The organism is Polyangium mundeleinium (genome assembly GCF_028369105.1).
GTDB lineage: Bacteria > Myxococcota_A > Polyangia > Polyangiales > Polyangiaceae > Polyangium > Polyangium mundeleinium.
In genome coordinates this window covers 11589343-11647013 of record NZ_JAQNDO010000001.1, presented here as the reverse complement: position 1 = coordinate 11647013, position 57671 = coordinate 11589343, and the positions used below count along the sequence as shown (strand labels likewise).

General features: G+C 69.0%; 44 protein-coding genes (2 of these 44 only partly in view). 29 read left to right on the top strand and 15 right to left on the bottom strand.

The features are described 5' to 3' along the window. From POL67_RS45920 to POL67_RS45880, 9 genes are all read left to right on the top strand, one after another. Positions 1 to 709, top strand: the 3' portion of a protein-coding gene (locus POL67_RS45920; protein WP_271927837.1) for a hypothetical protein. The gene continues 629 nt to the left of window position 1, outside the view; only the last 709 of its 1338 coding nucleotides appear in the window; its start codon lies beyond the left edge, outside the window; its stop codon occupies positions 707 to 709. 48 nt (positions 710 to 757) lie between these two features. Continuing rightward, on the top strand, positions 758 to 1036 hold the full coding sequence (locus tag POL67_RS45915) for a type II toxin-antitoxin system Phd/YefM family antitoxin (RefSeq protein WP_271927835.1): 279 nt from the start codon (positions 758 to 760) through the stop codon (positions 1034 to 1036). Positions 1037 to 1041: 5 nt separating this feature from the next. Continuing rightward, a complete protein-coding gene (locus POL67_RS45910; protein WP_170229043.1) occupies positions 1042 to 1434 on the top strand; it encodes a PIN domain-containing protein in 393 nt (130 codons plus the stop codon). A gap of 296 nt (positions 1435 to 1730) precedes the next feature. Further along, on the top strand, positions 1731 to 2273 hold the full coding sequence (locus POL67_RS45905; protein WP_271927830.1) for a F0F1 ATP synthase subunit B: 543 nt from the start codon (positions 1731 to 1733) through the stop codon (positions 2271 to 2273). After that, positions 2270 to 3244, top strand: coding sequence for a F0F1 ATP synthase subunit B (locus POL67_RS45900; protein WP_271927827.1), 975 nt, complete (start codon positions 2270 to 2272; stop codon positions 3242 to 3244). Before POL67_RS45905 ends, POL67_RS45900 begins: the two co-directional genes overlap by 4 nt. After that, positions 3241 to 3783: an ATP synthase F1 subunit delta gene (gene atpH / locus POL67_RS45895; protein ID WP_271927825.1), complete on the top strand. Its 543-nt coding sequence runs from the start codon at positions 3241 to 3243 to the stop codon at positions 3781 to 3783. The genes POL67_RS45900 and atpH overlap by 4 nt, the downstream gene beginning before the upstream one ends. A gap of 78 nt (positions 3784 to 3861) precedes the next feature. Continuing rightward, positions 3862 to 5646, top strand: coding sequence for a F0F1 ATP synthase subunit alpha (gene atpA, locus POL67_RS45890; protein ID WP_271927822.1), 1785 nt, complete (start codon positions 3862 to 3864; stop codon positions 5644 to 5646). Between the two features lie 3 nt (positions 5647 to 5649). Continuing rightward, positions 5650 to 6585, top strand: a complete 936-nt coding sequence (atpG, locus tag POL67_RS45885; RefSeq protein WP_271927821.1) for an ATP synthase F1 subunit gamma — start codon at positions 5650 to 5652, stop codon at positions 6583 to 6585. Positions 6586 to 6669: 84 nt separating this feature from the next. Next, on the top strand, positions 6670 to 7281 hold the full coding sequence (locus POL67_RS45880; protein WP_271927819.1) for an L-threonylcarbamoyladenylate synthase: 612 nt from the start codon (positions 6670 to 6672) through the stop codon (positions 7279 to 7281). A 21-nt stretch (positions 7282 to 7302) separates the two neighbouring features. Here POL67_RS45880 and POL67_RS45875 read toward each other — a convergent pair whose 3' ends face one another. After that, positions 7303 to 9936, bottom strand: coding sequence for a penicillin-binding protein 1A (locus POL67_RS45875; RefSeq protein ID WP_271927816.1), 2634 nt, complete (start codon positions 9934 to 9936; stop codon positions 7303 to 7305). A gap of 42 nt (positions 9937 to 9978) precedes the next feature. Then, on the bottom strand, positions 9979 to 11346 hold the full coding sequence (locus tag POL67_RS45870; RefSeq protein ID WP_271927813.1) for a serine/threonine-protein kinase: 1368 nt from the start codon (positions 11344 to 11346) through the stop codon (positions 9979 to 9981). A gap of 196 nt (positions 11347 to 11542) precedes the next feature. On the opposite strand from POL67_RS45870, the gene pgeF reads away from it, so the two are divergent. Then, positions 11543 to 12316, top strand: a complete 774-nt coding sequence (gene pgeF / locus POL67_RS45865) for a peptidoglycan editing factor PgeF (RefSeq protein WP_271927811.1) — start codon at positions 11543 to 11545, stop codon at positions 12314 to 12316. Here the strand turns inward: pgeF and POL67_RS45860 are convergent, their stop codons facing one another. Further along, positions 12317 to 13306 carry a zinc-dependent alcohol dehydrogenase family protein gene (locus tag POL67_RS45860; protein ID WP_271927809.1) on the bottom strand — a complete coding sequence of 330 codons (990 nt, stop codon included), beginning with the start codon at positions 13304 to 13306 and terminating at the stop codon, positions 12317 to 12319. It lies immediately after the preceding gene. Positions 13307 to 13312: 6 nt separating this feature from the next. Beyond that, positions 13313 to 16546 (bottom strand): protein kinase domain-containing protein, encoded by a 3234-nt coding sequence (locus POL67_RS45855; RefSeq protein ID WP_271927807.1) that lies wholly within the window; start codon positions 16544 to 16546, stop codon positions 13313 to 13315. A 374-nt stretch (positions 16547 to 16920) separates the two neighbouring features. Between POL67_RS45855 and POL67_RS45850 the strand changes: the two genes are divergently transcribed. The 3 genes from POL67_RS45850 (at position 16921) to POL67_RS45840 (ending at position 18995) form a co-directional block, all read left to right on the top strand. Next, positions 16921 to 17310, top strand: coding sequence for a hypothetical protein (locus POL67_RS45850; RefSeq protein ID WP_271927804.1), 390 nt, complete (start codon positions 16921 to 16923; stop codon positions 17308 to 17310). Between the two features lie 29 nt (positions 17311 to 17339). Further along, positions 17340 to 18203: a hypothetical protein gene (locus POL67_RS45845; RefSeq protein ID WP_271927801.1), complete on the top strand. Its 864-nt coding sequence runs from the start codon at positions 17340 to 17342 to the stop codon at positions 18201 to 18203. 84 nt (positions 18204 to 18287) lie between these two features. Then, positions 18288 to 18995, top strand: coding sequence for a glutathione S-transferase N-terminal domain-containing protein (locus tag POL67_RS45840; protein WP_271927799.1), 708 nt, complete (start codon positions 18288 to 18290; stop codon positions 18993 to 18995). A gap of 63 nt (positions 18996 to 19058) precedes the next feature. Here the strand turns inward: POL67_RS45840 and POL67_RS45835 are convergent, their stop codons facing one another. Continuing rightward, positions 19059 to 20444: a cystathionine beta-synthase gene (locus tag POL67_RS45835; protein ID WP_271927798.1), complete on the bottom strand. Its 1386-nt coding sequence runs from the start codon at positions 20442 to 20444 to the stop codon at positions 19059 to 19061. A 183-nt stretch (positions 20445 to 20627) separates the two neighbouring features. On the opposite strand from POL67_RS45835, the gene POL67_RS45830 reads away from it, so the two are divergent. The 3 genes from POL67_RS45830 to POL67_RS45820 are packed head-to-tail and all read left to right on the top strand — an operon-like array spanning position 20628 to position 25890. Continuing rightward, on the top strand, positions 20628 to 22598 hold the full coding sequence (locus POL67_RS45830; RefSeq protein ID WP_271927795.1) for a serine/threonine-protein kinase: 1971 nt from the start codon (positions 20628 to 20630) through the stop codon (positions 22596 to 22598). Between the two features lie 45 nt (positions 22599 to 22643). Continuing rightward, complete coding sequence (locus POL67_RS45825; protein WP_271927793.1) at positions 22644 to 23225, top strand: hypothetical protein; 582 nt, start codon at positions 22644 to 22646, stop codon at positions 23223 to 23225. A 37-nt stretch (positions 23226 to 23262) separates the two neighbouring features. Then, entirely contained in the window at positions 23263 to 25890 is a 2628-nt protein-coding gene (locus POL67_RS45820) for a B12-binding domain-containing radical SAM protein (RefSeq protein WP_271927791.1), read from the top strand. 3 nt (positions 25891 to 25893) lie between these two features. Here the strand turns inward: POL67_RS45820 and POL67_RS45815 are convergent, their stop codons facing one another. Beyond that, a complete protein-coding gene (locus POL67_RS45815; protein WP_271927789.1) occupies positions 25894 to 27243 on the bottom strand; it encodes a hypothetical protein in 1350 nt (449 codons plus the stop codon). 78 nt (positions 27244 to 27321) lie between these two features. Between POL67_RS45815 and POL67_RS45810 the strand changes: the two genes are divergently transcribed. Then, positions 27322 to 30111 carry a radical SAM protein gene (locus tag POL67_RS45810; protein WP_271927786.1) on the top strand — a complete coding sequence of 930 codons (2790 nt, stop codon included), beginning with the start codon at positions 27322 to 27324 and terminating at the stop codon, positions 30109 to 30111. Positions 30112 to 30175: 64 nt separating this feature from the next. On the opposite strand, the gene POL67_RS45805 is transcribed toward POL67_RS45810, so the two are convergent. The 3 genes from POL67_RS45805 to POL67_RS45795 all read right to left on the bottom strand — a co-directional run bounded on the left by POL67_RS45805 (position 30176) and on the right by POL67_RS45795 (position 32594). Continuing rightward, a complete protein-coding gene (locus POL67_RS45805; protein ID WP_271927784.1) occupies positions 30176 to 30514 on the bottom strand; it encodes a helix-turn-helix domain-containing protein in 339 nt (112 codons plus the stop codon). A 591-nt stretch (positions 30515 to 31105) separates the two neighbouring features. Further along, positions 31106 to 31642, bottom strand: coding sequence for a TlpA family protein disulfide reductase (locus POL67_RS45800; RefSeq protein WP_271927783.1), 537 nt, complete (start codon positions 31640 to 31642; stop codon positions 31106 to 31108). Between the two features lie 43 nt (positions 31643 to 31685). Further along, on the bottom strand, positions 31686 to 32594 hold the full coding sequence (locus POL67_RS45795) for a hypothetical protein (RefSeq protein WP_271927782.1): 909 nt from the start codon (positions 32592 to 32594) through the stop codon (positions 31686 to 31688). Positions 32595 to 32682: 88 nt separating this feature from the next. Here POL67_RS45795 and POL67_RS45790 point away from each other — a divergent pair, with 88 nt between their 5' ends. After that, on the top strand, positions 32683 to 33921 hold the full coding sequence (locus POL67_RS45790) for an aminotransferase class V-fold PLP-dependent enzyme (protein ID WP_271927781.1): 1239 nt from the start codon (positions 32683 to 32685) through the stop codon (positions 33919 to 33921). 9 nt (positions 33922 to 33930) lie between these two features. Here the strand turns inward: POL67_RS45790 and POL67_RS45785 are convergent, their stop codons facing one another. Both POL67_RS45785 and POL67_RS45780 read right to left on the bottom strand, forming a co-directional pair. After that, positions 33931 to 36645 carry a TolB-like translocation protein gene (locus POL67_RS45785; RefSeq protein WP_271927780.1) on the bottom strand — a complete coding sequence of 905 codons (2715 nt, stop codon included), beginning with the start codon at positions 36643 to 36645 and terminating at the stop codon, positions 33931 to 33933. Positions 36646 to 36775: 130 nt separating this feature from the next. Further along, entirely contained in the window at positions 36776 to 38512 is a 1737-nt protein-coding gene (locus POL67_RS45780) for a sensor histidine kinase (RefSeq protein ID WP_271927779.1), read from the bottom strand. 552 nt (positions 38513 to 39064) lie between these two features. Here POL67_RS45780 and POL67_RS45775 point away from each other — a divergent pair. From POL67_RS45775 to POL67_RS45765, 3 genes are all read left to right on the top strand, one after another. Next, a complete protein-coding gene (locus POL67_RS45775) occupies positions 39065 to 41419 on the top strand; it encodes a methyl-accepting chemotaxis protein (RefSeq protein WP_271927777.1) in 2355 nt (784 codons plus the stop codon). 46 nt (positions 41420 to 41465) lie between these two features. Next, complete coding sequence (locus POL67_RS45770; RefSeq protein ID WP_271927775.1) at positions 41466 to 42422, top strand: FHA domain-containing protein; 957 nt, start codon at positions 41466 to 41468, stop codon at positions 42420 to 42422. Between the two features lie 72 nt (positions 42423 to 42494). Then, a complete protein-coding gene (locus POL67_RS45765; protein ID WP_271927774.1) occupies positions 42495 to 42956 on the top strand; it encodes a 1,2-dihydroxy-3-keto-5-methylthiopentene dioxygenase in 462 nt (153 codons plus the stop codon). On the opposite strand, the gene rnr is transcribed toward POL67_RS45765, so the two are convergent. Beyond that, positions 42953 to 45289, bottom strand: coding sequence for a ribonuclease R (rnr, locus tag POL67_RS45760; RefSeq protein WP_271927772.1), 2337 nt, complete (start codon positions 45287 to 45289; stop codon positions 42953 to 42955). The two genes, POL67_RS45765 and rnr, sit on opposite strands and share 4 nt — an antisense overlap. Positions 45290 to 45417: 128 nt before the next feature. Here rnr and POL67_RS45755 point away from each other — a divergent pair, with 128 nt between their 5' ends. The 4 genes from POL67_RS45755 (at position 45418) to POL67_RS45740 (ending at position 50552) form a co-directional block, all read left to right on the top strand. Beyond that, on the top strand, positions 45418 to 46587 hold the full coding sequence (locus POL67_RS45755; protein WP_271927771.1) for a vitamin K epoxide reductase family protein: 1170 nt from the start codon (positions 45418 to 45420) through the stop codon (positions 46585 to 46587). Positions 46588 to 46647: 60 nt separating this feature from the next. Further along, positions 46648 to 47880 carry an adenosine deaminase gene (add, locus tag POL67_RS45750; protein WP_271927770.1) on the top strand — a complete coding sequence of 411 codons (1233 nt, stop codon included), beginning with the start codon at positions 46648 to 46650 and terminating at the stop codon, positions 47878 to 47880. A 10-nt stretch (positions 47881 to 47890) separates the two neighbouring features. Beyond that, positions 47891 to 49555, top strand: a complete 1665-nt coding sequence (locus POL67_RS45745) for a sensor histidine kinase (protein WP_271927768.1) — start codon at positions 47891 to 47893, stop codon at positions 49553 to 49555. A 355-nt stretch (positions 49556 to 49910) separates the two neighbouring features. After that, positions 49911 to 50552, top strand: a complete 642-nt coding sequence (locus POL67_RS45740; protein ID WP_271927766.1) for a hypothetical protein — start codon at positions 49911 to 49913, stop codon at positions 50550 to 50552. Positions 50553 to 50559: 7 nt separating this feature from the next. On the opposite strand, the gene POL67_RS45735 is transcribed toward POL67_RS45740, so the two are convergent. Further along, on the bottom strand, positions 50560 to 51936 hold the full coding sequence (locus POL67_RS45735; protein ID WP_271927765.1) for a flavin monoamine oxidase family protein: 1377 nt from the start codon (positions 51934 to 51936) through the stop codon (positions 50560 to 50562). Positions 51937 to 51980: 44 nt separating this feature from the next. Then, the gene (locus POL67_RS45730) at positions 51981 to 52406 is read right to left on the bottom strand and encodes a (deoxy)nucleoside triphosphate pyrophosphohydrolase (RefSeq protein WP_271927764.1); all 426 of its coding nucleotides are present in this window, start codon (positions 52404 to 52406) and stop codon (positions 51981 to 51983) included. Positions 52407 to 52456: 50 nt separating this feature from the next. Here POL67_RS45730 and purM point away from each other — a divergent pair, with 50 nt between their 5' ends. From purM to POL67_RS45715, 3 genes are read left to right on the top strand one after another with little or no spacing between them, the layout of a single operon-like run. Beyond that, positions 52457 to 53509, top strand: coding sequence for a phosphoribosylformylglycinamidine cyclo-ligase (gene purM, locus POL67_RS45725; RefSeq protein ID WP_271927763.1), 1053 nt, complete (start codon positions 52457 to 52459; stop codon positions 53507 to 53509). A 41-nt stretch (positions 53510 to 53550) separates the two neighbouring features. Next, positions 53551 to 54447 (top strand): SPFH domain-containing protein, encoded by an 897-nt coding sequence (locus POL67_RS45720; protein WP_271927761.1) that lies wholly within the window; start codon positions 53551 to 53553, stop codon positions 54445 to 54447. A gap of 5 nt (positions 54448 to 54452) precedes the next feature. Next, on the top strand, positions 54453 to 55397 hold the full coding sequence (locus tag POL67_RS45715; protein WP_271927759.1) for a hypothetical protein: 945 nt from the start codon (positions 54453 to 54455) through the stop codon (positions 55395 to 55397). 7 nt (positions 55398 to 55404) lie between these two features. On the opposite strand, the gene POL67_RS45710 is transcribed toward POL67_RS45715, so the two are convergent. Further along, positions 55405 to 56283 (bottom strand): hypothetical protein, encoded by an 879-nt coding sequence (locus POL67_RS45710; RefSeq protein WP_271927758.1) that lies wholly within the window; start codon positions 56281 to 56283, stop codon positions 55405 to 55407. Between the two features lie 1054 nt (positions 56284 to 57337). Between POL67_RS45710 and POL67_RS45705 the strand changes: the two genes are divergently transcribed. Further along, positions 57338 to 57671, top strand: partial view of a DUF6968 family protein gene (locus POL67_RS45705; RefSeq protein WP_373372389.1) — the 5' portion only. 56 nt of this gene lie beyond the right edge of the window; the window shows 334 of its 390 coding nt (coding positions 1-334); it begins with the start codon at positions 57338 to 57340; its stop codon lies beyond the right edge, outside the window.

Here is a 57671-nt window from a genome sequence, read left to right as displayed (position 1 = left end):
CTGGCCTGCGCGCCTCTCGCCGCGCTGGTTCCAGGAGCTCTTCGGCAAGACGGGCCTCCTCGACGGCCTCTCGATCCCGCCGTTCACGCTCCCGCGCCTGCTCGGCGCGACCTCCTTCGTGCGCGCGCTCGCTCGCTTTGGTGAAGCCTTCGCCGAGGCCGACGTCCCGCGCGCGGCGCCCTTCGTCTTCGCGCGTCCCCCGTTTGATCTTCGTCGCGCGCGCAGGGCCGCGCTCTTCGGCGCCTTGCCTGCCGACCCCACGTTCGGCGTGCGCTCGCTCGGCCTCGGCCGCTCGCGTGCGCGTGCGCAAGCACAAGACGTCGCCCGCGCGCTCCTCCTCTCGCTTCGCCTCGACGCTGCCCGCGTCCTCCTTCGTGGCACGGTCACCATGCCGCACCGCGCCCGGCGCGAGCGCTTCGAAGAGCTCACGGATCGCGCCCTCGGCGCTTCGATCCCCGGTGGACTCGCGTTCGTCCTTCCTGCTTCCGATCCGCAGGATCCGACGCGCCTCGCGGGTGCGCTCCTCGCCCTGTCGGATCGCCGCGCGCTCCTCGAACGCTTCGACGAGGACTGGTTCCAGAACCCGCGCGCCGCGCTCGCCTTGCGTGAGGAGCACACCGTCCTCCCGCGGGATCCGACGTGCCCCGAGGCTGCGATCGAAGCGGGCCTCGGTGAGCTCTCGCGCTTGCTCGCCGAGCTCTTCCGCTGATGCGCGCTCGTGACTCCGGACGCTCGATCCGGTAGGTATCATGCCGTGGTGCAGAAGTACGGGATCCCCATCGTCGACCTGCCGGGTCACTGCCTCGACGCCGTCGATGCGGCCGAACGCGTCCGCGCGCGCACGCTCGTCACGCGCGAGGGGCATCCGATCGCGGCCATCGTCCCGATGAGCGATCTCGACAAGATCGATCCGCCCGATCCTGCGGTCGACGGCGTCGACCCACTGCTCTCCTTGTGCGGCACGTGTCGCCATGACGAGTTCGTCGACTCGCTCCTCATCGACATCTCGCAGACCGGGCTCTGGCGTCGGGGCTAGCGCGCGTGGGTTACCTCTTCGATACGGCCACGCTGGCCGAGGTTCTCCGTACGGTCCCTTCGCGCCTGCTCGTCAAGCGCCTCTCCGGCGTGCCGACCTCGGAGCGCTGGACGACGTCGATCACGGTCAGCCAGATCCTGATCGCCGCGCGCCGCACGCGGCACCCGAAGCTCATGCAGGACGTCATCCGCCTCGTCGCGGCAGTGAAGGTCGCGCCCTTCGACACGCTTGCGGCGCAGTCCTTCGCCAAGCTCCGCACGACCGTGGCGCCCGACGTCGACACCGACGACGTCATGATCGCGGCCATCGCCGTCACGCACGACTTCACACTCGTGACCCGCAGGCCCGCTGCGTTCCGCATCTATCCGCACCTGCGCGTCGAGGACTGGACGCTCTGACGACGGAGCGCGCGACCGAGCGGGTTCGTCCACGCGAGCCCTTGCGTTCGCGGGGTGTTCCGTCGGGGCCGACCTCGGACCCGACGCACTTTTTTCGGGAAAGGGCGGGCGCGAACCCTGGTCCTTTGCCCCCTTTTTGCCGGACGCTGGTGGGCCTGCCTCCGGCGAACAAAAGGGGCCTTCCCGTTCCCTTCGCCACGTGCTAGTTGCCCCCGCGCCCATCGAGAGGGTGTCTTTTTGCCTCTCGCGCGGCCCGTGACGTTCGGAGGCTGTCTCCTCGGGATCAACCGAGGGTCATGACCCCTGTCCTCCCCGCCTCTCGCGCCGATCGAGACATCGAGGCCCTCCGGAGACCGCCGGATCCCGTGAACCACCTCGCCTCAGCCAAGCTCTTCGCCTCGGCGATCAACGTCGATTTCGACCCGACGTTCATTGCCCAGTTCATCCTTTTCACGACGTTCGTCGTCGTGCTGCGGCCCTTGCTTTTCGATCCGCTGCTCCGCGTCTTCGAGGAGCGTGAGAAGCGCACCGAAGGCGCCAAGGACGACGCGCGCAAGATGGACGCGAAGGCCGGCGAGCTGCTCACGAAGTACGAGGCGGAGCTCGAGAAGGTCCGGCGCGAGGCGAACCTCGAGCGCGAGAAGCTGCGCCGCGAGGCCAAGGAGCTCGAGACGAAGATCATGGGCGAGGCGCGCGACGAGGCGACGCGCATCCTGGAGTCGGGCAAGACGCGGATCGCCGCGGAGGTCGAGCAGATGAGGAAGGAGCTGAAGGACGCGCAGCCGGCGCTCGCCGCTGAGATCGCGTCTCGGGTCCTCGGTCGGGAGGTCGGTCGATGATGTCGCGAAGGCTTGCGAAGGTCGCCTTCCCGCTTGCGGTGGGGCTCGCGGGCGCGACGGCGTTCGCGCAGACGAACCCGAACCAGGGGCTGCCGGCGGGGCATCCGCCGCTCGACGTCCCGCCGGGCCAGGCGCGGCCGGCGCCGGGACAGATGGGCCGACCGATGCCTGGGCAAGGGATGCCGGGGCAGGGGATGCCGGGGCGTCCTGGGTTCCCCCCGGGCATGCAGAGGTCGCAGCCGCAGCGCGCGCCCGAGCCGGCGCACGCCGAGGCGGGTGGCCATGGCGGTGGGCACGGTGGGCATTGCCCCGGCCATGGCCCGCACGACGTGCCGCACTTCGACCAGATCAACTGGTGGCACGGCATGATCTCGGTGAACAACGAGAAGGCCGTCCAGCCGGGCTTCGTGAACAAGCTCCTCTGGCGGTACGAGAACCATGCGGATCCCTGCGATCCGAAGAACGAGCCGCCGCCCTTCCTCGCGGCGATCCTGAACATCGGCGTGCTCGGGTTCATCCTCTACCGCTTCGGCAAGAAGCCGATCGGCGATGCGCTCGTGAAGCGCAAGCAGTCGATCATGTCGGAGATCGACAACGCGGCGCGTCTGAAGAACGAGGCGCAGAAGCGGCTCGACGAGTACGAGGGCAAGTTCGAGCAGATGGCCGAGACGCTCACGGCGCTGAAGGCCGAGTACGCGGCGCAGGCTGAGCTCGAGAAGAAGCACATCATCGCCGAGGCCGAGGAGCGCCGGGCGCGCATGCGCCGCGACGCCGAGTTCCGCATCGACCAGGAGCTCCGGACGGCGCGGATCGAGCTCATGCGCGAGGCGGTGCAGGGCGCGACGACGGCGGCCGAGGAGATCATCCGCAGCCGCACGGCGCAGGCCGATCTCGATCGGATGAGTGAGGATTACCTGACCTCGGTGCGTGAAGCGCTCGCTTCGAGCGGGCCTGCGGGAGGAGCGCGATGAGCAGCGAGACGATCGCCAGGCGGTATGCGCGCGCGGTCTTCGAGCTCGGCAAGGAGCTCAAGAATCTGCCCGTGGTCGCGCGGGATCTCGCGGATTTCTCGACGAGCTTCGAGAAGTCGGACGAGCTGCGGATGGTCCTTCAGAGCCCGCTCATCGCGGAGGATCAACGCGAGGCGCTCCTGAAGGAGGTCGGCCAGCGCATGAGCCTCTCGGAGACGGCGCTCTCGACGTTGCGCCTGCTCGCCAAGCGCAGGCGCCTCTCTGCGCTGCCGGACATGGTCCGTCAGCTCGAGAAGCTCGTGGACGAGGACGCGGGCACGCTCCGCGCGACGGTCACGAGCGCTGGTCCACTCAGCGAGAGCTACCTTGCGAAGCTCCGCGCCGAGCTCGAGAAATCGACCGGCCGCAAGGTCGTCATCACGCAAGTACAGGACCCCTCGCTCATCGCAGGCATCGTCACCCGCATCGGCGACCGGGTGATCGACGGGAGCGTCAAGGCCCGCCTCGAGAGCTTCCGCGAGTCGCTGCTCCGCACCTAATCGGTAGGCCGACCGAGGCCCCAAACTTCCACCGCCCCTCGCACGGGCCGGGTCGAAACAGGATCAAGGACTTCCCCCATGCAGCTCAGAGCCGAAGAGATTTCTCAGATCATCAAGAAGCAGATCCAGAACATCGACAAGGCCGCGCTCGTCACCGAGGTGGGCACGGTGCTCACGGTCGGCGACGGTATCGCCCGCGTGTACGGGCTCAGCCGCGCGATGGCCGGTGAGCTCGTCGAGTTCGTGGGCACGGGCGGCGAGACGCTCGCCGGGCTCGTGCTGAACCTTGAGGCCGACAACGTCGGCTGCGCGATCTTCGGCGACACGAGCATCATCAAGGAAGGCGACGCCGTGAAGCGCACGGGCCGCATCCTCGACGTGCCGGCGGGCGAGGCCGTCGTCGGCCGCGTGGTGAACGCGCTCGGCATGCCGATCGACGGCAAGGGCCCGATCGAGACGAAGGAGCGCCGCCGCGTCGAGGTGAAGGCGCCCGGCATCATCCAGCGCCAGCCGGTCAAGGACCCGCTCCAGACGGGCATCAAGGCGATCGACGCCATGATCCCGATCGGCCGTGGTCAGCGCGAGCTGATCATCGGCGACCGCCAGGTCGGCAAGACCGCCGTCGCGGTCGACGCGATCATCAACCAGAAGGGCAAGGGCGTTCACTGCATCTACGTGGCGATCGGCCAGAAGCTCAGCACGGTCCGCCAGGTCGTTGATCGGCTCGAGTCCTACGGCGCCATGGAGTACACGACCATCGTCGCCGCGACCGCGAGCGAGACGGCGCCGCTCCAGTACATCGCGCCGTACACCGGCGTGACGATGGGCGAGTACTTCCGCGACACGGGCCGCCACGCGCTCTGCATCTACGATGATCTCTCGAAGCAGGCCGTCGCGTACCGCCAGCTCTCGCTGCTCCTGCGCCGCCCGCCGGGCCGCGAGGCGTACCCGGGCGACGTCTTCTACCTCCACTCCCGCCTGCTCGAGCGCGCGGCGAAGATGGCGGACGTCTTCTGGGTCGTGAAGAAGGGCACGCCGGCGCCGCCGAATGGAGACCGCGACTATCGCGGGGCCGATGGCAAGATCCACATCGGCGAGCAGGGCAAGGAGTCGTCGCACCACAGCCTGAAGGAGATGGGCAGCGACTACGAGATCATCAAGGACAAGTGGTCCGGTGGCTCGCTCACGGCTCTGCCCGTGATCGAGACGCAGGCCGGTGACGTCTCGGCGTACATCCCGACGAACGTCATCAGCATCACGGACGGTCAGATCTTCCTCGAGGCGGACCTGTTCTACTCGGGCGTTCGTCCGGCCATCAACGTCGGCATCTCGGTCAGCCGCGTCGGCGGCAACGCGCAGATCAAGGCGATGAAGAGCGTCGCCGGTACGCTCCGCCTCGACCTCGCGCAGTACCGCGCCATGGCGGCATTCGCGCAGTTCGCGGGTGACCTCGACGCGAAGACGCGCAAGCAGCTCGAGCGCGGCGCGCGCATGGTCGAGATCCTGAAGCAGGGCCAGTACGTCCCGCTCTCGGTCGAGAAGCAGGTCCTCATCATCTACGCCGGCATCAACGGCTTCGTCGACGACCTGCCGGTCGAGTCGCTCGCGCAGTTCGAGGAGGAGCTCTACAAGTACTTCGAGTCGAAGCACTCGACGCTCTTGCCGGAGATCGCCGAGAAGAAGGCGCTCGACGACGAGCTCAAGAAGAAGATCAACAAGGCGATCGAGTCCTTCAAGAAGAACTTCGTCCCCGGCGGCAAGTCGAAGCCTGCCGTCGAGGAGGAGGAGGCCGAGGCCCCGAAGGCCGAGGCGAAGGCCGATGGCAAGGCGGCCCCGAAGAAGGCCGCGAAGAAAGCGAAGTAAGCCGTGCCTTCGCTCAAAGCGATCCGCAAGCGCATCACCAGCGTCCGCTCGACGCAGAAGATCACGCGCGCGATGAAGATGGTTGCTGGCGCGCGGCTCAACCGCGCCCAGCAGCGCATCACCGAGCTGCGCCCTTACGCCGTCAAGACGCAGGAGGTCCTCGCGGCGATCACGGCGTCGGCGCGGGCGGCAAGCGCGCAGGACGGCGGGCAAGGCGTCCCTGCGGAGGCCGACGTCGTCCTCGATCGCCCGCTTCACCCGCTGCTCGTCGAGCGCCCCGAGCGCCGCGTGATGCTCCTGATCCTCACGAGTGATCGTGGCCTCTGCGGCGCGTTCAACACGAACATCAACAAGCGCGCCGAGCGCGAGTGGAAGAGCCGTGTCGAGCAGGGGCAGGAGGTGGTCATGAAGGTCATCGGCCGCAAAGGCCGGGACTACATGAGCCGCCGCGACGCCCCGAATCTCGGCTACCTCCCGGGCGTATGGGAGAAGCTCGCCCTCGAAACGGCGCAGCGCGTGGGCAAGGAGATCCTCGAGCCCTTCCTCAAGGGCGAGGTCGACAGCATTTACGTTATCTACAACGAGTTCAAGAGCGCGGTCAGCCAGCAGGTCGTGGTCGAGCGGCTCTTGCCCGTTCGTCCACTCGCCGAGGGCGAGCAGGCCGAGGCGACGTCGGCAACCGAGTTCATCTTCGAGCCGAACCGCGAGGCGCTGCTCGATGTGCTCGCGCCGATGTACGTCGACATCTCGCTCCTCCGCGCGCTCTACGAGTCGATGGCGAGCGAGTTCGGCGCGAAGCTCACGGCGATGGATGCGGCCACGAAGAACGCGAAGGAAATGGTCGAGCGCCTGACGCTTCAGTACAACCGAGCGCGTCAGGCCGCGATCACCAAGGAGCTCATGGAGATCATCGGTGGCAGCGAGGCGCTGAAGGACTAGGTCCTCGTCACGCCCGGGGGCGCGTTGCTCGGACGAGCCGAGTCGCGCCCCACTGCCACACGCCTCCCTTTCCGAGCCGCACCTGTGGGCATCCTCCTCCCCATCAACCCTGAGCACCCCGAGCCTCGCAAGATCCGGCGCGCCGTCGAGATCCTGGAGAAAGGCGGCGTCATCGGCTACCCGACGGACACTGTCTACGGGCTCGGCTGCGACCTCTTCAACAAGCAGGCGATCGAGACGCTCTACCAGATCAAGGGGATGCAGCGAGACAAGAACCTCGCCTTCATTTGCCCTGATCTCGGGGACATCGCGCGGTACGCGATCGTCGAAAACGCCGCCTACCGCGTGCTCAAGCGCTTCCTGCCCGGTCCGTATTGCTTTGTGCTCCAAGCGACGCGCGAAGTGCCGAAGATCGTGCAGATGAACAAGAAGACCGTGGGTATCCGCGTCCCTTCGCACCCCGTCACGCTCGCGATCGTGCGTGAGCTCGGGCGTCCGATCATCAGCACGACGGCTGCACCGCCAGGCGAAGATCCCATGGTGGATCCCTGGGAGATCAAGGAGCGCTTCCCCGCCCTCGAGCTCATCCTCGACGCCGGCGCCGGCGGCAACTTGCCCACGACCGTCATCGACCTCAGCGAAGGCGACGTGCGCATCCTGCGCGAGGGCGCAGGGCCCATCGACGAGCTCGTTTGAGCTCGAACGAACGCCGGCGCCTCAAGGCTCCTTGGCGTGATCCGCTTCGCCCTCGCCGGGCGGCCCCTCGTGCTTCAGCGTTGGCACCGGGATGACCGGGAGCGGCTCCTCCGCACCCGCCTCCGCGCCCTCGTCCGCGGCGTCTGCCTCGCCCGTCTCCGCGTCTGCTTCGCCGTCCGGCGCAGCGTCGACGCCCGCGTCGGGTGCGGTGTCCCTCAAGAACACCTCGTCGACCGCGTTCTCCTGCCCCTCGTACGCGAGCAGGCCCGTCTCCGGATCGATCCGCTTGTGCTCGAGGCCCGCGGGCTCCGTCGGCGCACGCTTCGGTTTGCCCGCGTGCGCCTCGCGCATGAAGTCCACGAACGCGGGCAGCGACGCGACCGCGCCCGTCTCGCCTGCGCCGAGCGGCGCTGCGTCGTCGAAGCCCGTCCACACCGCGCACGCGATGTCCATCGAGTAGCCGACGAACCACGCATCCTTCGACTGGTTGCTCGTCCCGGTCTTGCCTGCGATCCACCGATCGAGCGCCTTCGCGCGTGTCGCCGTGCCTCGCTCCACCACGGTCCGCAGCAGGCTGTTCACCAGGAACGCCTCTTCCTCCGTGAGCATGCGCTTCGGCTCTGGCTCCGACCCGAGCGGGATGTCGACCCCGTTCGGCCCAGTGATCCGCGTGATGAGCCGCGGCTTCTTGTACTCGCCGCCTGCTGCGAACGCCGCGTACGCCGCGGCCATCTCGCGCGGCGTCACCTCATAGGCGCCGAGCGCAAGCGACAGATCCGCGCCGAGCTTCGACTCGATCCCGAGGTCTTGCGCGAACGCCATCACGTGCGCCGCACCGAGCTCCTGGATCGACCACACGGCCGCGACGTTGACGCTGTGCGCGAGCGCCTCACGCAAACGCGCCGGCGTCTTCCCTTCGCTCTCGTCGTAGTTGTTCGGCTGGTAGCCTTTCAGCGCCGCGGGATTCGTCTCCAGCAACGTGGCCGGCGTGAACTTGCGCGTGTGGATCCCGTACGCGTAGACGAACGGCTTGAACGTCGAGCCCGGCTGCCTCTTCGAGAGCGACCGATCGAGCCCGCCGCGCACGCCCTCGTAACCTCCGATGAGCGCCACGACCTCGCGCGACGCGACGTCGATCGCCACGAGCGCCGACTGCGGCCCGAGCTCCAGCCGTAGCCCCGCCGGCTGCGCCTTCTCCTTCGGCGTCGGCTCCGGCGTCGGCTCCTCCGTCCCTGGCTCGAGCGCGCCCTGGCGCGGATCTGCGGCCGACGCGGCGGCCTCCTTGGGGTCCACGAGGCTCACGCGCACCACCTTGCCGACCTTCGCGAACTGGCTCGGCAAGAGATCCTTCGGGTTGTACCGGCTCTTGCCGCGCAGATCGACTGCACCCGCGAGCGCGCCGATGCGTACGAACAAAAGCCCCTTCGTATCGTCGTGCCCCGTCACGACACCCGCGTACACGCGATGACCACTCGGCTTCGGCGCGCCCTCGAACGCGGGTGGCTCGCGTTTCCCTGGCGCGAGCGGCGCGACCATGTTGTGCCGCTTCAAGTACCCATCGAGGTTCGCGCGCACCGCGCCGCGCGCCTTCGACTGCATCGTCGGATCGATCGTCGTCGTGATCGTGTAGCCGCCGCGATCCGCATCCGGACCGACGAGCGCGCGCAGCGTGCGTTTCGCCTCCTCGACGACCTCGGGCGCGAGCTCGCGCATCTCCTCCTGCGCGGGCGCGAGGTTCACCTCCTCCGCCCGCGCGCGCTCCACCTCGTCCGCCGTCGCGAAGCCCTTCGCGAGCATCTGCCCGAGCACGTACTCGCGCCGCTTCTTCGCGCGCTCCAGGCTCACGCGCGGCGAGTAGATGCTCGGCCCCTTCACGATCCCCGCGAGCAGCGCGGCCTGCGCGAGCGTCGCGTCGCGGATCGACTTGCCGAAGTAGTAACGGCAGGCCTCCTCGATCCCGTAGCGCCCGTGCCCGAAGTAGATGTGGTTCAGGTAGAGCCCGAGGATCTCGTTCTTCGTCAGCTCCTGCTCGATGCGACGCGCGAGGATGACCTCCTTCATCTTCCGGTCGAACGTGCGCTCCGACGTGAGCAGCACGTTCTTCACGACCTGCTGCGTGATCGTGCTCGCGCCCTGCCGCGCGCTCGCGCCGCGCAGGTTCTTGTAGAGCGCGCGCAGCATCCCCGGATAGTCGAGGCCCTTGTGCTCGTAGAACGACGCGTCCTCTGCGGCGAGCACCGCGTAGCGCACGCGATCCGGCATCGCCTCGACGTCGACGATCGTGCGCCGCTCGACGAAGAGCTCACCGAGCACCATCTGACCGTCCCGCGCCATCACGCGCGTCACCTGCGGCGGGCGGTAGCTCTTCAACTCCTCCGTCGACGGCAGGTCCGCCTCGTAGTGCCGGATCGTCAGCGCCACGCCGAGCATCGCCGCCGCCGCGAGCAGCACGATCGTGATGCCCGCGCGTCGCACCCAGGTCTGGATCGCGCGCTTGCGTCTCCGCGCGGCGCGACGCTTCTCGCGCTCGTCGTCGCTCGTGGTCTTCGCCTCGTTCGGCGTGGAGGGCGCGCTCTTCACCTCGTTCGGCGTGGAGGGCGTGCTCTTCCGAGCGTCGCTACCGTTCTGCTCTTCGGAGGGGCGATCGGCCGGCATGATGGGTGTCTCGGAAACGCCGAGCGCGCTTCAGATCGTCCGCTAGCGGAGCAGCTTGAGGACGATGACCGCGAGGAGCACGCCGACGATCAAGAAGCCCACAGCCACGCCGACGAGCGTGAGCGTCGACGGGCTGCCCTTCACGACGACGGGCGCCGGCGCCGGCGCTGGCCTCGACACGGGGGGCGCGATGCGCAGCGACGACGGGCCCTCGTTGGTCCCCGACTTCGTCGCCGGTCGCATCGCGTGGGGGGATGGCATCGGCCTTGGCGACGAGAGCGGGTTGCCCGTGCTCGTCATCGGATTCGCGCCGTTCGGCTTGCGGTTCGAGGGCGCGCCATCCATCGCGGTCGGCGCGGACGCTCCTCCACCCTGTCGCGACGACGAGGGCGTGGGCGCGGGCGCGGGTGGGGGCTGCCGCTGCGACTCCGGCTTCTGCTCCGGCACGTGCGCGAGCTCGGCGTGCGAGCGCGACGCCTTCTCGAGCACCTCCACGCTGCTCGCGGGGAAGAGCCCGGAGAACCCCTTGCCTCCGCCCGGCGCGTACGGCTTCAGCGCGTCGGCGAAGTCCGCGGCCGTCGTGTATCGATCCTCCGGCCGCTTCTCGAGCGCCTTCGCGATCACCGCGCCGAGCCCTTGCGGGAAGGTCTTTCCCGGCACGCGCGTCTCCAGCGCGAGCGGCGGCTTCGTCACGTGGTGCTGGATGAACTCCATCGGCGTGCGCGCGTCGAACGGCAGCTTGCCGGTGAGCATCTCGTAGAGGATCACCGCGAGCGAGTAGATGTCGCTGCGCGCGTCGAGCGGTTTGCCCTGGGCTTGCTCGGGCGACATGAACTCCGGCGTCCCGAAGACCATGCCCTCCTGCGTGAGCATCACGGAGCCTGGACGCAGCTCGCGCTCGGTGACCTTCGCGAGGCCGAAGTCGAGCACCTTCGGGAAGTCGCGCAGACCTCCGTTGGTGGACAAAAAGATGTTCTCGGGCTTCAGGTCGCGATGGACGATCCCTTGCGAGTGCGCCTCTTGCAGCGCGCCGCAGACCTGGATGAGCACCGGGATCGCGCGGTCGAGGCCCATCGGCCCCTCTTTGCGGACGATCTGGTTGAGGTTTTTCCCCTCCAGGTACTCCATCACGATGTAGAGCGAGCCGTCTTCGAGCTCGCCGTAGAGCAACACCTTCACCGTGTTCGGGTGCGTCAGGTGGCTCATCGCGCGCGCCTCGCGGCGGAACCTCGAGACGAGGTCTTTGCGGTTCGCGAGCTTCGGATGGAGGATCTTCACGGCCACCATCCGGTTCATCGCCGGTTGCGCGGCCTTGTAGACGGATCCCATCCCGCCCGAGCCGATCTTCTGCAGGATCTGGAACTGACCGCCCAGAATGTCTCGGCCGATGTTCGGGTCTTGCGGGCGCATCGGAGCTTCAGCCGGAAAATATCACCTCGCCGGCCTCGCTCGTCCATGACAGCCTCACGTCCGGCGAGGAAGATCCGTGAAAAGCCCGAATGGAGAGCAGGCGTCCCAACGCCCCACGCCAACCCGGGATTCCGGTAACCCCCCAGTCGAAGCCCTCGGCAGCCCCCTCCACGCCCCCCCCGCCGGGCCCCCCCTGGTGGGCGCGCCGAGCCCTGTTTTCTCGGCACTTCTCGACGCCGAGGGCTTCCGCCACGCGTTCTTCACGCGCTCCGGCGGGGTCAGCCTTCCCCCGTGGGACTCCCTCAACGTGGCCGCCGCCGCCACCGGGGACGACCCAGCCGCCGTGCAGGAGAACATTCGTCGTTGCGCCGCGGCCCTGGGTGTGCCCCTGCCGCGCCTCTACATCCTCAGCCAGGTTCACGGGACCGACGCGCACATCCTCGATGGCACCGAAGACCGCGATGAAGTCGTGAAGCGCCACGGCGACATCACCGCCTCGCGCACGCCCGGCGTCGCGTGCGGCGTGCGTTCGGCCGACTGCGTGCCCGTCTTGCTCGCGGATCGAAGAAGCGGCGCCGTCGTCGCCGTGCACAGCGGCTGGCGCGGCACCGTGGCGAACGCAGCCGCTGCAGGCGTCGCCGTTCTTCGCGCGCTCGCGCCTTCGCCGAGCATCGTCGCGGCGATCGGCCCGCACATCGAGCCCTGCTGCTTCGAGGTCGGCGACGACGTCGCGGCCTCGCTCCTCGGCGCGTCGAACGCAGGCGACGACGTCGTCGATCGCAGCCGCGCGCGCGCACACGTCGACCTTCGCCGCATCGTCCGCGCGCAGCTCACGACCGCGGGCGTCGAGCCTGCGCGGCTCGACGACGTCCGCGGCTGCACCGTGTGCGACCACGAGCGCTGGTTCTCGTATCGGCGCGACGCTGCGAAGAGCGGACGGCTCCTCTCCGCGATCGTCGCGCGCGCCTGATCAGCCGCCCTGCGGGACGAGGACGATTTTGCCGCCGCGGCCTTCGCGCTCGGCGTGCGTCACGGCTTCCTTGATCCGATCGAGCGTGTACGTCGCCTCCACCGGCACGGCGACGGCGTTACTCGCGACGAGGCCCGCGAGCCGCTTCCAGAGCTCGCGCAGGTCCTCCTTCGGGATCGTCGCGAGGTGCGAGGCGAGCCAGAAGCCACGCAGGTGGATGTCACGGAACACGAGATCGTTCGTCGCGATGTGCCCCGGCTGCCCGCTCAGCATCCCGTAGCTCACGACCGTGCCGCCACGACCGAGACAACCCGCGATGCGTGTCGTCGCGCCGCCCGCGACCGCGTCGAGCCCGAGCTTGATTGACGCGCCGCGCGTCGCTGCCGTGATGCGCTTGCCGAGCTCTGCCCCGTCGACGAGCACCACGTTCGCGCCGAGCTCGCGCAGCGCATTCACCTGCGACGCGCGCCGCACCACGTTCACCGTCTTGATGCCGCGCTCCTTCGCGAGCGTGACGATCCATCGACCGATCGCGGAACTCGCCGCGTTCTGCACGAGGAAGTCGTCGGGCCCGAGGTTCACGAGCGCCGTCAGCAGGAAATGCGCGGCGAGCGGGTTCAACGTCGCCATCGCGAGCTGCGCGGCCGGCACGCCTTCCGGCGCGGGGATCACGTCCTCGGCCAGGACCTTCACCCGTTCGCGCCACGCGCCCGCGCCGATCGGCAAGAGCACGCGCATGCCTCGCTCGATCCCGCGCACGCCTGGGCCCACGTCGATCACGCGGCCCACGCCTTCTTTCCCGGGCACGGTGGGCAGCCGCGGCAGCGCGCCGTAGATGCCTGACAGGATCAAGAGGTCCGACGGGTTGATCGGCGTTGCCTCGACCGAGACCGTGATCTCGCCCTCGCGCGGCGGCTCCGGCTCGGGCACCTCGAGGAAACGGACCACCTCGGCCGGGGGCCCGAACGCATCGACTCGAATTGCCTTCATGTCTCGCTAAAAGGGACGCTTCTTCAGGTCCTTGACGTTGCCGAGCGGGCTGTCCTCGGGTTTGTCCTTCATGAGCCCGCGTAGCACTTCCTTCACGTCTCTTTGAGGCGGCCGATGGTCGTCCGAGGGCGCCTTCTTGTCACCGCTCCCCGCTTGCGAGGGCTGGTTGCCGCTCGCGTTCGGATCGCGGCTCCCCTTTGCGTCGCCGAGCTGCGAGGCCGCCATCGAGCGCTGCAGGAGCACCTGCGCGATCTTGCGGTGGTAGGCCTGGCGCGTGTTGTGGAGCAGCGACTCGTACGCCGTGTCCTGCACGAGCACGTACTTGAACGTGTACGTCGCGCGCGGGATGCGGCCGCGCTGGTAGAGCACGTCCGCTTCGACGAGCCGATCGAGCTCGCGTTGGAGCGTCGCCGGATCGATCGGCGAGACGGCCTCGATGAGGTCGTAGGTGAACTCGCGGCCGAGGATCGCGCCGAGTTGCGCGACGCGTTTGGCCGAGCCGAGCCGGTCGAGGCGCGCCATGAGCGAGTCGCGCAGCGTCGCGGGGATCGCGAACGCGGGCAGCGGGCCCGTGAGCTCGAAACGACCGCCGCGCTCTTCAAGCAGCCCCGATTCGAGCAGCATCTTCGTCACTTCCTCGACGAAGAGTGGCACGCCGTCCGTCTTCTCGACGAGCTGATCGAAGACCTCCGAGGGCAGCTCTTTCCCCTTCGTGATCTCCTCGACCATCATCTTCACGCGCTTCGGCGTGAGGCGGCTCAGCGTGACGGTGCTGACGTGCGAGCGCGCGGGCCACGGCGGGACGAACCCAGGGCGCGCCGTGCCGAGCAGCATCACGCTCACGGTCGGCAGGTCGTGCACGATGTCGCCGAGGATCGCGAGCGTCGCGGGATCGGCCCAGTGCAGATCCGCGAACATGATCACGAGCGGACGGCGCCGCGCGAGCGAGTCGATCGCGCTGAAGAGCACCTCTTGCAGCTTCGTGCGTTGATCCTCCGTGCTCATCGCCGTCGGCGGGTAGCGATGCCAGACCGGCAGGCCGAGCAGCGCGCCGAAGATCGGCATCACCTCCGGCAGCGGATAGCCGTAGTGCGCGAGCGCGCGCTCGATCTTGCTGATCTTCTCCTCGGGGCTGTCGCGCGGGACCAGCACGAAGAGCTGGTTCACCAGGCCCGCGATCGGGAAGAGCGAGCGGTCGCGCTGATCTTGCAGGCAACGCGTCTCGACCCAGGTGTGGGGCGAGGCTTCGAGTCTGTCGCGGAACACGCGCGTCAGGCGCGACTTGCCGATGCCCGCCTCGCCCGAGATTAGGAGCAGTTGTCCCGAGCCCTCTTCCACGCGGGCCCAGCGATCGAGCATCAGGCCGAGCTCCAGATCGCGGCCGACCATGGGCGTGAGCCGGCCCGTCGTCATGCCCTCGATGCGGCTCTTCGCGCCGCTCTCGTCGCTCACCTGGTACGTCTCGACTGGCTGCGCGTACCCCTTCAGCGTGCGCAGGCCGAGGCTCGCGCACTGGTAGTAGTTGCGCACGAGCCGGTACGTCGTCCCGCTGATGAGCACCGTGTTGCGCCGCCCGAGGTTCGCCAGGCGCCAGGCCATCGTCGGCGTCGCGCCCGCGATTGCGGCGGGCTTGCTCGTCGCCGCGTCGTCGATGATCTCCCACGTCAGCACGAGGCCCGTGTGCACGCCGACTCGCACGTCGAGCAGCGGTTTGTCGTGGCGGCTGTTCAGCTTCTGCGCCGTCTCCACGAGCTCGAGCGCTGCGCTCACGGCGCGCCGCGCGTCGTCCTCGCGCGCGATCGGGTAGCCGAAGTACGCGATCTGTCCCTCACCGAGCGGCTGCGCGGGCTGGCCCTTGTAGCCCTTCATCACCTGCGCGAACGCGTCCTCGTACTCCTTCATCGATTCGCGCAGCTTCTGCGGATCGAGCTTCGAGGCGTTCTCCGTCGAGGGCAAAAGCTCGTACGAGACGATCGTGAGCTGCCGGCGCTCCCCCTCGGGCATCAGCGTGTCGCTGCCCGCGCGCAGCACCGTCCCGATGCCCACCTGCATCGGCTCCGAGCCCTTCGGCGCGGCTGTCGGCTGCGCCTTCGCCTCGGCTTCGGCCTTCGCCTGCGCCTCGGCCTCGGCGACCTTCTTCATGTTGTGCCGCGAGCGCGACGAGGGACGCGTGTGCGTCCGCTCCCGCTCCGACCGCGAGAGCGCGCCCGAGGGCATCGTCGCCGGCGGCGGGTTGCTCGGCGTCTTCGGCAGGGCCTGCGGGCGCAACGTCTCGGCGTGCTCGGTCATCCGGATCGGATCACCTTCGACCTTCGGCGCCTGGCCCGTGAGCATCGTGCGCTGCGCCTCGGTCTTCTCCGGCGGCCCGATCCCGAGGCTCTCGGCCAACGCCTTGACCTGATCCCACACGGTCGGGAACCGCTTCTTCGGGTCCCGATCACACGAGCGCAAGAACCACGCGTCGAACGACTTCGGCAGGCTCTCGTCGCGGACCGACGGCGCCTCCATCGGGCGCGTGAGGATCTCGACGAGCAGCTCGGCCATCGTGTGGGCCTTCCAGTAGACCTGCCCCGTGAGCAGCCGGAACGCGATCAGCCCGAGCGCCCACATGTCCGCGGGGGGCCCGACGCGCGGCGTGTCGCCGGTGGCTTGCTCGGGCGGCATGTAGAGCGGCGTCCCGAGCACCGCGCCCGTGCGGGTCAGGCGCGCCTCCTCGATGTTGCCGTCGTCGCCGGCCATCTTCGAGATGCCGAAATCGAGCACCTTCACGATCACGCGCCCGTCGTAGTGCTCGTGCAGGAAGATGTTCTCGGGCTTGAGATCGCGATGGACGATCCCGAGCGCGTGCGCCTTGCTCAGCGCGTCCGCGACCTGCCAGTAGATCCCCACGACCTCGGCGGCGGGCACCTTTTGCATCCGCTGCACGTAGGCTTCGAGATCCGAGCCGCGGAGCAGCTCCATCACGAGGAACGGCGCGTTGCCGAGCTCGGCGGCGACGTCGGCGTCGATCACGCGCACCACGTGATCGCTGCGGATCCGGGCGGGCAGCCACGCCTCGCGCTTGAAGCGCTTGACGAGCTTCGCATTGGTGCCGACATGCGCTTGCAGCACCTTCATCGCCAGCTCTTCGCCGGTGTACACGTGCTCGACGAGGTACACCGTCCCCATGTTCCCCTCGCCAATGGGGTGAACGACGCGATATCGCGATGCGATGAGCTCGGGGATCTTCTCCGGCAGCATAGTCAGCGACGCGCACCACACCGGGCGGCTGGCTGGGCATCTTCGTTCCCGTACGCGTGCGCGTGGCAGGCATGCCTCGATGCGCGCGCGGCTGGGACGGGGAAGGACATCCCGACCATCGTATTCTTCCTCTTTGCGGCTTACCAGCCTTCTACATGCGGATCGTTCGCCCCTTCGCGCATGCTCGCCTTACGGAACGTCGGCAAATTCTTCGCGCATGGTCACCGACCTTGCCACCTCGCGCCGAAGAGGACCCCTCCGGTTTTTCGGATGACTCCATCGGATCGTTCGCTCCGGATCGATCGCTCCATTCTTGGCCTCAGGGGGGGCCTCCAAGGTAGTGTCATGTCGTACGCGACGGGAGGTTCTCCTACATGACGAACGAACGACGCAGGAAACGGAGCGAGATGATCCAGGAGGCGGCCAGCCTGTATCTCGAAGCCGTGATCGAGCGAAACCGGATCAAGGCCATGGCGCTCGCGAGCGACGAGGGGCTGCTCGTGGCTGGGGCCGGCGCCGGGTACGACCACGACTGGCTGGCGGCGCTCGGCGTCGTGACGGGTGAGCCCCATTTCGACGACGTGATCGAGGAGATCACGCGCGGCGAGGGGATGGTCTCGTTCGACGTCCCGGTCCATGGCCGCACCCTTCGACTCTCGGCGGTGGGCAAGATGCCGCCCTCGCTCGAGGACGCGAGCGCGGCGCTCTCGCGTATCTTCGCGCCGCTCTTCGGGGCGAGCCCGCCGGTCGTCGCGTCTTCCTGAGTTCGCCGCCTTCCTATACCGTCGAGGTCGTGCTTGTCCTCCGCTCGACCTCGACGCTTTTTTGTGCGGTTCTCGCCTCCTTTCTCGCCGCCGGCTGCGCGCCTGCGCTCTCCAGCATGCAGCCGGCGCACGTGGCGCCCAAAGGCCACGTGCAGGCCGAGATCGGGATGGACGTCTCGGTGCCGACGGGCCCGATTTCGGACGTCATCGACGTCGCCACGGTGCTCGTCGACGCCTCCGACGATCGGGATCTCACCCAGGCGGAAGTCGATCAGATTTACGACGCGGCCGGCGGCCTCTTCCTGAACCCGCCTTCGGTGACGCCGCACGTCGGCGTCGGCTACACGGCCGTCGACAACCTCGAAATCTCGCTCCGCTTCGCCACGAGCTCCATTCGCCTGGGCGGCCGGTATCAATTCTTGAACAAAGAGCGGCACGGCGTCGATGCCACGGTCGGGCTCGGGCTCGGCTATTACGTCTTGCCCTTGCCGCTCGGCGACACGCTCCAGATCATCGAGCTCGAGGACTTTTCGCGTTATCAGGTCGACATTCCGATCGCATTCGGCACGCACGGGAGCTGGTATCGGTTATGGGGCGGGCCGCGGCTCATGTACACGCATTTCGGAACGTCGCTGAAGCTCGCGATCCCGGAGATCGCCGCGAAGGCGATCGCGGGCCGCAGCGAGCTCGCGTCGTTCGGCGGAAATGCGTTTTACGTGGGCGGACAGGGCGGCGTGGCCGTCGGCTACAAGCACGTGTTTTTCGGTTTCGAGCTCACGCTGGTACAGCTCATCTCGAACGGCACCCTGAAGGTGCTCGACAAAACCGTGCGCGACCTCGACCACAATAGCTTCATCGTCTATCCGGCGCTCGGATTCATGGGTGAGTTTTGAGCTCCAGCCCCCCCCGCTCCGTGCATCGTCCCCCGGCAGGGGTAAGATGTCCTCGCGCCGGCCCGCGGCGCCCGAGGAGGCACGATGATCGATCTTCATTTCTGGCCCACGCCGAACGGTCGCAAAGTCACCATCCTGCTCGAAGAGGTGGGGCTCCCGTACCGGGTCGTCCCGGTGAACATCGGCCGCGGCGACCAGTTCAAGCCCGAGTTCCTGGCGATCAGCCCGAACAACCGCATGCCCGCCATCGTCGATCACGACCCCGAGGGCGGCGGCGCGCCGATCAGCGTCTTCGAATCGGGCGCCATTCTGGTCTACCTCGCCGAGAAGACCGGCCGCTTCCTCCCGAAGGACGCGCGCGGCCGGGCCGAGACATTGCAATGGCTCTTCTGGCAAATGGGCGGGCTCGGCCCCATGGCCGGCCAGGCTCACCATTTCCGCATGTATGCGCCCGAGAAGATCGAGTACGCGATCGATCGATATACCCGGGAGGTGAACCGCCTCTACGGCGTCATGGACAAACGCCTCTCGGATCGTGACTACCTCGCCGGCGAATACTCGATCGCGGACATGGCCGCCTGGCCGTGGGTCGTGCCGTGGAAGGCGCAGGGGCAAAACCTCGACGATTTTCCGCACTTGAAGCGCTGGTTCGACGCGATCGAGGCCCGCCCGGCGGTCGATCGCGGCCGTGCCGTCGGCCGCGAGCTCGTGCAGAACCAGAGCCAGACGATGGACGACGAGGCGAAAAAGCTTCTGTTCGGACAATCGGCCGCCACGGTGCGCGGCCGCTGAGAGGATCTTCCGTGCTGCCTCCCTCTCCACGTGGTGGAGAGGGAGGGGTCGGGTGGGGGAGGCTCAGACCGCGGGCTCGGCCGCGCGCTTCGCCAGGTAGTCGATCAGATCGATCTTCGAGATGATGCCGACGACCTTCGTCCCGTCGGTGACGATGGCGACACGCGCGTCGTTCAACACGCCCTTCAAGAGCTCGACCTTCGTGTCGACGGTGACCGTCGCGTACTCGCTCTCGATGAGCTCCTTGATGTGCGAATCGAGGCTGCCCTTGCCGCCGACGAGGTGGCGGAGCAGGTCGACCTCGTGCACGAGGCCGCAGAGCTTGCCCTCGTCGACGATGGGGATCTGGCTGATCCCGTGGGTCTTCAGCATGCTGATGACCTCGCCGACACGGTCCTGCGGCCGCGCGGAGACGACCTCGCCGAGGGGTTTGCCCGCGAGCAGATCGCGCACCGTGCCGAGGCTCTTCTCTTCTTCGAGGAAGCCGTTCGAGCGCATCCAGTTGTCATTGAAGATCTTGCCGAGGTACTTCGAGGCCGCGTCGGGCAGGAGGATCAGGATGTTCTCCTTCCGCCCGCTCTGCCGCGCGTACTTGATCGCGCCCGCGACGGCCGCGCCCCCGGATCCGCCGACGAACAGGCCCTCCAGACGCACGAGATCACGCGTCATGAGGAAGCACTCCTTGTCGTCGACGCGGATGACCTCGTCGAGGATCTCGAGGTTCATCGTGCTCGGGAAGAAGTCCTCGCCGATGCCCTCGACCTTGTAGCTGAAGGGCTTCGTGATGCGGCCCGTCTTTACGAAGTCGTAATAAAGCGAGCCCACGGGATCGACGCCCACGAGCTTGATCGAGGCCTTCTTCTCGCGGAGGTACTTGCCCGTGCCGCTGATCGTGCCGCCCGTGCCCATGCCCGCGACGAACACGTCGAGGTCCTCGCCGACCTGCTCCCAGATCTCGGGACCCGTCGAGAGGTAGTGCGCGCCCGGGTTCGAGGGGTTGTGGTACTGGTTCGCGTAGAAGCAGTTCGGCGTCTCCTCCGCGATGCGCTTGGCGACCTGGTAGTAGCTGCGCGGATCATCGGGCTCGACGGCCGTGGGACAAACGACGACCTTCGCTCCGAACGCGCGCAGGGTGTCGACCTTCTCCTGCGACATCTTGTCGGGCATCACGAAGACGCACTTGTAGCCTTTGACGGCCGCGTTCATCGCGAGCGCCGCGCCGGTGTTGCCGCTCGTCGCCTCGACGATCGTGCCGCCCGGCTTGAGCCCGGCCGCCTCGGCGTCCCGGATCATGTTGATGGCGACCCTGTCCTTGTGGCTGCCGCCGGGGTTCAGGTACTCGCACTTGACGTAGATGTCGCTCGCGATCCCCTCGGTCACCTTGTTCAGCTTGACGATGGGAGTCCGACCGACGGCCTTGGTGATGTCACTCAGGGCGCCTCGCATCATGGGGGACGTTTCTAGTAGGCCACGAGAACCGACACAAGCTTTGTCGGGCACACCCGCGCGCGCCGGAGGGCCGGTGTGCGCGTGCGGACGGACCGGAAAAAGTGCCTCGATCGCCCGCAAAAAATCTTACCCTCGAAGGGTGGCCGCGAGGCGTGAAGCGCGCGAGGTGGCCCATCCCTCACCATGGCGGGTCGAGAGATACGCGCGAGATACGAGCTCCTCGGTGACGCCCACGGCGAGCCGGTGAGCCTCTTCCGCGCGCTCGATCGCGTCACGGGCAAAGCCGTCGCGGTCAAGATCCTCCGCGGCGCGACGCCGGATGACGCAGCGCGTTTCGCGCGCGAGACGAGCATCCTCGCGACCCTCGATCACCAGGCCATCGTGCGGTACCTCGATCACGGGGCGAACGAGGCGGGTGAGCCGTTCCTCGTGATGGAGTGGCTCGAAGGCATGACGCTCGCCGAGCGCCTCGCCGAGCCCGCGCCTCTCACGATCTCCGAGTCGATCCACATCGCGACGCGCGTCGCCGAGGCGCTGGAGGCCGTGCACGCGCTCGGGATCGTGCATCGCGACGTGAAGCCGGAGAACGTCCTGCTCGCCGCGGGCAGGCCCGACGATGCGCGCCTGCTCGACTTCGGCATCGCCCGCGCCACGAGCCCTGCGCGCGCTTTGACGTGCGACGGGCTCGTCATCGGCACACTCGGGTACATGGCCCCCGAGCAGGCCCGCGGCGAAGGCGAGATCGACGCGCGGACGGACCTCTTCGCGCTCGGCTGCCTGCTCTTCGAATGCATCGCGCGGCGCAGGCTCTTCGCGGGCGCGAGCGAGGGCGAGGTCCTCTCCGCGGTGCTGCACGCGGCCGCGCCGCGCCTCTCCACGATCGTGCCGAGCGTGCCGCCCGCGCTCGACGATCTCGTCGCGCGGCTGCTCGCCGAGGACCCGGCGTCGAGGCTGCAGAGCGCGGCGGCCGTGTTGCGCGCGCTCGCCGCGATCGACGTCGAGGAGGCCATCTCGGAGCGTCCTCCGGGCGCGCCGCCTGCACTCACCGAGCGCGAGGTGCGCACGCGCGACGTCACGGCGGCGCGGACGTTCGTCGAGGCCTCTGTGCTGCTTCTCGGCGTGCCTTTCGTGGGCCGGGAGCGCGAGCTTGGGGCGCTGCTCTCGGCGCTCGAAGCGTGCCTTGAAGAGGTATCGCCGCGCGCGGTGCTGGTGACGGGCCCGCCGGGCATCGGCAAATCGCGGCTCGGGCGCGAGCTCGTGCGCGAGGCGCGAGCCCGCGGGATCACGAACGTGGCGATCACGCAGGCGGGGCGCTTGACGGCCGACGCCTCGGTCGACTGCGCCGAAGCGCTCTCCATGGCCCGCGCGGGGCGCCCGGCGCTCCTGCTCATCGACGATCTCCAGTGGTGCGACGCGCGCTCCATCCACGCGCTCGGCGACGTCCTCAGCGAGCTTTACGATCGCCCGCTCTTCGTGCTCGCCCTCGCGCGGCCGGAGCTCTTCGACGAGTTCGGCCACACGGCCGGCGTGACGTTCACGCAGGTGATGCCGCTCGCGCCGCTGTCGCGCAAGGCCTCGGTCGAGCTCGCGCGCGGCTGGCTCGGCGAGCGGGCCGAGGCCGCGCGCGTGGAGCGCGTCGTCGAGCGAGCCGCAGGCCTGCCGCTCGTCGTCGAAGAGCTCTCGCGTGCTGCGCTCGAAGGGCGCGGCGACGAACTGCCCACCTCGGCGCGCTCGATCCTGGAGACGCAGATCGGCGCGCTCGACGCCGAAGCGCGGCGCACCCTGCGTGCGGCGAGCATCTTCGGCGACGTCTTCTGGTCGGGCGGCCTCTCGGCGCTGCTCGGCCACACGCGCACGACGACCGAGAGCGGCAGGCTCCGCGTGCTCGTCGATCGTGGCTTCGTCGTGCCTCACGCGGGCAGCCGCTTTCCCGGGGAGCAAGAGCTCGCCTTTCGCCACACGCTCGTGCGGGAGGCGGCCTACGGCATGCTCACCGAGGCCGATCGCGCGCTCGGACATGCGCTCGCCGCGGCGTGGCTGGAGCAGAAGGGCGAGCGCGACGTGGTCCTCGCCGAGCACTTTTACCGCGCCGGGGATCGCGCCCGCGCCTCGCTCCACGCCGAGCGGGCTGCGCGGGCAGGGTTCCGCTGGTAGCATCGGCGCCTGCTCGGCGCGTGAGGCGAGAAGGGAGGTGGTCCGGTGCTCTCCACCAGCTCGGTCGAGGTTCATCGCAACGGCGTCTTGCCGTTCATCGTCGCCTTCGAAAAATTCCCTCGGCTCGCGCATCGGATCCTCGTGCAGCACGGGATCTGCGTGGACGATGGCAAGGGCGGCGCGTCCTTCGTCGACGAGTGGTTTTCCCTTCGCGACTGGCTCGCCACGCTCGGCAGCATCAAGCGCGAGATCGGCCCGAACGCGCTCTACAAGTGCGGCGAGAGCATCATGGCGAATGCCGCCTTCCCGCCGGACCTCCGCGACGTCCAGGCGGCCCTCGCGTCGATCGACATCGCCTACCACGCCATGCACCGCCTCGGCGGCCGGCCGATGCTCGACCCGAAGGACGGGACGGCGCTCGAAGGCATCGGCCATTACGCCGTGGCCCAGGCTTCCCTCCCTGACCGCCGGATCGAGATGACCGTCGACACGCCTTACGACTGCACGGCCGAGGTCGGCATGGTGCTCGGGATGGCGAAACGGTTCGAGCCACGCGCCACGATCTCGCACGCTCCGGGGTGCCGCATCGAGGGCGCGCCTCGCTGTACGTTCGTCGTGGAGTGGTGATCCGCCTCCGCCCCGCGTGGTGGTAGAGTCTTTCGGGATGACGGACGCGCACGGCAAGCGGCAAGCTCTCCTCGTCGCCGTCGCCGGGAAGCCGGATTCGGCGCCTCGGGTCGTCTCGCCCCTCTCGCGCCTCGCGCGCGCCGCGCGCGTCGTGCCCACGACCGCGGCCGAAGCGGTCCGCCGCGCGCCCGATCTCGCGGCCAAGCTCGCCGTTGAAGGCGGCTGCCTCGTGCTCGGCGAGGACGTGCCCGAAGATGCCGCGCGTGCCCTCGTCGCGGCGACGTCCGGCGTTCGTATCGTCGTCCCGACGGCGCTCGCGCGGTCGCTCCGGGACACGGCTTCTCCCGACGTGATCGACGCGGGCGCGCTCGTGCTCGAACCGATGTTCCTCGCGCTCGTCGAGGAAGTGCGGCGCGAATCGATGGGCGCGCTCGTGGGTTTGTCCGTGCGCTCGCCGGCGGGGCGCCGCATCCTGCGTGCGGCCTCGACGCGCACGCCCTTCGTCGCGGGCGCGCGCATCCCGTTCGAGCTTTCTGCCGACATCTCCGCGCGGCTCGCTCGCCTCGCCGCGGGCCCGTTCGCGCTCGCGGACGCGGTCGTCCCGGGCGCCGCGCGGGGGCTCGAAGTGACCGAGGCCGTCGCGGTCGCGGGCGCCGATCGGCTCGTCTGCCACGCGCGTATCGGCGACGTCGTCGTCGAGGTCGATCTCGACGAGGAGATGCAGGGCGAGGGCCCATTCGAAGTCGAGGCCGTCATGCGGCGCGGCGCGCTGGTTTGTCGCTGGAGCAAGCAGGGCGCATCGCTGACGCGAAAGGCGCTCCTTCGGGACGGCCCCGTGCGCCTCGACATCATCCCGAACCCCTTTGAAGTCGCGACGCGTCACGCCTTGGCGGCGCCCCGCGTCGCAGACGTGCCCTCGCCGGCCTCGCTCGCCGGCGCCGCCGCATCCGTCGCCCTCGCGCAGGCCAACGTCGAACGATATGCGACGCGTGCGACGAACCGACCGATCGAAATGGTCCTCATCCACGTCCCGCGCTACCGCAACAGCTACGACGAGCTCGAATTGCCCTCGCTCGCGGCCGCGCGGCTCGCGGCATTCACGCGCGGCCACGGTTTTTCCACGCGCATCTTCGATTTGCAAATCACGCATGCCGACGATCGGCTCGATGGCTTCGTGGACGACGCCGCCGTCGATGGCTGGCTCGCCGGCGCCGAGAGCCCCGCCGTCGCGGCGGCGGCCGAGAACATGTGGAATTCCTTTGGCCCGGAGCTCGTGCGCGCCGCTGCATCCGGACGTCGCGCGCTGGTCGGGTTTTCCATCGTCGATTACTTCGGCCATTTTCAAATGAACATCGCGGCGTGCCTCGCGCGGCTCGTCAAGGAGCGGACGGGGTTTCCCACGGTGCTCGGCGGCGAGCGGGACCAGGTCGACGGTGACCGCGCGCTCGGCACCCCGAAAACATTCGATTACGTGGTCGACGGCGACGGCGAGGTCCCGCTCCTCGGCCTCTTGCACCTCGAAGCTTATCGAGATCGCCGCGCGGCCGATATTCCGGGCGTCTGGTCCCGCGAAGGCGAGAGCGTCACGAAAAACAAGCTCGTCCGCTCGCACCTCAATGCCATGCCGCGCCCCGATTTCGACGACATCCCGTTCAATCTGTACCGCGGCAACCCCACCGAGCGCCTGCTCGATGCCCTCGCACGGGACGGCCTCTACCACGGCGAGCCCATCGAGCCCTTCGTGTATCTCCCTTATGCATTCGTGAAGGGTTGCACGGCGAGCTGCGAGTTTTGCAGCGCCAAGGAGTGGCTCGACGTCCAGTCGCCGGAGAAGACCGCGGACGAGCTCATGACCCTCGCGGAGCGATACGGGGTGCGGGACTTCATGTTCCTGAACAACCTCGTCAACGTGAGCCCGCGCCTGCTCGAACGCATGTGCCGGCGGCTCGTCGATTCGAAGGCGGGCCTGCAATGGACCGACTCCTGCCGCCCCACCGACATCTCCGCCGAACTCGCCGCGCTCATGCGCGAATCCGGCTGCCTCCTGCTCAATTACGGCGCCGAGAGCGGCAGCGACAAGATCCTCGAATTGATGAAGAAGGGCCTGCTCTCGCGGGACATCATCGAGACGCTGCGGAATACGCATCGGGCCGGCATCATCAACCGCGTGAATTTCATCTCGGGGTATTTTCACGAAACCGAGGAGGACGTCGACGCCACGGTGCATCTCGTGGAGACGCTCGCCGAGGAGATCGACATCGTCGGCTGTTTCCAGGGGTTTTACCTGTTCCCCGGCATGGGCGTCGACCCCGAAGAGGCCGGCATCGTGCTTCGCCCCGGCTTCGACCGATTGAAGACGGGTCAAGTGACGCTCGCGTACGACGAGATCGGTGGGTTGAAATGGGAAGAGAAACGTGACGTGATCGACGCGTCTCGCAACCGAATCCTCGCCCGCATGGGCGACCTCGGCATCCGCACGCTCGACAAGATCAACGAGTACGATCTCTTCTGGATGTCGCGGCGGTACGACAAGGCGACCGTGACGAAATACCTGCTCGAAATTCCGCCGCGGCCCGTGGGGCGGCGCAACCAAGCGGCGATGGCCCCCGGCGGCCAGCGAGGACGCGTGGACGTGATCCCCGATGGATCGGGATTTCTCGGCTGAGGTTTACCCGGACGAACCCCCGAACGGCAAGAACTCCCCGAGCCGCGGCGAGGTTCGTCCGAGGCGCCGCGTGAACGAGGCGCCGCGCACCTCGAATCCATCGTCCGTGCACACGAGCGTGCCGCCGTCTTTGAAGAACGCTCCCAAAAGCTTTCGCGCGAACCTCTCGCTGTCGGGGTCGAGCGGGGCCGGGGCGGGAAGGAACACCGCGGATTCGAAGAGGATCGCTGCGCCGTCCACCCGGGCGCCTTCGAGCGCAACGGCCCGCGCCTCGTCGAAGTAGAGCACGGGCCGCGCAAGCGCGCGGGTGAGCGCTTCGGCCTGCGCGCGCGGGAGCGCGGCGACGACACGCGAGGCCACGGCGGCGGCGCGTTCACAGCCGAACGAACACGGGGTGAAGGGGACGACGCGCCGCACGGCCACGTCGAGCAGCGGATGAAACGACGCGCCGAGCGCGCGGGTGCGCGCGGCCGTGACGTACACGAGCGCCGCGTTGTTCCGGCGATCGGCGAGCGCCACGAACGCGGCCGTGCAGCAGGGCGGATACCCGAGCAGCTCCCCGATCACAAGAGCGTTCCGGGACGAACCCTGCTCCCATAACGAGGCCGCCCGCGCGGCGAGAGCCGGGGTGGTCGAGAAAAACGCATGCACGGTCGCCTCGCCAGAGGCGCCTTCGATGCGCCGGCCCGTCGCGCCCTCGACCGCGAGCGGCGCCGCCTCCGCGCGCGCGAGGGCCATCGCCGCGCCCGGGTGCCGCGCGCGCACGGCTTCGAGCGAGCGGGCGGGGACCACCAGATACAGCACGGGTTTGTCCCCGTTCGTGAACGCGACCTCCTCCAGGTTCTCAAACAAACCCGGCACGGGCGCGTCCATCGGCAGCGGCTGTGCGGCCTCTGCGGCCTCTTCCCAGGCGGCATCCACGTCGAGACCGATCGCGGCCGTCCGCCGGCTTTGCCCGCCCGCTTCTCGCGCGGCCGTTTCCCACGCGGCGACCTCGGGCGCGCCCACCTGCACACGCTCGCTGCCTGTGGGCACGCGCCCGTATCCGCGCGAATCGTCGTGCAGGAAGAGCTCGCGCCCGAAGCTCCGCGCCCGCGCGGCGAGCTCCTTTTCGTGCGCCTCCGAGAACGCGCCGCGGCGCAGGACCACCGCCTTCACGCCCCGTTCGAGGCACAGGCTCGCGCGGAAGAACCCTTCGTCTCCGCCTGCGGTCACGACGGCCGCGCGCGGGCTCCGGGCGAGCAGCGCCTCGATCGCTTCGAGGCCGCCGCCTTCGGGCTCGACGAGCACGTCCCCGTCCGCTGCCGCGAGCGAGACGTCGCCTTTGCCGAGGAGGATGACGGGCTGCCGCACCCGGTGTAGCCTACGGGCTTCCGGGCCCCGATGCGATCCTTGCCGCTCGTTCGCGAGGCGGGTGTGCCGCCCCTTTCTATGCCTGCCCCTGACGCGCGCGGCGAAGGCGCGCTGCCGGCGGCCGTCCTCAGCCTGCACAGCCATCGCGACCGCTCGTTCCTCGACGACGTGGGCTTGCACCACATCGCGGGCGCGATGCGCGCCGCGGGCCTCGCGGGCGACCTCGTCGTGGCGCACCTGCCGCGTGGCGCGGAGACCGAAGCGAGCGCCGCCTGGGATGCGCTCGTCCGTGCGCTCCGCCCGTACCCGACGATCCTTTACGAGCGGCTCTGGAGCGCGGCGATCGTCACGCGGCTCGCCCGCGAATTGCCGGAAACGACGTTCGTCCGCCTCGTCGGCGAACACGACCTTTCGGACGCGCCGGCGAACCACGTTTGTCCAGCCGAACCACGGGCGGTGGTCGCGCTCCTCTCCGCGCTCGCGGGCCGGGCGCTCCCGAACGAGCGGCTGCCGCTGTATGCCCCGCTGCTCCGGCCCGTGTACGCGACCGAGGATGCGCGCCCGCGGTTCCCCTCGTTTCCGATCTCGGGCAACACGGGCTGCCCGTACCAGGCCGACGCGCGGGAGAACCCGCTTTATGCGGGTGCGAAGATCCCCGAGGGCGCGGGCCGCGGCTGCGGGTTCTGCACCACGGGCAACCATTACGAGTACAAGTCGCGCGACGAGGCGCTCGCCTGGGCGCTCGTCCAGCTCCGGTATCTGCGCGCGAACGCGCCGGAGATAGAGGCGCTCGTCCTGCGCGACCAGAACCCGTTTTATTACCTCACCGAGCTCGTCGAGGCGGCCGAGGCCGAAAAGCTCGGGCCCTTCACGCTGCTCATCGAGTCACGCGCCGACTGGTGGCTCCAGAACACGACCCGCTTCACGCGCGCGCTCGCGTCCGCGCGGCGCTCGTCGATCCGCCTCGCGCCTTTCCTCGTCGGCGTGGAGAACTTCTCCCAGCCCGAGCTCGATCGCTTCAACAAAGGCGCGACACAGGAGACGCTCGTCCGTTTCCTCGAAGCGCTCCGCCGCTGGAACACCGAATACGCGCCCGCGATGGATCTCTCGCACGCGGCCTTCGGCTTCATCCTGTTCACGCCGTGGACGACGCTGTCGGACCTCCGGACAAACCTCGCATGCATGCGACAAACCGGTATGCACGAGCTTCGCGGGCACCTCTTGCTCTCGCGCGTGCGGCTCTATCCCGACACCGCGCTGTACTGGCTCGCCGAGCGGGATGGCCTGCTCGCTGACACCTACGAGAGCCCCGAGGACGACGCGAGCGCGCGTTATGGGTATCTGCCCGCGCGGCCTTGGCGGTTCCAGGACAAACATGTTCGAGCCATCGCCGAGCTCGCGGCCGCATCCATCCGTCGAAGCGGGGGCCGGGACGAACTCACGCTCTTCGAGACGCTCCTCGCGCTCGTCTCGTCCGCGGCCGATCCGGCGCTCGTGACGGTCGACGATGTCGAGCGCGCCATGGCCGTGAAGGGGCACGCGCGCGGCCGGGACGTGGCCGAGACGAACGGCGTCGTCTTTCGAGATCCGCCGAGCGTCGAGGGCGAGGCGGCCGCGAAGAAACGCGAGCTCGCCCGAGCTCTCGTCAACGCGCCGTCGCTCCCCGTGGACTTGCCTGCGTTCGGGCTCGCGTTGCTCGACGTGAATGCGGACAAACATCACGTCGAGCTCGTGCTCGGGAAACGGGATCCGATCGCGCGCCTGCGGCTTGGCTGGGACAAGGCCGCGGGCAAAGCCTCGGTGGAGGTTTGTCCGAGCGTCCCCGAGGCCGCGCGGTGGGCAAAGGCGTTCGAGGCGATGGCGGCGCGGCTCGTCGTGGCGACGACGAAAGAGCGATGGGAGCGCGCCGCGGGGATCGGAAAGGAGCTCGCGCGGCTGCCGGTGGGCGTGCCGCTCGGCTTCTTCCGCCAGATCGTGGCGGGCGTCGAGCCGCCCGAGGGTATCGTGCGGACGGGCTTCGGCTGCAACCAGGACTGCGGCATGTGCTGGCAGGGCCGCGATTGGGGGCGCTACGGGCCCGAGCAGGTCGTTCGCTGGATCGAGGACCTATGGGCGGCCGGCGCGCGTGCGCTCATCGTCTCGGGCGGCGAGCCCATGCTCGACCCGGAGCTCATTCGTTACGTGGAGCGCGCGCGCGCGCTCGGTTTTACCGGGGTGACGCTCGAGACGAACGCCATCCAGGCGAGCAAGCCAGGGTATGCCTCGCGCCTCGCGAAGGCGGGCGTGACGCAGGCGTTTGTCTCGCTCCATAGCGGCAATCCGGAGGTCTCGGACGCCATCACGCGAGCGCCCGGCACACACGGGCGGACCGTGCGGGGCATCCATGCGCTGCTCGACGCGGGCATCCGCGTCGCGCTGAACGCCGTGACGACGGCGGAGGGCATCGACGAGCTCGGGGCGTTGCCCGATTTTATCCACGACACGTTCGGCCGCCATCCGAAGCTGCTGCATCTCATGATCTCGTACCCGACGATGCCGTTCGATCGTTCGCTCGTCGGGACGATCGTACCGGATCCCGTGCGCCTCCGGGCCGCGCTGCGGAAGGCGCTCGACCGCGCGTTTGTCCTGGGGATCGTGGTGAGCGGGCTCGACGGGCCCTGCGGCCCGCCCCTCTGCGCTTTCGACGCCGACGAACGGGTCATCTCGGGCAAACCCATCCCCGGGCCGGTCGAGTTTCGCCGGAAGGTCCCCGCGTGCGACCGTTGCGCCGTTCAATCGGCGTGCTTCGGCGTTCGCCACATCGATGTCGAGCGCTTCGGGGAAACGTGCGTCGCGCCGATCGAGCGCCGTTCGTCGCGGTCGACCTAAAAAAATCGGGGCCGCTTTTCAGGGCGGCCCCGATTTCGGGATCAGTGCGAGGTATACGCCGGGATCAGCGTTTGCGCAGACCGAGCTGCACCTGGAGCTGACGGCGGAGCTTGCGGACCTGATCGGTGGGGAGCTTGCGAACGAGCTCCGCGGCGTGCGCGCGCTCGTCTTCCGCCGGGAAGGTCAGCAAGTAGAGGGGCGGCAGCGAGAGCCCCCGGGCGAGCCGGGAGATCGTCTGGATCGTGATGGCTGCGAGCCCGTGTTCGACACTGGAAAGGTGTCCCTTCGACAGCTCGCTCGCGTCCGCGAGCTCGGCCAGGGACATGCCTCGTTCCAGACGAAGCTCACGGATGCGGCCACCCACCTGCGTTGCGAAAGGATCCGGTACGGTTCGTCGCGGCATGGCGTTTCTTTCGGGACGTCCTCACGGACGACCCCGCCGGCCCTCCTCGTGCCGGATCAAGTAAGTGGTTGATTGCTGGACCTGGAACCTGGTTTGTCGTCGAGCGGGCGCAGGCCCCACGTCCACCCTGTTATGCTTTTGGGCGAGCACGCCCCTACTATGCACCGTTCCGACGAACCTGGGCACTGGAAAATACGGTTTTATTGATGGAACCGACCCCGCGCCCCGTTTGTCAAAGGAACTCATGGTTGTAATTCGTGTTACGTATCGATGCATGCGCGCACGCTCCCCTTCCCGAGGCGATGGGCTCGCCTCGGCGACCAGCAGACGCGCGCAAAACGCGAGGGAACACGCGCGTCTTCCCGAAGATCTCGATGATGCGGCGCGTGCAACGATGACGCGCCGGCGGCCTTTGAGGTGATCGTTATGATCGGCTCGGGCGAACCTTCGTCCCGCGCGCGAAGCGATGGTCGCACCCAAAGGGACCCCCACAGTCCTCGCGGGTTTCGTTCGAGACGCGAGGGGTGCGAAAAGAACGTAGCAGTCGGCCCGGTGCTTCGGTCTGTGGCGGGTTTGTGAATGGCAAGCGGCTCAGCCGGTAGGGCCGGCCGAGGCACGCGGCAAGATGCGCCGGAGCCGGCCCGCAATCTCCATGACCGCCGCCTCGCCCTTGACCGAGCCCTCGATGCGTCGATCCGAGGCGGTGCCGTCATCGTTTGGCGCGACAAATAAGGGGATGAGGCGCGAAGCGTAACCAGCGACGGCGAGCCGCTCGGCGTCACGATCGAGGTCGAACTCGAGGATCCGCAGGCGAGGAAAGATGTCGTCGAGCTCCCCCTTCTCGGCCGCGTGATGGAACCTTTGGCAGGGCTCGCACCACGTCGCGCCGACGTAGACGAGGAGGTCTCGTCCGTCCTTGCGAGCACGCTCGATCTCGCGCCGCACGGTAGTCGCGACGTCCTCCCCCTCGGTCGCACGAACCCACTCGACACGTCCCTTCGACGCCGCGGATGCAGCCGGCTTGGGCTCCGGCGTCGGGGTTGGGTCGTTTGAACATCCACCGGCGCCCAGGATCGCGGCCACGGTGAACAACGGCGCCAAACATTTCCACTTCGATGCGGCCTTCATCGCGTGCAATGTACCACGCGAAAAACGAAGGAAGACGCGGGTATCAGCGCAGGAGCGAGACCGAGACGGGGGATTTGCGGATGCCGGCGAGCGCGAGGGTGGCGTTGCGAAGGAGGCGCTCGTTCGGCTCGAAGCGGAAGTGGAGCAAGGCGCGGCCGCCACGCACGTCGAGGTCGGGGATGTCGAAGGAGGCGATGTTGAGGAGCGCCTTGCGCACCGAGGGGCCGAGGAGGCGTTTGGCGGCGTCGGGTTCGGCCTCGATGAGGAACAAATCATCAAAACGTTCGTCCCCGACCTCCGCCTCGCGCACGAGGCCGAGCGCCTTGCCGACGCCATGCAAGAACGTCTGGGGGCGAATCCGTAATGGCGGTGTTCCGGCGGCGACGGAGGTCGCGATGAACACGTGGACCTCGGCCGGGGTATCGTTCTGCGAGTAGGCGACTTGGACGAGGATCGAGAAGGGCGCGTCGTGCGCGTGGAAGCGGGCGCGATAGGCGTACTTGGTCTCTGCCTCGACCTCGGCGTCCTTGGCGAGGGCGAGCGCGGCCAGGCGGAGCCCACGCTCGGCGGCCTCGCAGGTCTCGAGGACGATGTTGGCGATGAAGATGTCGATGAAGGGGCGTAACGCGCCCGAGAGCTGCGGATCGGGCGCCTCGTCGGGGAGCGCGCGTTGCTCGTCCTCGAGGTCGGGCGCGAGCTCGATCGCGTGATCGAGGGCGTCACGATACGCGAGGAGCGTGGCCTCGGCGGCGAGGAGCTCGGCCTCGGTGTTCGCCGGGAGGCGCGCGCGGGCGCGGCCGTCGCGGAGGGCTTCCGCGAGCTTGGGAGGCACGTGGTCGAGGAGGGCGTCGGTCAGCGTGGCCTCGCGCTCTTCGACCTCACGAGCGAGGTCCTGCACGCGGGTACGCAAGCCCTGCAGCGGATCTCGATAAGCACCGTCGTTGCTACGCACGTCGGCCTGCGAGGTTATCCGAGCCGCGCGCCGTGCGCGAGCGCCGCGCCTTGCCAGGAGGCCTCGGGGAGGGGCATCCTCTCGGCCCATGGGTCGCGGCGACGATGTCAAATTCACGGCAAAGCTCGGTGATCGGGAGCATTTCCCGGATCTCGAGCCGCTCGTCTATTGCAACCACGCGGCCATCTCGCCGCCGTCCTGGCCCGTGCGCCGCGCGATGCAAAACGCGATCGCGGACTGGGGGCGGCGCGGGTCACAGGCCTTCGGGACCTACGGGGCGCAGAGGGCGCGGCTGCGCGAGAAGCTCGCGCGGCTGGTCGGCGCGTCGGCCGAGGAGATCGCGTTCCTGCCGAACACGTCGTCGGGCGTGACGGCGATCGCGCTGTCGTTTCCGTGGAAGCGCGGCGATCGGGTGATCCTGTTCGAAGGGGAGTTCCCGGCGAACGTGACGCCGTGGGTGCGCGCGGGGGAGCTCTTCGGCGTGGAGCCGGTGTTCCTGCCGCTGTCGGATTTCCAGGAGAGCGACGAGCGAGGGCTCGGGCGGCTCGCGGAGGAGCTCGCGAAGGGCGCGCGGCTCGTGGCGGTGAGCGCGGTGCAGTTCCGGACGGGCCTACGGATGCCGCTCGGGGAGATGGCGCGGCTCTGCCACGCGCACGGGGCGGAGCTCTTCGTCGACGGGATCCAGGCGACGGGCGCGGTGCCGGTGGACGTGCGCGCGCTCGGCATCGATTACTGGGCCTCGGGCGGGCACAAGTGGCTGATGGGCCCGGAGGGGACGGGGATGTTGTACGTGCGGAAGGAGCGCGTGGAGGCGCTGCACCCGCACCTCGCGGGGTGGTTGAGCCACGAGGACGCGGTGAGCTTCCTGCTCGAAGGGCCGGGGCACATGCGGTACGATCGGCCGTTCAAGAAGCGCGCGGACGTGTTCGAGGTCGGCTGCATCAACGCGATCGGGCTCGTGGGGCTCGAAGCAGCCGTGGATCTCGTGGCCGAGCTCGGCGTGGAGACGATCCACGCGCACGTGGTGCGCTGGGGCGACGCGGTGGAGCCGGGGCTCGTGGAGCGAGGTTTCACCAGCCTGCGTGCGCCCGAGGCGAACCGGAGGAGCGGGATCCTCGCGGTGCTGCCGCCGAAGGACATCGACGTGGTGGTGCTCCAGCGCGCGCTGCTCGCCCGCGGGATCAGCACGGCGATCCCGGACGGCGTGCTGCGGTTCAGCCCGCACTGGCCGAACCACGTGGACGAGGCGGAGCAGGTGCTCCTGTCGACCGAGGACGCGCTCGCCGAGCTGCGAGGCGCGCCGCGGCCGCGCTCAGATGATTGGTAGTCGAACGATCTAGGGCCAGCCGATCGTCATGAACCGGACGCGGCCGGTGCCGCCGACGGCGTCGTCGCCGAAGAAGAGCGAGGTGCCCTCGCGGCCCGCGAACGCAGGGGATACGTCCGCGTTGGCGCCACCCGTGAGCGCGGCGAGGGCCTTGAGCGGTCCGGGCGGCGCGCCGGGCGAGAGCTCGAACGCGTCGAGGAGCATGCTGTCGCGGAGCACGGAGGTGAGGACACCGCGGCACTTCGAGGGGCCGCACGCGAGGGCCACGGAGGTGACCGCGCTCTGCTCCTCGCCCCGCACGAGGCGGGGGCTGCCGGCGAGGGCGCCGCGCTCGTCGAGGATCGCGATACGTACGCCCGCCTCGGACGCTTCGGGCTTCGCGTCGGGAGCGGCTTCCTCGATCCACGCGACGACGACGCGATCGCCGGCGAGCGCGACCGAGGGCGAGCGTGAGTGCGCGGGGGAAGCGTAGAGGCGCGTCTCGGGGCCGACCTTCTGGAGCGTGCGCGTGTCGAGGCGGACGACGTGGATGTCGCCGGCGCCCTCGTCGGGGTTGCTGCGCGCATCCGACCACACGAGGAACGTCTCCTTGCCGCGCACTGCGATCTGCACTTCGGCCGAGTCGCCCGGGGCCTCGGTGATGCGTCGGTCCTGGACGACCTTGCGAAGCGTGCGATCGACGCGCGCGGCATAGACCTCGGCGTTGCCGTCGCGCGTGTCGACCCAGGCGACGATGAAGCCGTCGTCGGTGCTCTTGCCCGGATCGGACGGCGGCGCGTAGGCGACGGCGACGTCGGAGACCTCGCTCGGAACGCCGTCCTTGCTCGGCTTGCGCGCGATCGTGGTGAGCGGTTTTTGCGCGAGTTTGTCGCCCTCGGGGCCGAGCTTGGCGATCTGGACCTGCGCTTCGTTCTTGTCACGCGCGGCCCAGACGAGCGCGCTCTCTTCGGTCTTGCCGCCCGGCGCGGAGGCGATCGCGACGCCGCCGATCGAGAGCGCGCGGCGGGAGAGAACCTGGGTTTTTCCAGGAACGCCGGCCGCGGAGACGGCGCGCACGAAGGCGGTGGCGAGCGGGTCGTCCTTGCGCGTTGGCTTGCCGCCGTCGCGGTCACCATTGCCTTCGATGTGGTAGGTGACCCACGCAGCGAGCGAGCCGCCGGAGGGGTGCTCCGTCGCGGCCACGCGGGCGAGGTGCTCGCCGTCGTAGAGGGCAGTGACGCCGAGCGGGCGCGGCGGGGTCTCCTCGGGATCACGCGAAGCCGGCGCGCGCCAAGGGCTCTGCCGCACAGGCAAGCTGACCGCCGCGAGCGTCGCGGGCGTGCCCTCGCTCGACGCGAGCATGAGGCAAGCGCCGGAGTGGCAGGACAAACTTCGGGTGAGGTAGGGGATGCCCTCGTTGCTCGCGAAGGGCTCGGCGCGCACGGGCTCGGAGGCGCGAACCTGGAGGTCGGGACCGAAGCGCACGAACGCAGGCCAGATCGGCGTGTCCTTGGGCAGCGGGCCCGCGCCGGTCGAGGCGGGCGCGAGCGTGAGCGCGGCGAAGCCGTCGCCGTCGGCGGTGATGTCGGGCGGGCCGCTCGAGCTGAAGACAAGCGTCGCGCGCTCGGCGCCGAGCTTGCCGTCGGGGTCCATCGTGGCGAGGTGGATGAGGCGTCCATCGCGCGGCGAGCGCAGCAGATCCTCCCACGCGAGCAGCGCGCGTTTGCCCGCGCCCGCGCCCGAGACGAGCGAGACGAGCGCCTGTTCGCCGACCGGCGTGGTCGCGCGCTTCGGAGGCGTGACGATCTTGCCGCCGGGCTCGACGGCCGCGACGTACACGCTGGAGTCGATGTTGCGGACGTCGGTCCAGCCGATGAGCGTGCGGCTGCCCGCGCGGCCCACGATGATGTCGTTCTGCGCCGTGGCCTCGGGGTTCACGACGACGGGCGCCGAGACCTTCCCCGAGAGATCGACGTCGGCGTAGAGCACGCGGCCGACGCGGCCTTGCTCGGCCTCGTTCTGTGCGCCATTTGTGCCGGCGACGACGCTCGCGATCGCCGCGCCGCGCTCGGTCGCGACGAGATCCCAGCCGAGGGCGTCGTGCGCGAGGACGACGGCGGCAGCGGGGGTTTTTCCAGGTGTCACGGGCGCCGCGAGCACGTCGAAATGGTCGTCGCGCGGCACCTCCCAGACGACGAGCGCCGAGCTCGGCCCCGCGACGATTTCGACCCAGCTCACCTCGTCGGCCGACTGTGCGAGCGTGATGGGCGCGCCGCGCGCGGCACCCGTGGCGTCGAGGGACAGGATCTTCACCGCGGCGTTGCTCTTCATGCCCTCGACCCACGCGGCGAGGTAGCCGTCGCCGACGGCCTCGACCGCCGCGACCGGGATCTCGGCCGCGGCGGGGCCGACGTCGATGGGCTCGGCCGTCCTGGGCTTCCCTTCCGGTCCGCAAAGACGCGTGTAGAGCCGGCCGCGCGCGTCGTAGAAGACGAGCGTGTCGTCGCCGCGTCGCGCGATGTACGGCGCCGTGTTCTCGTCGTCGAGCCGCGTGATGACGTACGAGGGCAAGAGCGCAGGGCCCTGGATCGTCGTGGCGGGCTTGGGGTTCGTGGTGGGGCCGAGCGTGGGCTTCGGGCGCGACGTACGCGACTGCTTCGGAGGCGCGCCGCCGCAACCCGGCGTGATCGACGTGAGAGCCACGAGCGAGAGGGCGAACGCAACGCGTGCCGTCGAACTTCGCATGGCCGGACCATGCCAGAGGCGATCGACGCTCGCCAGCGCGGAGGCTTCAGAGCGCAGAACCATTCGGTGCTCTGCGAGATCGTGAAGCGCGCTTTGCCTTGGGGGGAATCGTCCGGGCTTGGCCTGGGTTCTAGGCGGCCTTGTCCGGCCCGCGGAGCGTGGTCTCGACGGCCGGCGGTTTGTCGAGCAGCGGCGGTCCGGACACGGGCAGCCAGACCTCGAAGACCGCGCCGCCCTTTTTCGCCTCGCGGTAGGCGATTTCTCCGCCGTGCTCGAACACGATGCGCTGGACGATCGCCAGGCCGAGGCCGGTCCCCTTTTCCTTGGTCGTCGCGTACGCCTCGAAGAGCCGCGGCACCATCTCCGCAGGTACGCCCGGGCCGTTGTCGCGCACGACGATACGGACCTTGTTCTCCGAAAGCGGGCCGATCGTCACGAGCACACGCGGGTCGGGACGCACGGCGCTCGCCGCGTCGAGGCCGTTCTGGATCAGGTTGGTCAGCACCTGCACCATCTGATCACGGTCGGCCATCACCTTCGGGATCGGCTCGGACGAAAGCTCGACCCGCCGCGTCCCCGTACGCTCGACGCCTTCACCCGCAGAGGCATGCAGCGTGACCACGCCCTTCACCACGGACACGAGATCGATCGGCTCGGGGTTCGGCGGGGGCAGACGCGCGAAGCGGGTGAACTCGGTGACGATGTTCGCGATCCGGTGGACCTCTTGGAGGACCGTGACCGTCGCCTCCTCGAAGTACTCGTCGAACGCGGGATCTTCGCGGGCGCGGAGCCTGCGCAGCGTCTCGACGGCAGCGCGGATCGGGGCGAGCGGGTTCTTGATCTCGTGCGCGATCTGGCGCGCGACCTCGCGCTGCGCGGCGATCCTCTCCGTCGCGGCGAGGCGCCTGCGGATCGCGGCGAGCTCGGCGATCGTGCGGTTCCAGGCGTCGGCGAGGTCGGTCAGCTCGCGGCCTCCGCGACCCTTCACGGTGCGCGGCGCGCCGGCCACGACCTCGCGCGTCTCGCGGGCGAGCTCGACGAGCGGGCGCGAGAGGCTTCGCGCGAGGACGAACGCGATGGCGAGGCCGAGCACGAGCGCGACGGAGCCGGCGAAGAGCATCGCGCGATCGAGCTTCGCGAGCGCGCCGTGGAGCTTGTCGCGCGTGGCGATGGCCACGACGCGCAGGCCCGGGACCTCGGCGACGTCGATCGGCCTGACGACCGCGTCGCCCACCATCTTCACGCGCTCGGGCCCTTCGACGCGCAGCTCGACGCCGTGCGAGGCGCCGATGCGTTCGAGGATCTTGCCGACGCGACGCGCGCCCACGAGCCCGACCTCGACGCCGCCGCCCGAGCGCGCGCAGTGCACTTCGAGGGAAGCCTCGCCGCCCTTCGGATCGGGCCGAAGCCGCGGGGCTCCGCCCGTCGGGGATCGCAAGAGCTTCGCGAGATCGGGGGCCTTCGTGCCCGTGCGCGCGACGTCCGAGGCTGCGAGGATCAGGCCCTTGTCGGTGACGAGCACGAGGTCATCGAGCCCGAGCGCGCGTGCCTGATCGGGGACGAAGTGCCGCATCGAGATCCGCGCGTCCGACTCGATCGCGGCCTCGTCGCCCCGCGCGCGTTCGAGCAGGAGATGCGCTTTGTCCACGAACGTGTCGTGCGCGCAGAGCGGCCCGAGCAATCCTTCGAGCGCGCGTGCCTCCCGCGCGAGCTCGCGACGCACGCCCACCGCGGCGGCCTCGATCCGGTCCTCGAAGTCGCTCTCGATGATCTGACGCGAGGCGTCGCGCAGCGACAGACCCACGAGCGCCGCGGCGAAGATCGCGACGAGGCCGAAGGCGAGGAGCAGCCGGGCAGCGAGGGTCACGGGCGAAGAGGCCTCAGAACGGCCCGCATCATAGGCGCCCGCGCGCCCGCGCGCTGCAACGTCCCTCGCGCGTGAGACTTCATGCAGCGAAAATTTCTACACTCGCGCCGTAGGGTGCCCCGGGCCGCCGACGTCCACGGAATTCGGGGTTCCGAACATCAGCGCAGGGAGGGCTCAGCCATGAGGAGACTCGTCGGGTTGCTGCTTCTTTCCGGGATGCTTGTGGGGTGCGGCACGTTCATCGGATCGGACGACAGTGTCCCGACCCGCAGACCTCCGCATCGTCGCGGATACGACAAGCCCTTCGGGACGTCGCCGGACTACAGCACGCCGGCGCAAAAGCCTGAGGGGGCGGGGGATTCTCGGCGCAGGGGCGGCGAGGGGGCCGGGAATCGGGGCGGGTCCTAGGCCTCGATCGCGAGGAAATGATCCCTCTCCTTGCACCGGAGGCCCCGGCGCTCTTAACCTCGGCGAGCGTTCGCGTGTCGGCTCGCGCCTGCCCCTCGGCCGGAGCGTCGCCCGATCCGCGCCACCCGCAAGCCGCGTCAGACCATGAACTCAAGGCAGCTCGGCCCCCCCGCCGTCGTCCTCGTCGCCGCCGTCCTCTTCGGCATCGGATCCAAGTCCTTCCTCAAGGACTTCACGTCCGAGCTCTTCTACCTGATAGGCCTCAGCGCCGCGGTCGCGATGTTCGTCGCCAGCGCGTCCCAGGGCGCGAGCGTCAAGCTCGGCGGACTCGTCGACGCGCTGAAGGCCGCAGCTCGCGGCAAGAAGCCAGCGTTGCCCGAAGGCGTGACCGGAGAGCTCGCGGAGGTCTACGAGGAGATCCAGCGTCTCTCGAGGAAGACCTCGGAGCTCAACGAAGAGGTCGCAAAGCTCGAGCAGAACGCAGGCACGAGCGGCGTGAACGTCGACGAGGTGATCGAAGCCCTCGGTCGCGCCGCGTCCGGCGAGCGCATGCGCGCTCCGGCAGGCGCGAAGCCCGAGATGGCGCGCATCTACGCGGAGCTCTCGGGCGTCGCCGAGGTGATCCGCGACGCGACGAAAGACGCGGACAAGAAGGTCCAGTTCGCCGAGGAGCGCGCGAGCGCCGCCGAGCAGCGCGCCGGCAGTGCCGAGCAGCGGCTCCAGTCGCTTGAAGCGCGGATCTCGGCCGCCGAGCAGCGCGCGATCGCCGCGGAGCAAGGGCTCTCGGCCGCCGAGCAGCGCGCGCAGACCGCCGAGCAACGCGAGACCCAGCGCAAGGGCGAGCTCGCCGAGACGCTGGCGAACGTCGAGGCCGACGTGATCGACGCGGTCCAGCGCGTCGCCGAGGGCGAGCGTGTCCGTCCCCCGCCCGGCGCGAAGCCGGAGGTGGCGCGCATCTTCATGGAGCTCTCCTCGATCGGCGAGCGCCTCACCCAGGCCGAGCAGCGCGAGCAGAAGCGTCGCGCCGAGCTCGCCGAAGCGATGCAGATCCTCGAAGGCGAGATCGTCAACGCCGTGCAACGCGCCGGCGAGGGCGAGCGTGTTCGCGCGCCAGTGGGCGCGAAGCCCGAGGTCGCGCGGATCTACATGGAGCTCGCGTCGATCGGCGAGCGCCTCAGCGGCTCGGAGCAGCGCGAGCAGAAGCGGCGCGCGGAGCTCGGCGAGGCGCTCGGCGTCATCGACGAGTACCTGCCGCGGCTCGGCGACGGCCTCGGCACCGTGCTCTCCTCGGCCGAGCAGGCGACGGCGCACGCGCGCGACATCAACGCCTCGCTGTCGAGCTTCTCGCAGTCCATCGAGATGCTCGCGACGAGCGCGGAAGAGTCCTCGTCGAGCATCCTTGAGATGACGGCGACGAGCGACGAGGTCGCGGAGAACGTCGGTGAGCTCGCGGCGAGCGTGCGCGAGACGGTCTCCTCGATCGAGGAGATGGCCTACTCGATCCGCGAGGTCGCGAAGAACGTCGACGGCCTCTCGCTGACGGCCGAGGAGACGAGCTCCTCGATGAACCAGATGGACGTGTCCATCGACCAGGTTCAGTCGAACGCGAACGAGACGGCGCGTCTGTCCGAGGAAGTCGCCATGGACGCCGAGAAGGGCGCCGAGGCGATCCTGAAGACGATCAGCGAGATCTACCGCATCAAGGAGTCGAGCCAGGAGGCGGTGAGCGTCATCTCGAACCTCGGCTTCCGCATCGAGGCGATCGGCCAGATCCTCGCGGTCATCGACGACGTCGCCGAGCAGACGAACCTGCTCGCGCTGAACGCCGCGATCCTCTCGGCGCAGGCCGGCGAGCACGGAAAGGGCTTCGCCGTCGTCGCCGACGAGATCAAAGAGCTTGCCGATCGCGCGGGTGGCAGCACCAAGGAGATCGCGGACCTCATCAAGACGATCCAGGCCGAGTCGAAGAACGCGATCGCCGCCGTCGAGCGCGGTGCGCACAACGTCGACCGCGGCGTCGAGGTCTCGAACGAAGCCGAGCGCGCGCTGAAGAAGATCCTCGACAGCTCGCAGAAGAGCACGAACATGGTGCGTGCCATCGCGCGCGCCACGGTCGAGCAGGCCAAGGGCTCGAAGCAGGTCACCGACGCGATCGGCCGCATCGCCGAGACCGTGCAGCAGATCGCCGCGGCCACGGCCGAGCAGGCGCGCGGCTCGGAGCTCATCATGAAGAGCGCCGAGAAGATGCGCACGATCACGCAGCACGTGGAGCGTTCGAGCCAGGAGCAGGCCCGCGGCGGCCGGCAGATGACGAGCTCGATCGAGCAGATCTCCGCGATGGTGAACAACCTGAACGCGTCGCAGCGCAACCAGAACCGCGGCTTCGAGCAGCTCCTTGACGCCTCCAAGAAGATCGAGGAGGCGGCGCGCATTCAGGAGCAGACCATGCGCCAGCTCGGCAACGCCGTGGAGCGCGTGCGCCGGAGCATCGGCGCCTGAAGGCACGCGCGGCAGAGCATCTCGCCGCGCGTTCGCCCGAGGTTTCATGGCAGTCACGATCACGGTGCGGGCATCGGCGACGGGCGACGAGTTCGCGCTCACCTTCGACATGCCGCGCGTGTTCATCGGCCGCGGAGAGGGCTCCGATCTCCGCCTCCCCGACCCCAGCGTCAGCCTCCGTCACGCTTCGATCCGTCAACGCGGCCACGAGTATGTGATCGTCGACGAGGGCAGCACGAACGGCACCGCGCTCGGCTCCGTGCTCCTGCCTCCGCAATCGCCACGTGTCCTCCGATCGGGAGAGCTCTTTCGCCTCGGCCGCGTGTGGCTCGAAGTGAAGATCGATCCGCTCGCGACCGCGCGCGCGACCCCCGCAACGACGAAGGCGCTGGCGCTCGACCTCGTCGCGCGTGGGCTCGCCGCGCAGGGCGAAGACGCGGGGCCGAAGCTCGTCGTCGTGTCGGGACCCGATGAAGGCAAGACGCTCGCGCTCACGGATGCGGGCAGGCGGTACGTGCTCGGCCGCGCGCGGGAAGTAGACCTCCCGCTCGACGATCCGGAGACCGCATTCCGCCACGTGGAAGTGGGCCTCAAGGGCGAGCACCTGCTCGTGCGGGACCTCGGCTCGAAGGCCGCGCTCCTCGAAGGTGCGCCGCTCGGCCCGACCGACGTCACCTGGCGCTCCGGACAAACCCTCGCGATGGGCCGGAACGTCGTGGTGTTCGAGTATCCCGCGGCCGAGGCGCTCGCGGAGCTGTCGCGGTGCGCCGATGAGCCGATGCGCCCCGAGGACGCGCCCCCGCCCCCCCTGCGGAGGACGAGACGCCTTCCGCGGCCGCGGCGCCGGAGCCGACGCCCGTGGAGGACGACGCCTCGCGCCCGCTCCGACCTCAGCGATCGGCCACGCCGGCCCCCGAGTCTGGCTGGAGCCTCACCGATGGTGTGGTGCTCCTCTTTGCGGCCTTCGTCCTCGTCCTCAGCGTCGTCGGCTTCTTCTGGTTGATCCGGCGTTAGGTCCTTGACGCCGCGCCTCCGTCTGGGCGGGATGATTTGGGGGGACCGTACGGAGGATCTGATGCGAGCGGTGTGGATGAGCCCGAGCGAGCGCGGTTGCAGCCCCGAGGAGCTGTGGGCCGAGGGGATCCTCGTCGAGGCGTTTGATCCCGGGTCGATGCAGCCGCTCCTCGATCGCATCCGGGCCGACCGTGGTTTTACCAAGCAGGACGACGTCCGGCTCAGCGTGGCGAACCCGCGCGACGAGGCGACGATTGCGCGCGAGATCGACGAGCATTTGCACCTCAGCGCCGAGGTGCGGCTTTTCCTCGAAGGCGAGGGCGTCTACGACGTGCGCGCGGCCGACGAGCGCTGGGTGCGAATATGGGTGGGACCGGGCGATGCGCTCGTGATCCCGGAGAAGCGTTATCACCGCTTCTTGCCGAGCGCGAACGTGTCGCTCCGCTACCTGCAGCCGTACGCGGAGCGCGGGGGCCTTTCGCCGCTCTATCGCGCGTCGAGCGAGGATACACGCGGCGGCTAATGCCGCGTCTTTTTCGTCTTCGCGGCCTTCTTCGTTTTCGTCTTCTTTGAGCTGTCCGCGCCTCCGCGTGGGGCGCGACCCTTCGTCGACACCTTCGCCGCCTGGCCTCGGGCGCGTTTGTCCTGGCCGTTCGTCGACGCCGTGCGGCGGACCTTGCGCTTCGGCGGAGGCGCGCCTTCTTCCTCCACCGCGATCACGCGCCTGCCGTAGATCGAGCGACGCAGCACGGCGACGTCCTCGATCTGCACGAGCATCGTGTCGCCGAGCTTGATCTGCTCGCCGCTGCGCGTGCCGGTCACGTAGAGGCCCGTCTCGTCGACCTCGTAGCCGTCGGGGCCGAGGGCGTCGAGGCGCACGAGCACGTCCACGAATGGGCTGTCGATCGCCACGAAGAGGCCCGTGCCCACGACAGCCGTCACCGTGCCTTCGTAGATCTCGCCGATGTGCGCGCGCATGAAGAGCGCGCGGTAGAGGTCGACGACCTCGCGCTCGATGTCCATCGCGCGGCGCTCGCAGTCGGACGCGGTCGACGCAGCGAGGCGCAGCTTTTCCTCGGCTTCGGGGCTCGTGTCGATGCGCTCTTTCTGGAGCAGCGCGCGCATCGCCCGGTGCACGACCAGGTCCGGGTAGCGGCGGATCGGCGAGGTGAAGTGCAGGTACGCCGTCGACGCGAGGCCGAAGTGGCCCCCGTTGCCCACGTCGTAGACCGCTTGTTTCATCGCGCGGAGCAGCAGCGAGTGCAGCACCTGCTTTTGCGGATGGTTCGCGATGCGCTTCAGGAACGTCGCGAGCTTCTTCGGATCCGAGGCGTCTTCGAGCTCGAAGCCCACGTCGAGCGTCTCGCACATCGTGACGAAGCGCTCGAGGCGCTCCGGGTTCGGCGGCGCGTGGACCCGGAAGATCGCCGGCGTGTTTCGCGTCACGAGCTCACGCGCGACCGTCTCGTTCGCGAGCAGCATGAACTCCTCGATGAGCTCGTACGCCTTCTTCACGCCGGGATCGTGGGCGCGTTTCTCCACGTCGAGCGGCGCCCCCGTCTCCACGTCGAGCACGACCTTCGCCTCGGGCAGATCGAAGTCGAGCGCGCCGCGCCGCATGCGCCGCGCGCGGAGCTGCCGCGAGAGCTCCCACAGCACTTCGAGGTCGTCGCGCATCGCCTCGGCGTCGGGGTTTGCCACCGCGTGTTTCGCGAGCCCGAGCGCGCGCGCCACGGCCGGATACGTGAGGGCCGCGCGCGAGCGCATGAAGCCTTCGAAGATCCGCGCGCCCAGCACGGTCCCCGTCGCGTCGAGGTCGATCTCCACGCACAAGCAGAGGCGCGTGACGTTCGGCACGAGCGAGCACAGGTTCGAGGAGAGCGCGCGCGGCAGCATCGGGATCGCTCGATCGGGCAGGTAGATCGAGTTGCCGCGCGCCATCGCGTTCTCGTCGAGCGCCGTCCCGGGCCGCACGTAATGCGACACGTCCGCGATCGCGATCCACGCGCGGTACGAGCCATCGTCGTTCCGCACGGCCCAGACTGCGTCGTCGTGATCGCGCGCGTCCTCCGGGTCGATCGTCGGCAGCGGCAGATGCGTCAGATCCTCGCGGCCGGCGAGCGCCTCGTGCGGCACCTCGTCGCCGAAGCCCTCCGCCTCCGCGACGGCCTCCGCCGAATGCTCCTCCTCGATCGCCTCGCGCACGAGCACCTTGGCGACCTCCACGTTCGGATCGCCGGGCACGCCGAGCACGGCTTCCAGCACGCCCTCGGGGTTCTCGTCGGGCATCTCCGGGAAACGCGTGATCGTGGCGACGGCGGCGAGGCCATCCTCGAGCTTCATGCGCGGCTCGGATTTCAGGACGATCGGGCCACGCAGCCGCGAGTCGTCGGGCTCGATCCACGCGCTCCGCCCACGCTTGCGCAGGACGCCCGCGACGCGCGTCGTCTTGCGCTTCACCACGCGCACCACCGCGCCCTCGATGCCCCGGCGTGACGTCGTCACCACGCGGATCGCCACCGTGTCGCCGTGCAGCGCGCCGGCCATGGCCTCTTGCGGCACGAAGACGTCGTCGGGCAGGTCGAGCACCGTGACGAACCCGAAGCCGCGCGGGTTCACGTTCAGCGTCCCCTCGTGCTCCTTGCCGCGCCGCTCCTCGCGGGCGCGCGCGAGGCGAAAGCGCTGGCCGGGCAAGGCGACGACGCTTCCGTCCCAGCAGAGATCGTCGAGCACGCGACGGAGCGGCTCGTAGGCGCCCTCCGTGAGACCGAGCCGGCTGGCGATCTCGTGGATGTGCAGCGGGCGACTGTGCTCGGCGAGCACCTCGGCGATGGTTACGCGGCCGATCGACGTCATGGGTCGTGGAGCCCGGAGGCCGGACATCCCCTCCTGTTCGCGTTTTGAGGCACGCGCTGGGCGGTTTCCTAGCATGTCCCGAACCAAGCCGGCTGCGAAAGGACGGCGCTTGTGCGAAACATGAGCCGATGCGCACGTTGCCCGTCCTCTTGCTCCGTTTGCCCCTGCTCGTCGCGATCGCTGCTTCTGCTGCGCTCGTCGTCGAGTACACGAACGCGGGCGATCCCGCGTTCTGCGGCGTCACATCGGGCTGCTTCGCGGTGCGCATGTCCCCCTGGTCGCGCCTGTTCGGCCTCGCCCCGTTGCCGAGCCTCGGCCTCGCGGCCTACGCGCTCCTCTTCGGCCTGACCCTCGTCGCCCGGCGCAAATCCCAGCACGTGCTCGTCGCCTCCCTCGCCGTGCCCGGCGGCGTCTTCGCGGCCTTCCTCCTGTGGCTCCAGAAGACCGAGATCGGCGCGTTCTGCGCCTGGTGTGTCGCGGTCGACCTCTCTGCGATCGTCATCGCGTTGACCTCGGTGTGGATCGCGATCCGCGCGTGGAAGGACGAGAACCGCGTCCTCTTGCCGCAACGCAGGTCCGTCACGACCGCCTGGGTCACGGCCGCGATGCTCGCGGTGGTCGTGCCGTTCGTCTGGGGCCGGTATCCCGTCGAGCCGCCGCTGCCTGCGGTGATCCAGGCCGAACAAGCCCCGGGCAAGGTCACGATCGTCGGGTTCACCGATTTCGAGTGCCCCTTCTGCCGGCGGATGCACCCCGTGCTGCACGGCGTCGTCCAGCAATACGGCGACCGCGTGACGCTCGTGCGCAAGATGATGCCGCTCTCGGGCCACCCGGGCGCGGAGCCCGCGGCGCTCGTGTACCTCTGCGTGCCCGCGGCGAAGCGCGAGGCCGTCGCCGATCAGCTCTACGCGGCCGAACCCGAGCAGCTCACGCGTGAGGCCCTCCCCAAGCTCATCGCTCCGACGGCGGGCCTCGAAGCCGAAGCCCTCGCGAGCTGCATGAAGGCGCCGCAAACGACGGCCGATTTGGAACGGGACAAAAAACTCTTCGAGGAGCTCGGTGGCCGTGGGCTACCGTTCACGTTCGTAGGAAAACGCGTGGTGCTCGGGTTCAACCCCGAGCGCGTCGAGATGGCCATGACGCAGGAGCTCGGGGGCGCGCGTCTTTCGCTGCCGCTCTGGAGCATGTTCGTCGTGCTCGGCGTGGCCTTCTCGATCGTGGCGCTCGTGACGCTGATGACCCCGTTCGGCGACCTGGACGGAGACGCGTCGCGCAAGGAGCGCTCGCCGTCCGCTTGACGCTGGCCGGGCCGGGCGGATCGGCCTCCCCTCGCAGCGCTGTCCGTGTAACACTTCACCATGGAGACAGATACAGCGACGGGTAGCGTAAGTACGCTGCCCCTCGAGTTCTTCCAGCAGCTTCCGAAGACGGATCTTCACGTCCATCTCGACGGCTCGCTGCGACTCGAGACGATCATCGACCTTGCCAAGAAGCACGGCGTCGAGATGCCGTCGTACGACCCGGCCGAGCTCCGACGCGCGATGCGGCTCGGGCAAAACACGGGCTCGCTCGTCGAGTACCTGAAGGCGTTCGACGTCACGCTGCGTGTCCTGCAGACCGAGGACGCGCTCTTCCGTGTCGCCTACGAGCTCGCCGAGGACGCGGCGCGCGAGAACGTCCGTTACATGGAGGTTCGTTACGCGCCGATGCTCCACACGCGGCTCGGGCTCAAGCTCACGAGCGTCGTCGAGGCGGTGCTCGCGGGCCTGCGCGCCGCGCACGACAACCTGGGCATCGAGAGTGCCGTCATCGTGTGCGGCATCCGCAACATCTCGCCGCACTCCTCGCTGGAGATGGCCGAGCTCGCGGTGGCCTACAAGAACCGCGGCGTCGTCGGTTTCGACCTCGCCGGCGCCGAGTACGACAACCCCGCCAAGCATCACAAGGCCGCCTTCCAGCTCGTCCGCGACAACAACATCAACTGCACGATCCACGCGGGCGAGGCGTACGGCCCCGAGTCGATCGCACAGGCGATCCACGTCTGCGGCGCGCATCGCATCGGCCACGGCTGCCGCCTGCGCGAGAACGGCGACCTCCTGCATTACGTGAACGACCACCGCATCCCGCTCGAAGCCTGCCCGTCGTCGAACGTGCAGACCGGCGCGGTGCGTGACCTCGCGTCGCACCCGCTGAAGCTCTATTACAACCTCGGGCTGCGCGTCACGGTGAACACGGACAACCGGCTCGTCACGGACACGACGGTGTCGAACGAGCTCTGGCTGTGCCACACGAAGATGGGCATGTCGCTCCGGGACATCAAGACGATCCTCGTCTCGGGCTTCAAGAGCGCGTTCATGCCGTTCCACATCAAGCAGTCGTATCTGCGGCGCGTGACCGAGGAGCTCGAACGCTTCCAGCCCGACGGGCGCATCCTGCCGGCGCGCAAGCCCGAGTCCTCGCGCCACGAGCAGGAGACGTGGCTGCCGCGTGGCGTGGTGCCGCCGGTCAGCTTCGACGTGCAGAAGCCCGTGTCGGAGGTTTCTCCGGTGCACGCCGCCGTCGAGCGCGCCATCGAGGACGGCGCGAACTAGTATCGCGTCCGTGTCCGGCCCACCGAATCCTCCTCGCCCCGCTCCCCTCATCAAGACACGAAAGATCGAGCGCCGCGTCGTCCTCGCGGTGCTCGTGACCGCCGTCATCCCGCTCGTCGCCGCGCTGCTCATGGCGCGGGCCATGGTGGCGCGCGTCAGCGCGACCGCGTTTCAGCCGGAGTTCGGCGCGCACCTCGACCGCGCGCTCGGCGTCTATGCGGACCTCGCCAAAACGATCAAGCAAGGCATGCGGTACGAGGCCGATGCCATTGCGATGCGGCCGGCGCTTTCGCGCGTGGCGAAGGAGGGGGAAGGGGAGCGGGTCGCCGCGGAGCTCGCGCGCGAATTCGCGGCGCATCCCTCGCTCGTCTCGTTGAAGGTCGAGGATGCGTCGGGCACGATCCTCGGCAAACACGAGCGGGAGCGGCCTGTGGATCCGGCCGCCGAGCGCACGCTGCTCGTGCGCAGGCCGCTCGGGGAGGCGTCCGAGGACGAGGGACCCTTCCTCGTCGCCACGTTCGCCGCGCCAAACGCGCGGTTCGCCGAGATGGAATCCGCGCAGGAGTTCGTCCAGGCATATCATCAGATCGAACGACATCACCGCGAGGAGTACGTCGATCGAACGTACACGCGGGCGTTTGGCCTTTTGTTTGGTCTCTTGATCTTGCTCGCGGCGCTCGCCGGCATCGTGGTCGCGCGGCCGGTGACGCGGCGGATCGCCCAGCTCGCGGCGGCGACGCGGCCGGTGGCGGCGGGTGATCTTTCGGTGCGGGTCGCCGTGACGGGGGACGACGAGGTCGGCGACCTCGGCCGGGCGTTCAATCGAATGCTGGAAGAGCTCGACGAGAGCCGCGCACGGATCGAGTTTTTGCGGCGCATGAGCGAGTGGCAGAAGATGGCGCGGCACCTGGCGCACGAAATCAAAAATCCGCTCACGCCGATCCAGCTCGCCGTGCAGGAATGCCATCGCCGGTATGCCGGCGACGACCCCGATTACCGCCGCATCGTGCAGACCACGCTGGAGGTCGTCGAGGAGGAGGTCGGCACGCTCCGCCGCCTCGTCGGCGAGTTTTCGAGCTTCGCGCGGCTGCCGCGGGCGGAGCTCGCGCCTGTCGACCTCGCCTCCTTCCTGCGCGAGCAGCGCGACCATCTCTCGGCCCGGACGGAGGGGGGCAGGACCTCCGACGAGGAGGCGCTCCTCTCGAAGGTCGATCTCCGCTTCGACGTGCCCGAGGGCTCGATGCCCGCGGTCCTCGATCGGGAAATGCTCCACCGCGTGCTCACGAATGTCGTACAGAATGCGGCGCAGGCGCTCCGCGACGCGCGCAAGCGCGCCGGCAAGAGCGAGGGCACCTGGGGGCGGGTCGTGGTCGCGGCGCGGACCGTGGGCGGCTCGTACGTCGTCGACGTGGACGACGACGGGCCGGGCATTTCGGCCGAGGTGCGCGACGTCCTCTTTGATCCTTATGTGACCACGAAACGCGACGGCACGGGGCTCGGCCTCACCATCGTGAAGAAGATCGTCGTCGATCATGGAGGGACGATCGAGGCCACGACGTCGCCGCTCGGGGGCGCGCGCTTTCGAATCCGGCTGCCCCGCGCGGACAGCGCCGAAGCGCGCGCCGCGGTCGAGCGGTCCCTCGCTGCGGACGAGGAGGAGGCGCGGTCTTCTTGAGTTGGTGCGTAGCGTCGTGCACGACGGCGACACCCTGCGTGGCACGGCCGCTGCAATGGTCACCCGTTCATGGCGCCCTGGCTCCGTATCGTTTTATGGGTGGTGGCGATCGTGGCCCCGGGTGGATTCGCGCTCTTGCCTTTCCTTGCGGGTGAACACGTCAAGCGGAGGCGCGACGAGCGGTCGCGCGCCCTTGCCGCCTCTTCGGTCAAGGCTGGGCATTAGCGCGACGTCCGACGGGGACGGCCTCCGGGCGAGCTCGACTTTCTGCGGCATGGCTGCGGTCGAGTTGGGTGGGCCGAGCATCGAAGAATTGGGCGTCGGGCCATTGCTCATTGCTTGACGAAGAGGACCGATGAACAACGAGGCAGGGACGAAGACGCGTTCGCCGCTCCGCACGTTGCGCCTGGGCACGGTGACGGCGGCATCGGCCGAGACGGCGCAGCCTGGGTCCGACCGGTATGCGCCTCGGTCCGCGATGCGCCCCATGGCGCCGGACTATTTCTCGATTCCGCCCGAGCCCGCGGGCGTGGTGCATGCGCTCTCCACGGAGCCGCGCTCGGGCCCCGTGAGCCGGAGGCTCCGGACGCCCCTCGACGAGATGAACGAAATTCTCCGGAAGATGGAGATTCGCGAGCTCGGGGATATCCTCCTCCATGCGCAACGATTGCTCGCTTCGCGCGGCAAGGCGCCCGACCCGGACGTGATTTCCTCGATCCTCGCGGCGATGGGGCGGCTTTACGGGGCCTATCGCAATGCGCCCGGCGTGCCCATGCCGATTCTGCGCGGTGCGCTCTCGGACGTCCCGCGCAAACTGGTCGACGACGCGCTGCTCGAAGCCGAGGCGCGGCGTATGCTTCGGCTCGTCGTGGTCTCGCCGCTGACGCCCTTCGTCGAGCGGGCGGCGGGCATTCACGATCCGCGCCGCGGGCTCCTTTATTTCGTATCGGCGCCGGACGGCACGCCGCGCGAGCCCGAGCCCATGCGGAAGCGTTGAATCGGGTTCAGCCGAGGACGGCGAGCACCTCGTCCGAGGCGCGCTCGCCGGCTTCGAGGGCGCCTTCCATGTAACCCGTCCACACGCGCGCCGTCTCCGTCCCGGCCCAGTGGACACGTCCCACGGGCGCGCGCAGCGCCGCGGCGTGCGCGGTGAGCACGCCCGGGCCGAGGACCATCGAATAACAGCCGCGCGACCAGCGCTCGGCGGGCCAGTCCTGATCGACATAATCGATCGGGGCGGCCGCGCTCGGGCCGAAAAAACGCGTGAAGGAGTCGACGGCGGCTTTTTTCCGTTCCTCGGGATTCTTTCCGCTCATGGCGCGCGCGTCCTTGCCCATGAAGAATCCGACGAGCGCGCCGTGCGAGCCGTCCTCGGGAGAATCGTCGAACGCGAGCTTGACGGAGCCCACGTCGGAGAGCGCCTCGCCCGAATATCCCGCTTGCCGCCAGAACGGCGACGCGTATGTCGCCACGCATTTGATCACGCTGCCCATCGGCGATCGCTGCGTGAGCTGATCTCGCGACGCGGGCAGGCCCGGCTCGTAGTCGATACGCCCCGCGAGCGCCGGCGGCACCGCCACAATCACCCGCTTGCACCGCCACGTGCCCGCGTCCGAGATCACGGTCGCGCCCTCCGCGTCCTGCGCGATGCGCCGCACCGGCGCGCCGAGGACCACCCGCTCCTCGCCGAGCCCGCGCGAAAGCCGCTTCGAGACCTCCTGAAACCCCTCCGCGAGGCGCGTCTCCTGCGCGCCATTCTCGACTTCCGTCAAGCGCATGAGCCCGCCGCCCTGGCGCAGGTAATGCAGGAAAAACAGGAGGGACAGCTCCGACGGCTCCGCCGCGAAGACCGCCCGCACGGCCGTGTCGAACATCGCTTTGGCGCCGCGGGTTTTCACGTTCTTGCGTTTCCACGCCTCGACCGTGGTCCCGTCCCATTCGAGCGCCTTCGCCGCGGCGAGCGGATCGTCGATCGGCACCTCCTTCACGAGCGTCTCGATGCGCTGGATCGTGATCCCGAGATCGACGGCGCCGATCAAGGACAGGCTCGGGATCGAGGTCTTGTACGTCGTCAGCGTCCCGCCGAGCGAGAGCACCTTTTTTCCGTCGCTCCATTGCTTGAACGTCGAAAGGCCGAGCTCGGCGACGAGCTTCGTCATTCGGTCCTGCGTGGGGCCGATCCATTGCGCGCCGAGATCCACGCGGTTGCCCTGCGCCGTCGTGTGGCTCAGCGTCCGGCCGCCGACCCGATCCCGCGCCTCCAGCACCACGACCGAGACGCCCGCGGCTGCGAGCTTTCGCGCCGCCATGAGGCCGCTGAGCCCCGCGCCGACGACCACCACGGATGCCTCGCGCGGCGCTCCTTGCCCAGTTTCTTCCATCGCGGGGGCAGGATACCGCTGTTCGGGCCGGTCGTGTGCTCCGATTACGTACGGGGCGCGAGCAGGGCCCGCACCTTCGAGAGGATCGCGACATCCGCCGGGGGAAAGAGCTCGTCGTGAAGCTCGCCCGGCCCGGCCCACTTCACGTCGGCGACGTCGAGCGCCTGCGGATCGGGGGATCCCGGCGCGCGCGTCACCGCAAAAAACAGGAGCAGCACGGATTTTTCCGGGTATCGGTGGAACGTCACCTCGACGGGGTCCCCGACCGAGACCTCCATGCCGATCTCCTCGCCGAGCTCGCGCACGAGGGCCGCGCGCGGGTCTTCGCCGGGCTCGACCTTGCCGCCGGGGAACTCCCAGGCGCCCGCGAGGTGCGTGCCGCGTTTGCGCTGGGTGAGCAGGACGCGCCCCTCCTCGACGAGGACGGCGGCGGCGACGAGGACGGGCGGGCGGGAAGAAGCATCGGTCATGGCGGCGACGAACCCTAGCACCTCGCCCCAAGCTGTGACATTCCGGCGCCATGCCCATCACGTACAGCCAGGCCGGCGTGGACATCGACCGGGGGGACGCCCTCGTCGAGCGCATCAAGAAGCTCGCGCGCCCGACGCGCATCCCCGAGGTCGTCGCCGACGTCGGCGGCTTCGCGGGCCTCTGCGCTTTGCCGAGCGGGCTCGTCGACCCGATCCTCGTGAGCGGAACGGACGGCGTCGGCACGAAGCTCAAGGTCGCGTTCGCCGCGAACGTGCACGACACCGTGGGCCAGGACCTCGTCGCGATGTGCGTGAACGACGTGATCACCGTCGGCGCGCGCCCCCTGTTTTTCCTGGACTATTTCGCCACCGGGACGCTCGAGCTCGACGTGGGCGAGGCCGTCGTGCGGGGCATCGCCGAGGGCTGCAAGCTCGCCGGTTGCGCCCTGCTCGGCGGCGAGACGGCCGAGCTCCCGGGCATGTACGCGGCGGGCGAGTACGACCTCGCGGGCTTCGCGGTGGGGGTCGTCGAGCGGGCGAAGATGCTCGATGGAACGAAGGCGCGCGCCGGTGACGTCGTGCTCGGCGTCGCGTCGAGTGGGCTCCACTCGAACGGGTATTCGCTGGCGCGCAAGGTGCTGTTCGAGCGAATGGGGCTCGGCATCCACGACGAGGTCCCCGGGCTCGGGCGCACGGCGGCCGAGGCGCTCCTCGTGCCCACGCGCATTTACGCGCGCGCGGTGCGCGAGTTGCTCGCGGCGGTGCCCGCGGCCGTGCGCGGACTCTCGCACATCACGGGCGGGGGCTTGCCGGGCAACCTCCCGCGCGTCCTGCCGGAAGGCCTCGGCGCGCGGCTCGACCTCTCCGTGTATGAGCGGCCGGCGATCTTCCGGGTGATCGCCGAACAAGGGCCGGTCGAGGAGGCCGAGATGCGCCGCACGTTCAACCTCGGCGTGGGCCTCGTCGTGGTCGTCGCGCCCGAGGCCGAGGCCGCTGCGCTCGATGCGCTGCGCGGGGCCGGCGAGCAGGCCTTCCGGCTCGGCGACGTCCTCGAGGTCGGGGCCGACGTGCCGTTCGAGGATCGGGTGCGATTCGACCGATAGATCGTGGTGGCCGCGGATTCGCCGGTTACATTGGCGAAACCATGGAACCGCTCCTCTTCGTGCTCGGGTTTCTCCTCGTGGCGTACCTCCTGGCGGGCCTTCGGCAGATCAACCAGTGGGAGGTCGCGCTGCGCTTCACGCTCGGCAAGCTCTCCGGAAGGGTGCAGCCCGGCGTGACGCTCTTCCTGCCCGGCTTCCAGTCGCTCCGCAAGATCGACACGCGCACGAAAAACCGCGACCTTTTGCGGCAAATGGTGATCACGCGCGACAACGTGACGACCATGGTCGACACGGTCCTCTATTACCGCGTCGTCGATCCCGAGAAGGCCACGCTGGCCGTCGAAAACTACGAGGCGGCGGTCAAGGATCGGGCGAAGGTCGTCTTGCGCGACGTCGTCGGCGAGACGCGCCTCGACGAGCTGCTCGCGCATCGCGAGGAAGTCGCCGCCAAGGTGCGCACGCAGGTCGAGAGCACGGTCTCGCAGTGGGGCCTGCACGTGGAGCTCATTGGCCTCCAGGACGTGCAGCTCCCGCCGCAGATGCAGGAGGTCCTGGCGAAGGTCGCGATCGCCGAGCGCGACCGCAAGTACGTGGTCATCAAGAGCGAGGCCGACGTGGAGAGCGCGAAGAACTTCGCCGAGGCCGCCGCGATCCTCTCGAAGTCGCCGGGCGCGATGGAGCTGCGCCGCTTCGAGGCCCTCGCGAACCTGAGCCAGGGCAACACGAAGGTCATCTTCGACCTCGCCAAGCCCTACGACGACGTCCGGCACACGGCGGCGGTGATGGCCGAGGCCGCCACGACCGATCAGCGCGTGCGTGTCGACAACCCCGGCGCGGGCGCGCTCCGCACGGCCGCGCAGCACGAGGCCGAGGCCATCGCGGAGGCCGAGGCCGAGCTCCAGGCCCGCAAGTTCATGACGTCGGGCCGGAAGATCTAGCCGCGATGATCGCCGAAGGCAGCGCGCTCGCCGCGGGCGCGAGGAGCCTGCTCGACGTGGGGGGCGAGTCCGAGCTCTCGGCGCTCGTCGAGCGCAGCGCGGTCGAGCTCATGGGCGAGGCCGATCGTTGGTCGATGGGCGCGCGCGAGGTGCGCGCGTATCGCGTGGTGCTCACGGTCTCCGCGGAGGATCACGTCCTCCTGACGGCGCACCCGAACCGGCTCTCGACGCTGCGCGACGCGTTTGCCGCGGCCGCGCGGACGCCCGAGACCGAGCTCGGGGGCCTCTCGCTCGTGCTCGCGCTCCCGCCCACGGGCGCGGGGTTTCATCGCCACGCCTACCGCGACGCGCCGGCCGCGCGTGTCGAGCCGCCGCCCCCGCCCGCGGCTGTGCTCGGCGGCGCGGCCGAGCTTTGCAAGGCCCGGAAGAACCGCGATGCGGAGGGCATCCTGCGGCGGGCGGCGATGGAGCAATCGTACGTGCAGGCCGCGGCCCGCTCGATGCGCCGCTTCCTCCTGCGCCTCGACCCGGCTGATTTCGCGCGGATCGAGCGGGAGCCGCCGCTCGCCGAAAGCATCACTTCGGCGGTGCGGGACGCGGCTGCGACGGCGGACGACCCTGCATCGGCCGTTCATTTCGGCTTGCGCCTCGACGGGCCCTTGCCGGAGCTCCCGGAGCCCGAGGCCCGGCTCGCCCATTCACTCGCCGGGAAGGGCGCCGCCTGCGTGCCCATCACGCGTCCTGACGGCAAGACGTGGCTCGCGGTGATCGGCGCCTCGGGCGTCGTGCTCGTGGAGCTCGTGCCGGGGGCCGACAAGGGCCTGGTTTCACGGGGCGAGGTGAAGGTGTCGCGCCTGCGCGTATCGGCTGAGGCCCTCGCGAGCGCGGAGGGCGCCGATGGGGTGAGTGCCCAGATCGTGGCCGCGCTCGGGGCCTCGAAAATCCGTTAAAGCGTTTTCACGAGATCGGATCCGTGTCGGCGCCGGAGAGCTCCGAGAGAAGCGCCGCTTCTTGCGCCGCGAGATCGGCCTTGAGCTTTTGCAGCGTTTCGAGCTTCGCCTTCTTCTGTCGCTGGACGGCTTTCGTCCGTTCGGCGGCGATCCTTGCTTCCTGCGCGGCGAGCGCCTCGCGTTGTTTCTTCAAGGCATCGAGCTCTCCCTCGACCGCCCCGATCTTCTTGTCGAGCTGTGCCAGGCTCGGCTCGTCGGCCGTGTCCTGCAGAAAGAACGACTCTGCCCAGCCGGCGCCGAGCTTGTGCGCGTGCTGGATCTCGCCCAGCTTGCCAAAAAGGGATTTCCGCAACTTGTTGAAGTCCTGGTTCAGCTTCACGCGCGACCCGATCGTCCGGAAGTCGACGAGCTTTTGCGTGGCGGCCTTCTTTTCGGTCGCCGCCGCGACGCCCGCCGCCGCGCGCGCGGCGACCACGGGCGCGTGGTCTCTCAGCACGGCTTTATCGGCTTCGGCCAGCGCTTCCGGCCACGTCCTCATGATATCGAGTTGCCCGCCGAGCGTGGGCCGCTTCAATTCGCTCGGGCGCAGGTCTCCGAAGAGCCGCGCGCCGAGGAGCGAGGACCGGTCCACGTTCGCCCCGACGAAATCGACCGAATCATCGAGGTCACGATCCGCGAATTGCACGGCCGCGGCGGCTTCGGCCTCGGCTTCGAGCAAGTTCTTCTCCTCGGCAATGGCGGCGTCGATGCGGGGGTGGAACGCCTCCACTTCGGCAATGAGGTGTTGGGTGTGCGGGCTCCGCCGCACATGGACCACGGTGTGGCGGAAGTGTTCTTCCGAGGTCGATGTGGTCGCTGTCTCGGGGAGGGTCTTGATTGTAGCCATGGTGGATCACGCTAGGGTCCTGTCGTACGGCATGTCAAGATGAGTAAGCATACGCAGGTATGGCTAAAGGGGCCGGTGGACACGTTGCGGGGGTGGTTGGGGCGGCTGAAGTGGCGTTGCAACGCGTTGCGGGGGCGGTTCGGGGGGCGGAAACGGGGCCGCAAAGGTCACGGGGGCGCGAGGAGGGGGCCGAGCGGGGGTGGGAGCGGTTGGGGGGCGCTGGCGGCGCGTGGGGGGATCAGGGGCACGGGGTGGGGTAGGGGCGCGGTTGGCTGAAGCGGAGCTGCAAGGGAGGCGCGGGGGGATGGGGGCATCTCGGGCGCGGGGGCGAGGCGGCCGTGTACTCCCAACGGCGACGGGGGCGAGGTGAGGAGCGTCGGCGGGCCGGTGGAAGCGGGCCGAGGAGGTCGGAGATGCGGGACGGGGCGCGTTCAGGCGGTCGAAGTGGGGAGTGGAGGCGTTGCGCGAGCGTCCAGGTCGCTGCTGGCGAGCGATTGTATGCCCAAACCTGGGGAGAACGCGATAGGTTGGGCGAAGGGACGCGTTGCCTCCGGCGGTCCCTTTGCGATTCGGAGCACCCTCATTCTTTCGAGTCTCGCGAGAACGTGCGCTGAGACATTCAGGCAACAGTGAAGCATGGTGAGGGAAGACGCTCGTACGCTCGTGCGGATCGCCGTGAACGGCAGCGGGCGGAAGATGGCGGCGAAAGATCGCGGCTTTACAAGCGGGACGATCGCGCCTTGGCCGTGGCCAGCGGCTTTTTTGACTCCCGAAACTTGTCTGCCTACGGTCGAATGTAGCCTGTTCGTACGGAGGGGATAATGCACAAGGTCGCTGCCGTCACGCTGTTGTTCTGGCTGGCCTTCTTTGCTCTGGTGTCGACGCCAGCAAGCGAGGCAATTGCCGACCCGGTGCCACAGCAATCGAAAGCAGAGGCGCGAAAGAGACGATGTGACAGATTTCTCCGGTACTGCATCGAGCGATGCAACCAAGAAATCCGTCGTCTCTGCGATCGTCCGATTTGTTATAACGAGTGCAACCAGGAGTATGCGCGATGCTTGAGAGACGCCGAGCAGGGGGGAGACGAGTGAACCGCGGAGCCAGGACCATTCTTGCGGTCCGCACCTTGAAGTATAGGCATGAAGATGGATCTGAGGCAGACCTGCATCTGGAGGTTGGGATGCCCTACGTCGTAAAGGGTGGGGTATGGAAATGCGGGTTCGAGCTCGGTGCTCCGCTCAATATCCGACATCGCGAGGGGTACGGCGTGGATGCCCTGCAGGCGCTTCTGCATTGTCTGGGCATCGTGCGCGCATCCATTGATGGCTCTCCGTTGAGGGGCAAGGTGCACTGGGGCGGCATGTTGTCCTGCGGTCTTCCTGATCTGT

Coding starts and splice junctions, on each gene's coding strand:
- POL67_RS45835 (WP_271927798.1), bottom strand. CDS start 20,444: ATGATGCGAGGCGCCCTGAGTGACATCACCAAGGCCGTCGGTCGGACT.
- POL67_RS45715 (WP_271927759.1), top strand. CDS start 54,453: ATGATCGCCGAAGGCAGCGCGCTCGCCGCGGGCGCGAGGAGCCTGCTC.
- POL67_RS45730 (WP_271927764.1), bottom strand. CDS start 52,406: ATGACCGATGCTTCTTCCCGCCCGCCCGTCCTCGTCGCCGCCGCCGTC.
- POL67_RS45770 (WP_271927775.1), top strand. CDS start 41,466: ATGGCAGTCACGATCACGGTGCGGGCATCGGCGACGGGCGACGAGTTC.
- POL67_RS45905 (WP_271927830.1), top strand. CDS start 1,731: ATGACCCCTGTCCTCCCCGCCTCTCGCGCCGATCGAGACATCGAGGCC.
- POL67_RS45800 (WP_271927783.1), bottom strand. CDS start 31,642: ATGAAGGCCGCATCGAAGTGGAAATGTTTGGCGCCGTTGTTCACCGTG.
- POL67_RS45755 (WP_271927771.1), top strand. CDS start 45,418: ATGCGCACGTTGCCCGTCCTCTTGCTCCGTTTGCCCCTGCTCGTCGCG.
- POL67_RS45740 (WP_271927766.1), top strand. CDS start 49,911: ATGAACAACGAGGCAGGGACGAAGACGCGTTCGCCGCTCCGCACGTTG.
- purM (WP_271927763.1), top strand. CDS start 52,457: ATGCCCATCACGTACAGCCAGGCCGGCGTGGACATCGACCGGGGGGAC.
- POL67_RS45790 (WP_271927781.1), top strand. CDS start 32,683: ATGGGTCGCGGCGACGATGTCAAATTCACGGCAAAGCTCGGTGATCGG.
- POL67_RS45820 (WP_271927791.1), top strand. CDS start 23,263: ATGACGGACGCGCACGGCAAGCGGCAAGCTCTCCTCGTCGCCGTCGCC.
- POL67_RS45785 (WP_271927780.1), bottom strand. CDS start 36,645: ATGCGAAGTTCGACGGCACGCGTTGCGTTCGCCCTCTCGCTCGTGGCT.
- POL67_RS45840 (WP_271927799.1), top strand. CDS start 18,288: ATGATCGATCTTCATTTCTGGCCCACGCCGAACGGTCGCAAAGTCACC.
- POL67_RS45900 (WP_271927827.1), top strand. CDS start 2,270: ATGATGTCGCGAAGGCTTGCGAAGGTCGCCTTCCCGCTTGCGGTGGGG.
- POL67_RS45850 (WP_271927804.1), top strand. CDS start 16,921: ATGACGAACGAACGACGCAGGAAACGGAGCGAGATGATCCAGGAGGCG.
- atpA (WP_271927822.1), top strand. CDS start 3,862: ATGCAGCTCAGAGCCGAAGAGATTTCTCAGATCATCAAGAAGCAGATC.
- POL67_RS45805 (WP_271927784.1), bottom strand. CDS start 30,514: ATGCCGCGACGAACCGTACCGGATCCTTTCGCAACGCAGGTGGGTGGC.
- POL67_RS45735 (WP_271927765.1), bottom strand. CDS start 51,936: ATGGAAGAAACTGGGCAAGGAGCGCCGCGCGAGGCATCCGTGGTGGTC.
- rnr (WP_271927772.1), bottom strand. CDS start 45,289: ATGACGTCGATCGGCCGCGTAACCATCGCCGAGGTGCTCGCCGAGCAC.
- add (WP_271927770.1), top strand. CDS start 46,648: ATGGAGACAGATACAGCGACGGGTAGCGTAAGTACGCTGCCCCTCGAG.
- POL67_RS45875 (WP_271927816.1), bottom strand. CDS start 9,936: ATGCCGGCCGATCGCCCCTCCGAAGAGCAGAACGGTAGCGACGCTCGG.
- POL67_RS45710 (WP_271927758.1), bottom strand. CDS start 56,283: ATGGCTACAATCAAGACCCTCCCCGAGACAGCGACCACATCGACCTCG.
- POL67_RS45765 (WP_271927774.1), top strand. CDS start 42,495: ATGCGAGCGGTGTGGATGAGCCCGAGCGAGCGCGGTTGCAGCCCCGAG.
- POL67_RS45830 (WP_271927795.1), top strand. CDS start 20,628: ATGGCGGGTCGAGAGATACGCGCGAGATACGAGCTCCTCGGTGACGCC.
- POL67_RS45720 (WP_271927761.1), top strand. CDS start 53,551: ATGGAACCGCTCCTCTTCGTGCTCGGGTTTCTCCTCGTGGCGTACCTC.
- atpH (WP_271927825.1), top strand. CDS start 3,241: ATGAGCAGCGAGACGATCGCCAGGCGGTATGCGCGCGCGGTCTTCGAG.
- POL67_RS45860 (WP_271927809.1), bottom strand. CDS start 13,306: ATGAAGGCAATTCGAGTCGATGCGTTCGGGCCCCCGGCCGAGGTGGTC.
- POL67_RS45775 (WP_271927777.1), top strand. CDS start 39,065: ATGAACTCAAGGCAGCTCGGCCCCCCCGCCGTCGTCCTCGTCGCCGCC.
- POL67_RS45870 (WP_271927813.1), bottom strand. CDS start 11,346: ATGCGCCCGCAAGACCCGAACATCGGCCGAGACATTCTGGGCGGTCAG.
- POL67_RS45855 (WP_271927807.1), bottom strand. CDS start 16,546: ATGCTGCCGGAGAAGATCCCCGAGCTCATCGCATCGCGATATCGCGTC.
- POL67_RS45810 (WP_271927786.1), top strand. CDS start 27,322: ATGCCTGCCCCTGACGCGCGCGGCGAAGGCGCGCTGCCGGCGGCCGTC.